Origin of the sequence: Shewanella jiangmenensis (assembly GCF_018596335.1) — a bacterium.
Lineage (GTDB): Bacteria > Pseudomonadota > Gammaproteobacteria > Enterobacterales > Shewanellaceae > Shewanella > Shewanella jiangmenensis.
On sequence record NZ_JAHEPS010000006.1, the window covers coordinates 1 to 57,671 of the forward strand.

At 55.6% G+C, this 57,671-nt stretch carries 37 protein-coding genes and 1 pseudogene (1 of these 38 running past the window's edge); 15 read left to right on the top strand and 23 right to left on the bottom strand.

Annotated elements, in window-relative coordinates; all coding sequences use genetic code 11:
* Nucleotides 1-504 precede the first annotated feature (504 nt).
* From KJI95_RS14520 to KJI95_RS14550, 7 genes are all read right to left on the bottom strand, one after another.
* Nucleotides 505-822 carry a YdbL family probable chaperone protein gene (locus KJI95_RS14520; protein WP_214507929.1) on the bottom strand — a complete coding sequence of 106 codons (318 nt, stop codon included), beginning with the start codon at nt 820-822 and terminating at the stop codon, nt 505-507.
* Nucleotides 823-834: 12 nt separating this feature from the next.
* Nucleotides 835-990 (bottom strand): YnbE family lipoprotein, encoded by a 156-nt coding sequence (locus KJI95_RS14525; protein ID WP_214508089.1) that lies wholly within the window; start codon nt 988-990, stop codon nt 835-837.
* Between the two features lie 43 nt (nt 991-1,033).
* Nucleotides 1,034-4,276 carry an intermembrane phospholipid transport YdbH family protein gene (locus tag KJI95_RS14530; protein WP_214507930.1) on the bottom strand — a complete coding sequence of 1,081 codons (3,243 nt, stop codon included), beginning with the start codon at nt 4,274-4,276 and terminating at the stop codon, nt 1,034-1,036.
* A 189-nt stretch (nt 4,277-4,465) separates the two neighbouring features.
* Nucleotides 4,466-5,878, bottom strand: a complete 1,413-nt coding sequence (locus KJI95_RS14535) for an aspartate aminotransferase family protein (protein WP_214507931.1) — start codon at nt 5,876-5,878, stop codon at nt 4,466-4,468.
* A gap of 159 nt (nt 5,879-6,037) precedes the next feature.
* A complete protein-coding gene (locus tag KJI95_RS14540) occupies nt 6,038-7,102 on the bottom strand; it encodes a DUF3083 family protein (protein WP_214507932.1) in 1,065 nt (354 codons plus the stop codon).
* Nucleotides 7,103-7,300: 198 nt separating this feature from the next.
* Complete coding sequence (locus KJI95_RS14545) at nt 7,301-8,416, bottom strand: DUF481 domain-containing protein (protein WP_250885859.1); 1,116 nt, start codon at nt 8,414-8,416, stop codon at nt 7,301-7,303.
* Between the two features lie 191 nt (nt 8,417-8,607).
* Nucleotides 8,608-9,177: an arylesterase gene (locus KJI95_RS14550; protein WP_214508091.1), complete on the bottom strand. Its 570-nt coding sequence runs from the start codon at nt 9,175-9,177 to the stop codon at nt 8,608-8,610.
* A 64-nt stretch (nt 9,178-9,241) separates the two neighbouring features.
* Here KJI95_RS14550 and KJI95_RS14555 point away from each other — a divergent pair, with 64 nt between their 5' ends.
* A complete protein-coding gene (locus KJI95_RS14555; RefSeq protein WP_214507933.1) occupies nt 9,242-10,003 on the top strand; it encodes an ABC transporter ATP-binding protein in 762 nt (253 codons plus the stop codon).
* On the top strand, nt 9,997-12,453 hold the full coding sequence (locus tag KJI95_RS14560) for an ABC transporter permease (protein ID WP_214507934.1): 2,457 nt from the start codon (nt 9,997-9,999) through the stop codon (nt 12,451-12,453). The genes KJI95_RS14555 and KJI95_RS14560 overlap by 7 nt, the downstream gene beginning before the upstream one ends.
* Nucleotides 12,454-12,503: 50 nt before the next feature.
* Here the strand turns inward: KJI95_RS14560 and KJI95_RS14565 are convergent, their stop codons facing one another.
* Together KJI95_RS14565 and folX are read right to left on the bottom strand one after the other, a co-directional pair.
* On the bottom strand, nt 12,504-13,403 hold the full coding sequence (locus KJI95_RS14565; RefSeq protein WP_214507935.1) for a TIGR01777 family oxidoreductase: 900 nt from the start codon (nt 13,401-13,403) through the stop codon (nt 12,504-12,506).
* 58 nt (nt 13,404-13,461) lie between these two features.
* Nucleotides 13,462-13,830 (bottom strand): dihydroneopterin triphosphate 2'-epimerase, encoded by a 369-nt coding sequence (gene folX / locus KJI95_RS14570; RefSeq protein WP_214507936.1) that lies wholly within the window; start codon nt 13,828-13,830, stop codon nt 13,462-13,464.
* A gap of 123 nt (nt 13,831-13,953) precedes the next feature.
* Between folX and KJI95_RS14575 the strand changes: the two genes are divergently transcribed.
* Together KJI95_RS14575 and KJI95_RS14580 are read left to right on the top strand one after the other, a co-directional pair.
* Nucleotides 13,954-14,976 carry an AI-2E family transporter gene (locus tag KJI95_RS14575; RefSeq protein ID WP_214508092.1) on the top strand — a complete coding sequence of 341 codons (1,023 nt, stop codon included), beginning with the start codon at nt 13,954-13,956 and terminating at the stop codon, nt 14,974-14,976.
* Nucleotides 14,977-15,031: 55 nt separating this feature from the next.
* Entirely contained in the window at nt 15,032-15,976 is a 945-nt protein-coding gene (locus KJI95_RS14580) for a class I SAM-dependent methyltransferase (protein ID WP_214507937.1), read from the top strand.
* A 154-nt stretch (nt 15,977-16,130) separates the two neighbouring features.
* Here the strand turns inward: KJI95_RS14580 and KJI95_RS14585 are convergent, their stop codons facing one another.
* The 4 genes from KJI95_RS14585 to ackA all read right to left on the bottom strand — a co-directional run bounded on the left by KJI95_RS14585 (nt 16,131) and on the right by ackA (nt 21,594).
* Nucleotides 16,131-16,352, bottom strand: a complete 222-nt coding sequence (locus KJI95_RS14585) for a hypothetical protein (RefSeq protein WP_214507938.1) — start codon at nt 16,350-16,352, stop codon at nt 16,131-16,133.
* 598 nt (nt 16,353-16,950) lie between these two features.
* On the bottom strand, nt 16,951-17,385 hold the full coding sequence (locus KJI95_RS14590; RefSeq protein WP_214507939.1) for a hypothetical protein: 435 nt from the start codon (nt 17,383-17,385) through the stop codon (nt 16,951-16,953).
* A gap of 769 nt (nt 17,386-18,154) precedes the next feature.
* Nucleotides 18,155-20,293: a phosphate acetyltransferase gene (gene pta, locus KJI95_RS14595; protein ID WP_214507940.1), complete on the bottom strand. Its 2,139-nt coding sequence runs from the start codon at nt 20,291-20,293 to the stop codon at nt 18,155-18,157.
* A 101-nt stretch (nt 20,294-20,394) separates the two neighbouring features.
* A complete protein-coding gene (gene ackA, locus KJI95_RS14600) occupies nt 20,395-21,594 on the bottom strand; it encodes an acetate kinase (protein ID WP_214507941.1) in 1,200 nt (399 codons plus the stop codon).
* Between the two features lie 171 nt (nt 21,595-21,765).
* Here ackA and yfbV point away from each other — a divergent pair, with 171 nt between their 5' ends.
* The gene (yfbV, locus tag KJI95_RS14605) at nt 21,766-22,209 is read left to right on the top strand and encodes a terminus macrodomain insulation protein YfbV (RefSeq protein ID WP_214507942.1); all 444 of its coding nucleotides are present in this window, start codon (nt 21,766-21,768) and stop codon (nt 22,207-22,209) included.
* Between the two features lie 68 nt (nt 22,210-22,277).
* Here yfbV and pflA read toward each other — a convergent pair whose 3' ends face one another.
* The 3 genes from pflA to KJI95_RS14620 all read right to left on the bottom strand — a co-directional run bounded on the left by pflA (nt 22,278) and on the right by KJI95_RS14620 (nt 27,511).
* Nucleotides 22,278-23,018, bottom strand: coding sequence for a pyruvate formate lyase 1-activating protein (pflA, locus tag KJI95_RS14610; RefSeq protein ID WP_214507943.1), 741 nt, complete (start codon nt 23,016-23,018; stop codon nt 22,278-22,280).
* Nucleotides 23,019-23,105: 87 nt separating this feature from the next.
* Nucleotides 23,106-25,388, bottom strand: coding sequence for a formate C-acetyltransferase (gene pflB, locus KJI95_RS14615; RefSeq protein ID WP_214507944.1), 2,283 nt, complete (start codon nt 25,386-25,388; stop codon nt 23,106-23,108).
* Nucleotides 25,389-25,945: 557 nt separating this feature from the next.
* Nucleotides 25,946-27,511: a DUF3360 family protein gene (locus tag KJI95_RS14620; RefSeq protein WP_214507945.1), complete on the bottom strand. Its 1,566-nt coding sequence runs from the start codon at nt 27,509-27,511 to the stop codon at nt 25,946-25,948.
* Nucleotides 27,512-28,318: 807 nt separating this feature from the next.
* Here KJI95_RS14620 and focA point away from each other — a divergent pair.
* Nucleotides 28,319-30,007: a formate transporter FocA gene (gene focA, locus KJI95_RS14625; protein ID WP_214507946.1), complete on the top strand. Its 1,689-nt coding sequence runs from the start codon at nt 28,319-28,321 to the stop codon at nt 30,005-30,007.
* A gap of 49 nt (nt 30,008-30,056) precedes the next feature.
* Here focA and KJI95_RS14630 read toward each other — a convergent pair whose 3' ends face one another.
* The gene (locus KJI95_RS14630) at nt 30,057-30,977 is read right to left on the bottom strand and encodes a LysR substrate-binding domain-containing protein (protein ID WP_214507947.1); all 921 of its coding nucleotides are present in this window, start codon (nt 30,975-30,977) and stop codon (nt 30,057-30,059) included.
* Nucleotides 30,978-31,315: 338 nt separating this feature from the next.
* On the opposite strand from KJI95_RS14630, the gene yfcC reads away from it, so the two are divergent.
* Nucleotides 31,316-32,860 carry a putative basic amino acid antiporter YfcC gene (gene yfcC, locus KJI95_RS14635; RefSeq protein ID WP_250885860.1) on the top strand — a complete coding sequence of 515 codons (1,545 nt, stop codon included), beginning with the start codon at nt 31,316-31,318 and terminating at the stop codon, nt 32,858-32,860.
* 432 nt (nt 32,861-33,292) lie between these two features.
* On the opposite strand, the gene KJI95_RS14640 is transcribed toward yfcC, so the two are convergent.
* The 3 genes from KJI95_RS14640 to KJI95_RS14650 form a co-directional block, all read right to left on the bottom strand.
* Complete coding sequence (locus KJI95_RS14640) at nt 33,293-36,088, bottom strand: TonB-dependent receptor domain-containing protein (protein WP_214507948.1); 2,796 nt, start codon at nt 36,086-36,088, stop codon at nt 33,293-33,295.
* 559 nt (nt 36,089-36,647) lie between these two features.
* Nucleotides 36,648-37,643 (bottom strand): TDT family transporter, encoded by a 996-nt coding sequence (locus KJI95_RS14645; RefSeq protein ID WP_214507949.1) that lies wholly within the window; start codon nt 37,641-37,643, stop codon nt 36,648-36,650.
* A gap of 422 nt (nt 37,644-38,065) precedes the next feature.
* Nucleotides 38,066-40,360: an aminotransferase class V-fold PLP-dependent enzyme gene (locus KJI95_RS14650; protein ID WP_214507950.1), complete on the bottom strand. Its 2,295-nt coding sequence runs from the start codon at nt 40,358-40,360 to the stop codon at nt 38,066-38,068.
* Nucleotides 40,361-40,808: 448 nt separating this feature from the next.
* Here KJI95_RS14650 and KJI95_RS14655 point away from each other — a divergent pair, with 448 nt between their 5' ends.
* A complete protein-coding gene (locus KJI95_RS14655; RefSeq protein WP_214507951.1) occupies nt 40,809-41,486 on the top strand; it encodes a TetR/AcrR family transcriptional regulator in 678 nt (225 codons plus the stop codon).
* A 275-nt stretch (nt 41,487-41,761) separates the two neighbouring features.
* Here the strand turns inward: KJI95_RS14655 and cysK are convergent, their stop codons facing one another.
* A complete protein-coding gene (gene cysK, locus KJI95_RS14660) occupies nt 41,762-42,730 on the bottom strand; it encodes a cysteine synthase A (protein ID WP_214507952.1) in 969 nt (322 codons plus the stop codon).
* A 208-nt stretch (nt 42,731-42,938) separates the two neighbouring features.
* On the opposite strand from cysK, the gene KJI95_RS14665 reads away from it, so the two are divergent.
* Genes KJI95_RS14665 through KJI95_RS14675 form a run of 3 tightly spaced genes read left to right on the top strand, consistent with a single transcriptional unit; the run spans nt 42,939 to nt 46,440 of the window.
* Nucleotides 42,939-44,069 (top strand): RDD family protein, encoded by a 1,131-nt coding sequence (locus tag KJI95_RS14665; protein ID WP_214507953.1) that lies wholly within the window; start codon nt 42,939-42,941, stop codon nt 44,067-44,069.
* On the top strand, nt 44,024-45,190 hold the full coding sequence (locus KJI95_RS14670; protein ID WP_214507954.1) for a beta-ketoacyl-ACP synthase III: 1,167 nt from the start codon (nt 44,024-44,026) through the stop codon (nt 45,188-45,190). Before KJI95_RS14665 ends, KJI95_RS14670 begins: the two co-directional genes overlap by 46 nt.
* A gap of 11 nt (nt 45,191-45,201) precedes the next feature.
* Nucleotides 45,202-46,440 carry a response regulator gene (locus tag KJI95_RS14675; RefSeq protein WP_214507955.1) on the top strand — a complete coding sequence of 413 codons (1,239 nt, stop codon included), beginning with the start codon at nt 45,202-45,204 and terminating at the stop codon, nt 46,438-46,440.
* Between the two features lie 128 nt (nt 46,441-46,568).
* Here the strand turns inward: KJI95_RS14675 and KJI95_RS14680 are convergent, their stop codons facing one another.
* Together KJI95_RS14680 and cysZ are read right to left on the bottom strand one after the other, a co-directional pair.
* Entirely contained in the window at nt 46,569-48,911 is a 2,343-nt protein-coding gene (locus KJI95_RS14680) for a carbohydrate binding family 9 domain-containing protein (RefSeq protein WP_250885861.1), read from the bottom strand.
* A gap of 176 nt (nt 48,912-49,087) precedes the next feature.
* Entirely contained in the window at nt 49,088-49,882 is a 795-nt protein-coding gene (gene cysZ / locus KJI95_RS14685; protein ID WP_214507956.1) for a sulfate transporter CysZ, read from the bottom strand.
* A 303-nt stretch (nt 49,883-50,185) separates the two neighbouring features.
* Between cysZ and smc the strand changes: the two genes are divergently transcribed.
* The 4 genes and pseudogenes from smc to KJI95_RS14705 all read left to right on the top strand — a co-directional run.
* Complete coding sequence (gene smc / locus KJI95_RS14690) at nt 50,186-53,803, top strand: chromosome segregation protein SMC (protein WP_214507957.1); 3,618 nt, start codon at nt 50,186-50,188, stop codon at nt 53,801-53,803.
* A 680-nt stretch (nt 53,804-54,483) separates the two neighbouring features.
* A pseudogene (gene zipA, locus KJI95_RS19700) lies at nt 54,484-55,077 on the top strand (cell division protein ZipA); the annotation flags it as partial.
* A gap of 73 nt (nt 55,078-55,150) precedes the next feature.
* Nucleotides 55,151-57,163: an NAD-dependent DNA ligase LigA gene (gene ligA, locus KJI95_RS14700; RefSeq protein WP_214507959.1), complete on the top strand. Its 2,013-nt coding sequence runs from the start codon at nt 55,151-55,153 to the stop codon at nt 57,161-57,163.
* A gap of 320 nt (nt 57,164-57,483) precedes the next feature.
* Nucleotides 57,484-57,671, top strand: the beginning of a protein-coding gene (locus KJI95_RS14705; RefSeq protein WP_214507960.1) for a collagenase. Its footprint extends 766 nt past the window's final position; 188 of the gene's 954 nt are visible here — the first part of the coding sequence; it begins with the start codon at nt 57,484-57,486; the stop codon falls past the right edge of the window.

The following is a 57,671-nucleotide window of genomic DNA, read 5'->3' on the forward strand; positions in this document are numbered from 1 at the left end:
TGCCAGCTCATTTATCTCCGCGTGGCAGGCCGGAGGCCTTTCGGCTTCAACTAACGGAATGAAGCAGTTCATTCCGTTACCTTACAGGTGCGTTTTCGCCCTCAGACCAATGAAAATCGTGCCGAACATTTTCCAGATTATTCCTTGGCTTAGCCGATTTTGTCCATATCAATCTACAAACAAAACGTGATAGAAAAGTATCTGATTAACTTCGCTCAGCTTTTGGCAAACCGCGCCAAATCAGGCGGCAAAGTGTGCCTGCCACTGACTTTCTGCCATTTATTTACGGCAAAGGCATAGCTACCGCAGGGGCGAGGATGCATCACCTCGTCCTAAGATCTTGACTTCAACTTGATTGCTGCATCTTGTCAGCAATGTGATGTGTTTGGCAAGTAGTTGTATTTGCTTGGGAAGGTTAAGTGAATGTGCAGTCCCCCCGTGAGGCTAAGCCGTGCTCACGAGGGGACAGGGGAGTCGCGTTAGCGGCTAAACGCCAAATAAAGGCTACTTTTTAACCCACTTACCGGAAGGGTCCTGCACAAAGTGGCCTTTGTCGGCGGCCTTGATGGCCTTTTCGGCGGCAAGTTTGGCTACATCCGAGGTGGCGATTTTGTTTTTGGCGGCAATTTTTTCGTATTGGGCGCGGCGCTTGGCGTTGATGTCGTCAACCAGTGCGCGGGCTTCAGCTGAGCCCTGTACCAGCCCCAGATAGCCGTTTTGCTGCTCGCCGACCAGGCCCTGAGCCTTGGCTTGCTGCAGATCCATGGCAAACAGATTGAATGACAGCAGTGCTGACGCGATAAACAGCAGAGTTCTTTTCATGGCATTGTCCTGTCAGAAAAGCTGCTCGTCGGAGAGCAGGGCGTCGAGTTCTTTGTCGACCTTGATGCGGATTTCGTGTTCGATTTTAACATTGAGATTGATAACAATCGGCTTGTCCGGTGGCTCGATTTTGACCGTTGGCGCGCAGGCTGTGGTCAGCAGCGCCATCGAGGCCAGCAGGCCAGATGTGACTAATTTCACTGGGTAATCCTCAGTTTATGTTTTGCTCAATCTGATTTTGCAGCTTATCGGCAACAGTGAGGCTGCGAATAAGTTGCCACAGGTTCTCTTGGTGAGAGTAATTCAAGTGGATGGGGCGTTCAATGCCTTCGCTCTTGCCTTTCACTTCTATATCCACCGTGGCATCGCCGGTTTCCAACATATTGAAGTCGCCGGCAAGGCTTGAATATTCAAGGTGTTTAAGTGCATCAAACACCAGCGCCAGGTGGGGCTGGGATGACACCAGCTCGTCGATGGCCGGATTATTGGCAACCTGAATTAATCCCCCCGGGGCGCGGGCCGCAAGGCGTCCGCCGCTGACGCTGACTTTGCGCTGCTTTACATCCACCGGCAGCACCCCATCGAATATGCCGCTGGCCTGAATGCCTTCAACCGGTTGCAGCTCCAGCAGTTCTTCGAGGCTTAAACCGGTCAACACCAGATAGGCATGGGACGGCTGATTTTGGTTCAGCTTAAAATAGGGCAGGAAAAACTTGCCCTTGAGCAGCTCGCCCTGACTGGTGAGCGAAATATCAAACTCCGACAGGGTGCCGTCGTCCGCGCTTTCAAGCTCAAGGCTGCCCTGGCCCTGAATATGCTCAAGCACTATGCCGGGGGCGAAGCGGTCAAGCTTCCAGTTAACATCCTTACAGCCAAGGAAAAAGTTGACGCTCTGGCGTTTATCCTGATGCAGGCTGCAGCTGGCATTCAGCCCGGCGCCGTTAAATGGATAATCGCCAAGGGTGCCTGACAGCTCCTCGAATCTGGCATTTACGCCGATATCCGTGGTGCTGGCGGGGAAGTTAAGGCTGATGTTGGCGCTTAAGTGGGTGTCGCCCGCAAGGCGCACATCCGGCGCGTAACCGGCTATGTTGGCGACCGCTTCTCGCCAGTCACCCAGGCTGTTATCGCCTTGCCAGCTTGCTGTTAAGGAGAGCGGCGCGCCCCGTTCATTCAAGCTGAGCTTATGCTGGCTGGTAAGGATGAGCGGCTGATAGCGGCCGATGCGCCACTGTTCACTACTGTTAACTGTGTCATTGCTGCTAAGTGCCCCATTGCTGTTAAGCGTGCCCGGTGTAAGGCTCAGGATATGGTTAAGCACCAGGCTGTCGAGCTGAAGGGTGGTGGTTTTACGCCGCTTATTGGTATCGCTTCTTGGCGCCTGCATGCTCGCCTTAACCCGTTCAATCTCAAGCGTTGCGCTCAGTGCCGGGTGCTGATGCATCAGCTTGGCAATCAGCGATTGCGCCGAGGGGTTGGCTTCTGCTGCTGTGTCAGGAAAGGACAGAATTAGCGGCGTTTGGTGTTGAGGTGCCGTTTGGCGAAGCTGCCAGTTTGCGCTGCCAAGCTCGAGATTAAGCTGTCGCTCGGGCGAGGAAGACTTGTGGCTTAGGCGGATATCCTTGATGTTGATACCAAGCTTAAGATCGGCGAGCGCAAGCTCGGTCAACGCCTTTTTGGCAACAGACTCAACAGCAAGAGACTCGGCCTTAAGAGATTCCGCTGGAGTAGCCTCAGCGGCTTCAGACTGCTCGCTGGTGCTTTTGGTGATGCTGTTGGTGGCGCTGCTCTTGTTGGCGTCGGTGCGGTTAAGGCTTAACGCGCCACCGAGCTTAAGCTCAGTTTGGCCAAGCTGCAGCTGCTGTAATGAGGCCGCGCTTGCGGACGCCGAGGCAAAGCGCAGCCACGCCTCAGTGCCTTCCACAGTCAGCCGAGTCTCAGCATCGTCTTTATGGAGCGAAAATTTGCCATCAAGGCTTAGCTCAGGCTTTGCGAGTGTGATGGCTGTGCTGCCTGCATTTTTACCAAGCAGCGCCGCAGCTGGCACCGGCAGGCTTGCGACAAGATGATTAAGGTCAAGCTCGCCGAGGTGGCGAAGGCTCATTTTTACCGGGCTTTGCCATTCAAGGCCAGCCAGTTCTGAGCCGTGCAATCCTGAGCCAGGGCTTTCGCCTTGCAAGAGCTTGCCTGTGCCCGCCACCTGCCACTGCCAGTCGCCAAGGGCGGCATTCATAACAACCGCATCGGCATCGAGCGTGAAGCCTTGGTTGCTGTCGCGGCTAAACTTAGCCCCTTGGGGCAGGGCAAACTCAAGGCTTAAGGGGGTATCGGCAGGCTTGTTTTTGCTAAGGTTTGCACCAAGCAGGGCATTTTCCAGTGATTCGAGCCAGAGCATAACATCGTTTGTGGCCGCTGCGGCGCCCTCTGGCACGTATGCTGAGGATGCCAGGGATGCCAGCGCGCGGCGCTCGGCGCCATCAAGACGGGTGCTTAAGGTTAAACTGCCTAGGTTTAGCGTGGTTACGCCATCCACCACATGGGCATTCAGGCGGGTATCGGCCACATCGAGCTTAAGCGCTTTGCTGAGTTTAAGAGGCTCGAGGGCAGTGAGCGAAAGGCTCAGGCCGTGGGATGAAAAGTTTGCATCAAATGCGCCGGTTGTGAGCTCAAGACTGCTTTGCACCCGGATGTCGCCGTCAGGCACGGGGGCAAGCCAGCTATCAAGCTCCCGCTGGGTTTTAAGAAACAGCGCCAGCGGGTTGGCATCATCAATGGGCAGTTTGGAATTGGCCAGGTGCTGCAGCAGTTTGTGGGCGCCCGGCAGCGACAACTCAAGGCTGCTTTGCCAGCGGCTTTTGCCAAGCGTTGCATCAAGCTCCAGCACTTTATCATCGCTTGGGGTGGCGATGCGGCCATGAAGCTCCCGCGCCGAGGTCAGTGACAGATAATCGAGTTTCAGCAGTTTGCCGGCGGCGGTGTCTATCATCACCGGGCCAAGGGCAATCAGCGGCAGCTTGTCCATGTTAAGTGCCAGCGCCGCGCGATCGCTCGCCTGCTGGCTGCTGGCGGCCTGCAGTGAGCGGCTGCCAAGAAACACATAGCTTTGGTCAAGGGCGATGGACTGCGGCATGGGCACACTTAACTCGCCAGAGAAATAGCCTTTGGCGGCGTCGAGGGCAAGGGTGCTCAGTCGCTGGTCGAAGGTGACTCGCAGGCCTTGAAGCTGCAACCGGCTGTCTTCGATATCGAGATTCAGGTTTTCTAAGGTGATGCCCTGGGGCTCAAGTTTCCAGGCGAGGCTATTAAGGGTGACGCCGGATTTGGCAAGCTCGGTGCGGGCGAGGGACAACACATAGTCTTTACCCTGAAACCACAAAAACGCCGCGCCCGAGGCGATAACAAGCAGCAGGATGCAGGTGACTATCCCGAAAAGACGCAGCGCGCGTTTCGCCAAGGTCCGTGCCAAACTCGGTTATCCAAAATTCGATGAATGGCGCGATCTTACCACGTTGCCACCGCTTATCGCACCCATAGGCCCAAGACCAAAGCGGGGTACTGCGTATACTGCATGGAATAAAATAAAGCGAAGGGCGGTGGCAGGCCCGGTTGGGAGTGGGCCCACCACCTTTTTACGGATGTTGCTTCAGCTACGCGCGCCCGGGATGGCCAGCAGCGCCGTGAGCGCCTCATCGAGGGTTTGGATGAGCCTGTCTACGTCGGCTGGCGTGGTGGCCGGGCAGCACAGGGTCATGTTGTGAAACGGGGTGATAAGAATGCCGCGGTTAATCAGATACAGGTGCAGCGCCATTTGCAGCTCATCGTGAAACGCCGCTTCGGCCTCGGCGCCGGTGCGGGGCGGTTTGGCGCAGAACTGAAACTCGCAGCGGGCACCGAGCTCCGTTACCGACCAGGGCAGGTCGTGTTTGGCGATAACCTGCCTGAATCCTGCCGCCAGCTGTTTGGCCAGCGGCAACATGTGTTCGTAGGCGGCGTCGGTCATCACTTCTTCGAGGTTGGCACGCATGCAGTGCATGGCGAGCGCGTTGGCCGACAGCGTGGTGCCCATGCCGCTGTGACCGTGGGCGTGGCTGTCACCCTCCGGCGACTGAGCGGCCTGATTGATACGCGCCTTGGCTGCCTGCATCGCCTGACTCATTTCCTCACTGCAGCCAAATACGCCGCAGGGCACGCCGCCCGCCACCGGTTTGCCCATCACAAAAAAGTCGGGCTGCAGGCTCCACAGGCGGGTGCAGCCGCCGATGTCGGTGGAGATAGTGTGGGTTTCATCAACAATAAATAAGGCGCCATATTGACGGGTGAGCTCACGGCAGCGCTGCATAAAGCCGTCATCTGGCAGCACCATGCCGATATTGGTCATGGCGGGCTCGCACAAGAGCGCGCACACATCCCCCTGTTTAAGCGCCTGCTCCAGCGCCTCTTCATCATTAAAAGGGATGGCGCGGCTGTACTGACTTAAATCATACACCTGGCCGACAAGCCCCGGGCGGTGCACCGTCTCGCCACCGTGGTCGCGTACCATCACATCGTCCACTGTGCCGTGGTAGCAGCCATCAAACACCAGTAGCACCGGCTTTTGGGTGATGGCGCGGGCCCAGCGCAGCACATAACGGTTGGCGTCGGTGGCGGTGGCGGTAACCTGCCAGTAAGGCAGACCAAAGCGCTTACTTAAGATTTCGCCGCACACTATGGCATCTTCCCCCGGCAGCATGGTGGTGAGCCCCCGGGTGGACTGGCGGGCGAGCGCCGAGGCCACAGGCGCAGGCGAGTGGCCAAACATGCTGCCAGTATCGCCAAGGCAGAAATCCACATATTCATGGCTGTCGACATCGGTAAAGCGGGCACCGCTGGCGCTTTGCACAAAAAGCGGATACGGGGTCGACCAATCGGCCATCCAGTGCATGGGTACGCCGCCATAGAGGGATTGCCGAGCTCTCTCTGCAAGCTCACGTGACTTGGGGTTGCGCTCGATAAAATAGCTTCGCTCGACGCTCATAAAGGTTTCTACTGCATCTGAGCTAATCCCACTGGCGGTCATTTGTGTGCTTCCTGTTTTAATTATTGAACGACGTGCTCATTATTATCATCGCAATATGGGCTTGGCAAGGGGCAAGATTTGGCCTTTTTGATGGCAATAAAAAAGGAGCCCGAGGGCTCCTTTTCCGCTAAGTGTTTAACGCTCAGCGATAAGTGCGTATTAGCGTTTGTAGCTGATGTGCTGATGGAAGCGCACCACCAGATCCTGGCGCTCACCATCGAGGTCGATGTCGGTGGCAAACTGGCGCAGCGCATCTTCGACTTCGTTGAGGAAGCGGCCGAAACCGGCGTCGGTGTGATCTTCTTTACCGGCGGCAATCACAAAGTAGGCGGTTTCCACCAGATTGGTGCCGCTCCAGTGTGACAAAAACTGCGGCTCGGCGGCGCTTGGGTCAAAGCCCAGCATCTGCACGCCTTTGTCGGTGCTTAAACGGTCAAACTTAGAGTTGCGAACCAGCGGCAGCAGGCCGTTGGCGACCATGGCAGCGCGTTTAAAGTTATGATCGAGCACGGCTTTTTTAAAGCTGTCCTGCAGGCGGGTGTACACCTTGGTGTAATCGCCAAGGCTCTCGTTGCCAAGGCGCTGCTTGAGGCGACGGCCAAGTGGCAGGGTGACAGTGACATAACTCAGGGCGCTGACATCGTCCGGCAGGGCGCAGCCACGGGCCTTGTAGCGCTGTGGAATACCGCGCAGTTTAAAGCCGTAGGTCTTTTTGTTGCCCTTGGCGCGGGCAAACAGATCGTAGGTCAGGTGCTGGTGGTCACGCACCTTGATGGGCTGCTCCAGTGCCAGTTTCGGGGCGAACTCGGCCAGCAGGCCCTGCACCTGGGTGTGGAAAGAGGCGGAGTTGGCGCGCAGCTCGTCACCCACTGCAAGGAACAAAAAGCGGATTTTGCGGGTACGGTAGTCGGCGCGGGCAAACAGGTTTTGCGCCTCGTGGTAGCGCGGGTTGTAGAAGAAAATGACCTGCTGCTCAGTCTCCAGGCAGTAGGCTTCGGTGTGGAAGCGCACCACGGGGAGTTTATCGTTGGCGATGACATGCACGTTACGCAGGTTATGGCGATCGGCCAGTTCAAAAAACTGTCTTGCCAGCGCCTGATAACAGCTCAGGTAATCGGGATATTGGCTCAGCAGGGCGTCCGTGAGTTTGATCTCTGCCGTAATGTACTGATTGGTACGGGCGTCCGTTGGCAGGTAGACCTTTTGCTGATGGTTGAAAGACATAATCACTCCTTGGGTACATGAACCAGATTCTGGTTGCGTTGCAGCGATCCTAACGGGGAAATGCTGCAGAAATGTTGTTCTTAAGCAGGTTTTTGTTCACTTTATTCCCTGTGTATGAGTTTTTGCTTAAAAACCCGAGCGTGGGGAGCGTCAGGGCAACAAAAAAGGGAGCAATTTGCTCCCTTTGTGATTCAGGCCTCAAATATCGACGCCAAACCCGATAATCAGCTGATAGTCATCGCTTTTGGGGACTGTGCCATCGGCGTTTTCCCGAGGGTTGTTGGTTCTGTCCCATACCAGCGACACGTCCAAATCAAAGATGTCAGTGAGGTCGATGGAAATGCCGGTGAGGGCATGGTGGGAGTAACCACCGGCTTCTTCGCTGCCGTAGAGCATCTGATAACGGGCGTTAAGGTCGATATCGTCGGTCAGCTCATGTTCAAAGCGGGTGTCTACCACAAAGGCGGCTGTGCCTTCGGTGTCGGATTCGCCGGCCTTAACCTCACTGAAGCGGGTATAGGTGTAACCCGGGCCGCCACCTATGGTCCATTCGGTGCGGGAGTTATCTATGATGTCGTAACCCAGACCCGCGCCGAGGGTCAGCTTGGTGTCAATGTTGAGGAATGGGTCTTTGTAGTATTCCAAAAACACCGGCCGCAAATAAAACTGGCGGCTGATAAACCAGTCAAAACTGCTGGTAATACGGTGGTTATTGGCGGTGTTTTCACCGTCGTTTTTGGCGTACTTTCCAAGGTAATCGGCATTGAAACGCGACTCAGTGGTGCGCCGTCTGGCGTTGGCACTGGCGGTGTAGTCGATTTGATCTGTGTTACCTGAGCGCAGGTTGGCGCCGAGGCTGGCCTTGGCCGACCAGTAATTGGCTTCGCGCTGGGTGCCGGGAATAATAGTCAGAATTTGGCTGCGCTCGAACGGCATGCCATCGAGGTAGGCTTTGCCGTCAACAATTTCAAGCTTGCCGGTTTTGGTGCTCAAATCCACAAATCCCACCGACACCTTGCCAGCGCTTCTGAGCGCTTTTACGTCTTCCCAGTCAAAATACTGGGTGTCGAGGTTGTCGCTTTCAAACTCGAGTTTGTCGTCGTACAGGTTTTTGATTTCGCCTTTGAGCAATTCGTTTGAGGTCAGCAGCAGCCAGTCGAATTGGTCATCCACAGTGACATTGAATGGGTTTGGCATCGGCGGCGAGGTCGCCAGCGCCTGCGGGCTTATCACTCCGGCAAGACCTGTCAGCAGCGCTGTGGTCAACAACCGGTTACGGCCAGAAAAAAGTGGGTTCCGAAACGGGGTTTTCAATCTGATGCTCCTTGCAATCTGTCGGCCAATCGCCTGAATTTTAAGGGTAAGGCGATTGGGCCAGCAACAAATTAAACACCTTTGTAATAAGGATAATACTTAAGTTTACCTTAAGAGCGTGCGAACTCTGCCTTGCATCTATCCGCTGTAAACTCACGCAGAGCAAGCACGGGACTTATTCGCACCTTCCCTTAAGCTTTGGGGCGATTTTCCAGCACAGAAACAAACCAGGGCTGCATAAAATCAGCGATTTTGGGCTGCGCCGCCTCATTGGGGTGGATGCCGTCACGCTGCATCAGCTGAGGGTCGGTAATGATGCCGGTCATAAAAAACGGCATCAGAGTGACGCCTGGCAGGGCACCAAGCTCGGCATAAACTTCGGCAAAGGCTTTGGCGTAGCGCGGGCCGTAGTTGGTCGGCACCATCACTTCACTGAGCAGCACCCGCGCCCCGGACGCCTGACTCAGGTCGATGATTTTTGTAAGATTCTTTTTCAGCTCTGCCGGTGAAAAACCGCGCAGGCCATCGTTGCCCCCCAGCATGACCAGCACGGCGTCAGGCTTGGCAGACTCAAGCAGGGCGGGCAATCGGCGCAGGCCGCCGGCACTGGTTTCGCCGCTCACGGCGCCGCTAACCAAGGTGTGTCCCTCAAGTCTTGGGCGCAGTAAATTGATCCAGCCGTCTTTTTCCTCCATACCGTAACTTGCACTCAGGCTGTCGCCGAGGATTAATATAGTCTCGGCTTTCAGGGGGAATGCCATTACGCTCAATGCCAGCAGCGCGGCCAAGAGGCCTTTGCCAATTACGTTACGGAAACAGGAAATCATGTCCAAGCACCACGCCATTAAAGTCGTCCAGTTAACAAAGCAGGTTCAAACCCAGGAAGGAGAGCTCACTATCCTGAAAGGGGTGGATATGGAAGTCAAGCCGGGGCAGTCGGTGGCCATCATTGGGCCTTCAGGCTCAGGCAAGTCGACCCTGCTTGGGCTGCTTGCGGCGCTCGATACCCCCTCATCCGGTGAAATTTGGCTCGATGGCAGCCCCTTGTCGGGTTTGGATGAAGAAGCCAAGGCGGCGCTGCGTAAAAAGAAAGTCAGCTTTGTATTTCAATCTTTTATGTTGGTCGACACCCTGACTGCGCTGGAAAACGTGATGCTGCCGGCCGAGCTTGCCGGCATCAAAGACGCCAAGGCGCGGGCTTTGAATATGCTGGAGCGGGTGGGGCTGTCGCACCGTTTGCATCATCTGCCCAAGCAGCTTTCCGGCGGCGAGCAGCAGCGGGTCGCCATTGCCCGTGCCTTTATCTGCGAACCGAGCGTGCTCTTTGCCGATGAGCCCACCGGCAACCTTGATGGCGGCAACGCCCACCGGGTGGCCGACATGCTGTTTGCGCTCAATAAGGAACTTGGCACCACGCTGGTGCTGGTGACCCACGATAATCAGCTGGCGCTGCGCTGCGAGCGGCAATTTACCATGACTGAGGGTGAGCTCAGTGAAACCACATCCTCAGCTGCTGCAAAAGATGCAGTAGTCGAAGCGGCCGCGGATGAGAGAGAAGTTCAGGCTCTGCAGGAGGCGGCATGCTGAATTCCCTCGCGCTGCGGCTTTTTTACCGCGAGCTTAAGCAGGGGCAGCTGCTCCTGATTGTGTTTGCCATTGCGCTGGCAGTGCTTGCCGTGACCGGCCTTGCACGGGTGAGCGAGCGGCTGCAGGTGGCGATTAACGGCGAAGCGGCCAAGTTCAGCGCCGCCGATCGCATTATCGATTCGCCAGCCCCCCTTGCCCCTGAACTGCTTGCCAAAACCGACAGCCTTGGCCTTAAGCGTACCGACAGCCTGGTGTTTAACTCCATGGCCTGGTCGAACGAGGCGTTTCAGCTGGTTACGGTGCGCGCCGTGGGTGACGGCTATCCGCTCAAGGGCGAAATTGAGCTTGCCGATGGCCCGACCAAGGCCTTGCCGGCACAGGGCACTGTGTGGTTTGAAGGGCGGCTGACGGCGCTCCTTGGCAGCAGCAATGAGATTGAAATCGGCGAGGCTAAGTTTGCGCTTGCAAAGGAAATCCGCCGTCTGCCCGATGGTGGTTTCAATCCCTTTGCCTCGTCGCCTGTGGTGCTGATGAACATGGCTGATGTTGCCGCCACCAAGGTGGTGGGGCCGGGCAGCCGAGTGACGTATCTGTACCAGTTTGCCGGCAGCCGAGAGGCGCTCAAAGCCCTCGATACGCTGATGAAAGCCGAGCTTACCAGCTCTCAGCGCCTGCGCGATGTGAAAAGCGGCGACTCGCCGATTGCCGGTGCGGTGGAGCGGGCCGAACGCTTTTTGCTGCTTTCAAGCCTGCTTGGAATTGCACTTGCCTGCGCCGCCATCGGCATTGCGGCGCAGCGTTACTGCCAGCGCCATTACGATGTGGTCGCCATGTTCAAAACCTTCGGCGCGTCGGCGTCGGAGATCCGCCGTATTTTTGCCCTGCATCTGTCGCTGGTCACCGCGGTTGGTGTGGTGCTGGGGCTCGCAGGTGGCCTTATGCTGGATGCGGTGATTGCCACCTTTTTACCGCAAGAGCTTGCCAGTTACGGCGCGCCGCTGCTGCGCCCTGTGCTGCTTGGGGTGCTGACCGGCAGCGTGAGTGCCTTGATGTTTTCGGCCTATCCGCTGCTGCGTCTTTTGGCGATTCCGCCGCTTAGGGTGCTGCAGCGTGAGCTGACCGGCAGCGGCGTTGGCGTGTGGCTGCATGCACTGCTCAGCCTTACTGCGATGGCGCTGCTCGGTTTTGCCTACTCACGCTCACTGGCGCTTACCGCTACTGTGGTGCTCGGCGCCTTGCTGCTTGGGCTTATTCTGTTTGCCCTTGGTTTTGTGATGATCCGCTTAGGCCACGGCGCCGGGCTTAAAACCACCAATCCGCTGCAGCTTGCGCTGGCGGGGCTTAGGCGCCGCGCCGCGCAAAATGCGCTGCAGCTGGTGGGTTTTGCCACCGCCATGGTGCTGCTTCTGACCATCTTTGCCCTGAGGCAGGATTTGCTGGAAGACTGGCAGCGTCAGCTGCCTGAAGGCGCGCCCAATTACTTTTTGGTGAATATCGCCCCCGAAGACGAGGCGCCGCTTACGCAGTTTCTGGCAGACAATCAAATACAAAGCACTGACATTTATCCGGTGATCCGCGGCCGGTTATCGGCCATCAACGGCGAAGCGCTTATCACCAATCGTCAGGCAGAAGAGGGCGCACAGGGCCGTGTCGGTATTGGCCGTGAGCTGAATATGACCTGGCGAGACAGTCTGCCGGCCAATAATCAGCTGCTCGCCGGTGAATTTGACGGCGCCGTGGATGGCGTGTCGGTAGAGGCCGAGGTGGCCGAGCGTCTGGGGCTCAAGCTTGGCGATAAGCTTACCTTTGTGATTGATAATCTAAGTCTTGATGTGCGGGTAACCAGCCTCAGGGAAGTGCGCTGGGAAACCTTGCAGCCCAATTTCTTTATGATTTTCTCCAAAGAAGCGCTGTCGCCCTTTGCTTATACCTCGATGCTGAGTTTTCATCTGGCCGATGAGCGCCGCCAGCAGGTGGTTGAGCTTATCAAACGCTTCCCGACCGTCTCGGTGTTGGATGTGGGCGCCATGGTGTCGCAGCTTCGCAATATTGTCGCTCAGGTGTCGCTTGCCCTTGGGGTGGTGCTGGCACTGGTGATGGTGGCAAGTGCACTGGTGCTGTGGGCGCAAACCGAGGCGGGTATGTCGGTACGTCAACGAGAGCTTGCGGTGCTTCGCACCTTTGGCGCCGGCGGGCGGCTGCTCAGGCTTGCCACCACGCTGGAATTTGCCGTGCTTGGTGCGGTAGCGGGGCTGGTTGCTGCCGTGGTGACCGAGGCAATTTTGTTTATGCTCAAAACCTGGGTGTTTGAGCTTAACGTGAACTGGCATCCGCACTGGTGGTTTTTAGCGCCTGTGCTTGGCGCCGTGCTGGTGGCCTTACTCGGTTACTGGCGCTGCCGCGAGCTTTTATCGCGAAGCTGCCTGTCGCTGTTAAGGGCACAGGAATAAGACAAAAAAGGCGCCGCGAGGCGCCTTTTTACTGTGCAGGAAAGCGGCGGTTAAAGCAGGTTTTCCAGCGCCTGACGCAGATTGGGGAAGCGAAAACCAAAGCCCATGCGCACGGCATGGTCGGGAAGCACAAACTGGCCGTCAAGCAGCAGGGTTGAGGCTTCACCCAGCATAAGTTTCATGGCAAAGGCGGGGGCGGGCAATACGGCCGGGCGATGCAGCACTTCACCGAGGGAATGGGCAAAAACCGCGCTGCTGACCGGATTGGGGGCGACGGCGTTAAATACACCGCGGCAGTCATGATTGCCAAGCAAAAAGCGGATAAGGCCGACCATGTCGTCCATGTGTATCCAGCTCATGCCCTGATGACCGGAGCCGATGGGGCCGCCAAGGCCGAGTTTGAATGGCGGCAGCATTTTGGCAAGCGCGCCGCCCTGTTTGCCAAGTACTATGCCGGTGCGAAGCACGCACACCCGGGTTTGGTCGCTGCCGGCATCGAGCGCAAGTTGCTCCCACTTGGCGCACAGCTTATGGGTAAATTCCGAGCGCTGGGCAGCGCTCAGCGTGGCATCTTCCGTCAAACGGTCACTGCCCTGGGCGCCATAGAAGCCGACCGCCGAGCCGCTGATAAACACCGCCGGTGGGTTGTCGCTTTGCTGGATAAGGGCGCTTAGCAGGGACGTGATGTCCCAGCGGCTGTGACAGAGGATTTTTTTTTGCTCATCGCTCCAGCGCTTACCGACTATGGGCTCGCCGGCCAGGTTAATGACCGCATCGAAGCCATTGAGGTTATCAAGCTTATCCAGACTTTTAAGATAGCTGTGCTCATCGCCAAGTAGCTCAGCCGCCGCGCCGCAATCGCGACTGATGATGGTCAGCTGTTGGCCGCCAAGCGAGGCCACCAGTTGGCGGCCGATAAAGCCGGTAGCGCCGGTCAACAGGATTTTCATATTTGGCTCCCGAATAGTCCCTTACTACAAGCATATACCGCAGAATGGGCTTGCGGGATCAGTGCTGACGTTTGAAGCGAAGTTCCATTGACACCGAATCGGCAAATCGCAGCGCGTGGGGCTTGTCCACTTCGGCGCTGGCTTCTTCGACGCTGGGGTGTTCACTGGCGATTTCAAGCACCCGGGCCGTGAGGTGCTCAAGCAGCGAGAAGCGGTTGTCCTCTACCAGGGCGATGATGCGTTTGGTGATGGTGCGGTAATTGAGCGCATCGTCCATATTGTCGCTCTGCTGCGCCTTGAGCGCGTGGTATGCTATGACGACATTGATGATAACGTCTTGTTTATTCTGGATCTCATCTTCTTTGATGCCGATGTGGGTACGAAGACGCAGATTTTTGATGCGAATGGTGGCGATCTCTGATTTCATAGCCGTGTCAACTTGCTCATTTGGGATGTTGGGAAGGGTAACAAGTTTCGCTTGAAATAGAAGGATTTTATTTTGGTTAATCCCCTCGAAAAGACCTCGGTTGCCTTCCGTGGTTTTGCGATTATGGCCTTTGTGGTGGTGATCCTGGCTGGTATCAAAGCGGCAAGCCCTATCGTGGTGCCTTTTGTGCTGTCGGCCTTTATTGCCGTGATTTGTAATCCGGTGATAAGCGGCATGATGCGCTTTAAGGTGCCCAAGTGGCTTGCAGTGCTGCTGCTGATGGTGTTTATCGTGATGGTTGGCCTGTGGCTTGCGACTTTGGTGGGCAGCTCCGTCAATGAGTTTTCCAAGCAGCTCCCCCAATACCGCGACCAGCTAATTGCCCAGTTTGGCTGGGTGCTTGAAAAACTGCATACTTTCAATATCAAAATCTCAAAAGAGCAGGTGCTGGCCTATTTTGACCCGGGCATGGCGCTGTCGATGACCACCAATATGCTCTCCGGTGTCGGCAACGTGATGGCGAACCTGTTCCTTATCATTCTCACCATCGTGTTTATGCTGTTTGAGGCCCAGTCGCTGCCGAAAAAATTGCACCTGGCGCTGGATGACCCGGATATGCGGCTGCAGCAAATTGATAAGTTTCTGCAGTCGGTTAACCAGTACATGGTGATTAAAACCCTGGTGAGCGTTGCGACCGGCGCCATTGTCGGTATTGGCCTTGGCTTTATCGGGGTGGATTATGCGCTCCTTTGGGCCGTGATTGCCTTCCTCTTTAACTACATTCCCAATATCGGCTCGATTATCGCCGCCATTCCCGCTATCCTGCTGGCCTTTATTCAGCTTGGCCCCGCCGCAGCCGGTGGTACGGCGCTCCTTTACCTTGGAACCAACATGGTGATGGGGAACGTGATTGAGCCCAAATTCATGGGCCGTGGCCTTGGGTTATCGACTCTGGTGGTGTTCCTCAGTTTGATTTTCTGGGGGTGGCTGCTTGGATCAGTTGGCATGTTGCTGTCGGTGCCGCTGACCATGATTGTCAAAATTGCCCTTGAGAGCAGCGACAGCGGCCGCTGGCTTGCGATTATGCTGGCGGACGATGTGGACGGTGAGCTTAAAGCCAGTACGTCAGACAAAGAGCAGGCGTAAGCTACAGATTTTGATGCGGGCGGCCTTGCCGCCCGTTGTTTTTTAAGAGGTGCCCATGCAGGGGTTTATTGATTTTTTAGCGACCGCGAGCCTGACTGAAGACTGTCAGCGGCTGTTCCATGGCCGCGGCGGCCGCGTTGCCGGCGCTGAGCATTTGTGTCTCGATTGGTTTGAGCCGGCGCTGCTGCTCACATCCTTTAAAGAGCTCGATGAGGCGTCGGTTGCCGCGCTTCGCGATGCCATCACAGCATTCTGGCATCGCTGTCAGCGTGAGCAAAATACGCCGGATGCGCCGCTGAACCTTGTGTATCAGTACCGCAGCGGCGCCGGAACCCGCACCGAGCTTTTGTGCGGCGCCTTGCCTGAAACCCATATCATCAGCGAAATGGGGCTTAAGTTTCAGGTGCATCTGCTTCGCGGCCAAAACCACGGGCTGTTTCTGGATATGCGCGAGGGCAGGCGTTTTGTGCGCGAGCAGGCGAGTGGTAAAAAGGTGCTCAATCTTTTCAGCTATACCTGCGGCTTTTCGGTGGCGGCGCTGGCAGGCGGCGCGGCGTCGGTGGTGAATATCGATATGGCCAAGGGGGCGCTTGCTATTGGACGGCAAAATCATCACTTAAATGCTGTTGCCTCGGGGGCACAGTTTCTTGGCCACGATATTTTCAATTCCTGGGGCAAACTGTCGCGCATGGGGCCCTATGAGCTGGTGATTGCCGATCCGCCAAGTAACCAAAAGGGCAGCTTTATTGCGACCAAGGATTATGTGCGTTTGCTGCGCCGCTTGCCTGAGTTGGTGGCACCGGGCGGCGATGTGTTGCTGTGCCTGAACGCACCAGAGCTTGGCAGCGAGTTTTTGCTGTCGCAGGTGGCAGAAACGGCGCCGACCCTTGAGTTTATTGGCCGCGTTGCCAATCCGCCTGTGTATGCCGACATAGATGAAGAAAAATCGTTGAAAGTACTGCATTTCAGAAAAACTGAGACAGCTCAGGAGCGCAACTGACTTAACGGGTCATCATGGCGCTGCGCGTAACGTAACGCTGACGGCCCATGCTTGGCAGTAAAAAGCCGTGCAGGATGCACGGCCTGTGTTCGCCGCTTGGCGGTGTTGTTTGTTGCACTCATTGGGCTTGGCGTGCTGGTGTTAAGAGCGCTCGTCAGTACGCCAGCCGCTCAGGGATCGCCGATTGGCCATGATCTTCAAGCCAGGAGGCTATCCTGGTTCTATCACTACTTAAACTATTCATTTCATTACAAAGCCTGTCCTGTACATCCAGCGGCATTTGCATGTGTTCCATAAACATCCGTATCCCCAGTACATCTCCACGTCCTATGAGAGCAGCCAGCCGTTCAGCTTCAAAGTCGATAAGCGCATTCATATGACAGTCTCCTGCTGTTGACTTTTAACTAATAGCACCGCGATTTGCCGAGTGCCTAGACCGATTGGTTGCTAAAAGCCAGCGCTAAGAGAAATGCCATATAAGCGGGGTTAAACATGAAAGACTTTCAGGAAAATATTCAGATTGCGCGTTTATTGAGCGAAAAAGCGGCCTTTTGTCGCAAATTGAAGCAACAAAAGTGAAAGAAAATTGTAATTCCTCGCTGGGTGTTGGTATACTTCGCGCCGTGGACAGCTGGAAGAACTCGCAGGGCAGAAGACGCCTTAGCTTGAAGGACTCTACAGCGACATTGACCTCAAATGTGTGCCACCCGGGTTCATGTCTGCAAAGAATAGACAGAACCTCAGTACCCGACCCCAATCAAAGCCGGAGCCCGTTATGGAAATTCATGAGTATGAAAACGCGTATTACCAGGTGCAGGACGATGTGATTGAATCCCTGCCGCTGGAAAAGGACGAAGAAGCGTTTCTGGATTGAGTTACTCCGTGTCCTTTGACATGCAGACCTAAAAATAATAATCAGCAAAAAGGCCACCCTCCGGGGTGGCCTTTTTAATGGGTGCTGCTTTGGCTGTGGATCAGCCGTTGGTGGCCTGTTTCTCGTTGAGAATGCCGACGATTATCCACTGGGTGCCGCGTTTGTGGAGTCTGACCGTGCGGTCATCTATCCAGGGTTTACCGGCCCGCTTGCCCTTGAGTTTGATTTTCACTGTCACGTCATCGGTGAATTTGCGAAAGAAGTCGATGTCGATTTCTTCGACCTCCATTTCAACCTCGGTCATCGATAAGTTGAGCATATGACGCTGCACCTGACTGGCGAGGTGATAGTGGTCCAGGACCTTTTGCATCGGTGCATCGACAAATTTTTTGGCCATATCGACGTCCCGCTCAACATAAATGGCGGAAAAAAAGCCAAGGCTGATTTGCTCAGGGGTGAGTGGACTTGCGGTCTGCTGGACCGACTCGTTACAGCCACTTAAAAAAACCATTAAAAACAATAATAAAGCTCGCATGTGCTTCTCAGGCGCTTTCCATTTCTTCTGGCAGTATCCGTAATTTGTGCTGTGAGCACAAGATCTTAGGGAAGGTGCGAACAAGTCATCGCACAGCTCTGGCTTTGATAGCAACGACAGTTCAAGGCATTCAACTGAGGGCATGCCGAGGCCTGCTAAAGTTGAATAACGCCGAAATGGTGTTGCTATCAAAGCCCCGTAGGGCGTGGCTTACAGCGGTATCTGCTGCGTTACAGCTCTTGCGAAGGACTAGGGCCATTCGCTGCGAACTGTGCCTTGCATCTATCCACTGTAAGCACACGCAGAGCAAGCACGGGACTTATTCGCACCTCCCTTAGCTTTGGATTGCGATCTGAGTGCTTTCGCCGTTCGATCCGGTGCTGCAACAGCAAGGTTATCCACAGAATCTGTGGAAAACTGTGTTGAAGAGTCAGGATATTTTTCTTAAGTGATTGGTGGTGTTTGCTTTTGGTCGCTGGTCAAAAAACTGTCGCCGTTTTGTGCAGCGATTTTGACCGTAGGTTCGGGCTCAGGTCTGGCTGAAATTTGATCGCATTTGGGATCAGAATCCAGCGGCGGATCGCACATAAAAGTGCGCCGTAAAGCGCTTGGCAAAAGGCGTAAGGCGCTCTGTAATGGGCAACGTGGAGGAGAGCAAGCAGCAATGCCCGATGGGAACGTAGGCAAAACAGCGCTTAAAAGCGGGCATAAAAAACGCCGTCAGGTGACGGCGTTTTTACGGATGAGCGGCTTATCGTTCGTAAGCGTATTACTGCTGGGTCGCCTGAATGGCTGTCAGTGCGATGGTGTAAACGATATCGTCGACCAGCGCGCCGCGGGACAGGTCGTTCACCGGCTTACGCATGCCCTGCAGCATAGGGCCGATACTGATAAGCTCAGCGCTGCGCTGCACCGCCTTGTAGGTGGTGTTACCTGTATTGAGATCAGGGAACACAAACACAGTCGCCTTACCGGCAACCGGGCTGTCCGGAGCCTTGGAGCGGGCCACGTTTGGCATCACGGCGGCATCGTACTGCAGCGGGCCGTCGATGATAAGGTCAGGGCGTTTCTCTTTGGCGATACGGGTGGCTTCACGCACCTTGTCCACGTCTGAGCCCGTGCCTGAGTTACCGGTGGAGTAGCTTATCATTGCGACTCTTGGCTCAATGCCGAAGGCCTTGGCCGATTCGGCCGACTGAATGGCGATATCTGCCAGCTGCTCGGCATTCGGGTCCGGGTTGATGGCGCAGTCGCCATACACCAGCACCTGATCCGGCATCAGCATAAAGAAGATAGACGACACCAGGCTTGAGCCCGGCGCGGTTTTGATAAGCTGCAGCGGCGGGCGAATGGTGTTGGCGGTGGTGTTAACCGCGCCGGACACAATACCGTCCACTTCATCTTCGGCCAGCATCATGGTGGCCAGCACCATGTTGTCTTCCAGCTGCTCGCGGGCAACCACTTCGGTCAGGCCCTTGTGGCGGCGCAGGTTCAGCATAGGCTCGACATAACGCTCGCGGATTTCTTCGGGGTCGAGAATTTCCACGCCATCGCCCAGCACAACATCCTGAGTGGCGGCGATGCGCAGAATGTCATCTTTCTTACCCAAAAGCACACAGCGGGCAATGCCACGCTCGGCGCAGATACTGGCGGCCTTGATGGTGCGCGGCTCTTCGCCTTCGGGCAGCACGATAGTCTTTTTGGCGGCGCGGGCAAGCTCGGTAAGCTTGTAACGGAACGCCGGTGGTGACAGACGATGCTCGCGGGGCGAGTTTTCGGTCACGCTCTCAATCCAGCTCTGGTCGATGTGGCTCGCCACATATTCCTGCACCAGTTCGATACGCACCGCATCGTCCACCGGCACTTCGTGGTTGAAGCGCTGAATATTCAGTGAGGTTTGCCAGGTGTTGGTGTCGACCATAAATACCGGCAGACCGGTTTCAAAGGCCTGATCGCACAGTTTAAGCACTTCAGGCTCAGGCTCGTAGGAGCCGGTGAGCAGCAACGCGCCGATTTTCACGCCATTCATGGCGGCAAGACAGGCGGCCACAATCACGTCGGAGCGGTCGCCCGAGGTCACCAGCAGCGAGTCGGTACGGAAGTGGGTCAGCATGTTCGGGATGGAGCGGGCACAGAAGGTCACCTTGCGCAGGCGGCGGGTGTTCATCTCGCCGGCATTGAGAATGCGCGCGTGCAGGTGCTTGGCCAAATCCGAGGCGCGTGGCGACACCAGATCCAGGTTGTAAGGCACGCTGCCGAGAATGCGCAGCTTGCTCTTGCCTGGCAGCTGGAACATGGCGGTGGCATCGCCTTTCTGTATGTCCTGGTGATCGAACACTTCCGACAAATCCGGACGGGTGCGGCCTTCGTCGTCCACCGGTGCCCCGATTTTGTTGATCACAGCGCCAATAAGACGCTTGTTTTTGGCGCCGCCCCAGCTGTTATAGGCGATTTCCAGACGGTTCATCAGTGCATTGGGGGTATCGTTGCCCGGGGTCGCGATAAAAATCACGTCGGCATCCAGCGCCTTGGCGATGGCGTAGTTAACGTCATCGGAGAAAGAGTGGCTGCGGGTCGGCACCAGGCCCTCGATGATAAGGGTCTCGGTATTGGGCGCGATTTCGGCGGCGCGGGCAATAATTTGCTCCATCAGCACATCGGTCTGATCGGTACGGATCAGTGACTCGGCGTGCTGCATCTCAAATGGCTCAAGCGGATTGACCGTCGGCGACTTGGACAAAATGGTGGTTGAGCGCTCCGGACCCGGATCGGTCGGGCGCTGCTGGCTGATGGGTTTGAAAAACTGCACCTTGACGCCGTGACGTTCAAGGGCGCGCACCATGCCAAGGCTGAGCGACGTAAGACCGACCCCTGTGCCTATGGGAACCAACATGATGTTGCGGGACATAATGTACCTCTTGTGGTGTTGCTGTGACGGCTGTGGCCGTCGTTATGCTTGCAAGGTCTGAAAACACATACGCCGCCCGGTAAAGGGCGGCGTTGAAACGCTTACTTGCTGACCAGACGCAGTGAGTCTTCGGCGATGACCCACTCTTCGTTGGTGGGGATAACCATGGCAATCGGGCTGCCATCTTTGGTGATCACCCCTTGCTTACCAAAGCGGGCGGCCTGGTTGCGTGTGCTGTCGACGTCAAAGTTAAAGATTTCGAGCAGCTTCAGTACTTTTTCGCGGATAAGGTCGGAGTTTTCACCGATGCCGCCGGTAAACACCACCGCATCCAGACGGCCAAGTGGCACAGTGTAGGAGGCGATGTATTTGGCGAGGCGGTAGCAGAAGATGTCCAGCGCCAGGGTCGCGCCCTTGTGGCCTTCGCTGTAGCCTTCTTCGATGCCGCGGCAATCGTTGGTGAGCTCAGAAATACCCAAAAGCCCGCTTTGCTTGTTCAGCAGATTGTTGACTTCATCCAGGGTGTAACCAAGCTGCTGCACCAGATGGAAGATGATGGAAGGGTCGAGATCGCCTGAGCGGGTGCCCATCACCAGACCTTCCAGCGGGGTTAGACCCATGGAGGTATCTACGCTCTTACCGCCTTTAACGGCGGTCACAGAGGCGCCGTTGCCCAGATGCGCGCAAATCACGTTGGTGTCGGCCAAATCTTTACCCAGCGCCTTGGCCGCTTCGCGGCTCACAAACAGGTGGCTGGTGCCGTGCATGCCGTAGCGGCGAATGCCGTGCTCGCGATAAAGCTTGTAGGGCAGGGCGTAGATAAAGGCTTTTTCTGGCATGGTTTGATGAAATGCGGTGTCAAACACGGCCACCTGTGGCAGCGCCGGGAACGAGGCTTTGGCGGCGCGAATGCCAATCAGGTGCGCCGGGTTATGCAGCGGCGCCAGTGAGGCGCAGTCTTCGATGCCTTTCAGTACAGCATCGTCGATGATCATCGAGTGGGTGAACTTTTCGCCGCCGTGCACAATACGGTGACCAATGGCAACCAGCTGGGCTTTGAGCTCTGGCTGGCTTGCGAGGATTTTGTGCACGATAAACTCTACCGCTTCACGGTGGGCGCTGAAGACACCGAGGCTGGCGTCGTGTTTTTCGCCATTGAGTTTCCACTTGATGCGGGCGTTTTCCAGACCAAAGCATTCGGCCAGGCCGGAAATCTTTTCATCGCCGTTTTTGGCGTCAAGAATGGCAAACTTCAGTGACGAGCTGCCGCAGTTAAGGACCAAAACCAGAGTATTAGACATGATAAAACCTTCTTGCGTCATGAATTGGCTGACCGGGCAAACCCCGGCATGGTTGGCACCAAGAAGTGCCGACAATCTTTGTCACATTCTCCCGCGGCTATGCTGCTTGGGGAGGCGACTGGCTTTGTGCTAAGGTAAAGACAGTCTGTGCTGGTATTAAGGTGGCATTGGTTGAAGCTTCAACTCTTCACCACCCTGGGCGATGGCCGCCGTTATATGAAGGCCTGGCCCATGGTGAAATCTCTGGGGTTTTTCTTCCCCGAATATCGTGTCGTTAAGGCCACGAATTTGGCTATTCGCGTGATGCCGGCGCTGGCTGTGCTCTCGGCGGCAGGTCCGCTGTACCTTAATGGCTGGGCGTCTTTGCCCCAAGCCATTGCCATGGGTTTGTTTTTCTTAAGCTTGCCGCTGCAGGGGCTGATTTGGCTTGGCCATCGTGCCCGCCATCCTTTGCCGCTGTCGCTGCTCAGCTTTGGTAACCAATTGCAGGAACGTTTGGCGGCCATGGGGGTTGATTATGTGCCCCTCGGTGCCAAGGCCTGCTACCTCGATATGGCCAACCTTCTGAAGATAGCCTTCGAGCGTCTCGATGCAAGTTACTGGGATGAGCTTTAACGGCTGATACGGCCTGTGTGCGTCATTCCCACTGCACCCTTTTTATCTGCTTTTTAAGGTAAATGCCGTCAGTAGGTCGCGTTTATCCCGCGGGCCCTGAACACCGCCTGGATGGCATCCAGGGTGTCTTTGGCGGGGGGATGGACATGCTTGAGCGGATAATCTTCGCCCATGGCTTCCCACTTGTGTTTGCCAAGCTCGTGGTAGGGCAGCAGCTCTACCTTTTCCACGTTGCCCATGGGAGCAATAAAGTCGGCAAGTTTTTCAGCGCTTTGAATATCTTCGGTAAAACCGGCGACCACCACATAACGGATCCAGGTTTTTTGGCCGCGTTTGGCAAGATACTCGGCAAACTGCAGGGTGCGCTGGTTGCTGACCTTGGTTAAGTCCTGATGCCTGTCATCATTTATGTGTTTGATGTCCAGCAGCACCAGATCGGTGTTGTCGAGCAGCTCATCAATGGCCGGCGTGTATTTGCGCACAAAACCATTGGTATCAAGGCAGGTATGAATGCCTTCTTTATGGCAGGCCTTAAACAGCTCGGCCACAAACTCGGCCTGTAAAATAGCTTCGCCGCCACTGGCGGTAACGCCACCACCGCTGGCATCCAGAAACGGCCGATAGCTGATGATTTGGCTCATCAGCTCATCGACCTGCATCTCTTTGCCGCCATCCAAATCCCAGGTGTCGCGGTTATGGCAGTATTGGCAGCGCATCAAACAGCCCTGCATAAAGGTGATAAACCTGATGCCGGGACCGTCTACTGTGCCGAAGGATTCCACCGAATGAACCCTGCCTGTAACTGTCATTGAAACTCCTGCGCGGGTGGGAAAACGGGGACAACTGCGGCAAGCCGCAATTGTCCTTTAGCGGGTAGTGAATTACCAGCGCCTTAATTACAAACCTTGTGTAAAGGTGCGGGTGATCACATCCTGCTGCTGCTCTGTGGTCAGCGAGTTAAAGCGCACCGCATAACCAGATACCCGGATGGTGAGCTGCGGATACTTGTCTGGATGGGCAATCGCATCCTCAAGCATTTCGCGGTTCATCACGTTTACGTTCAGGTGCTGACCGCCTTCGCGGATTTCGCTGTGGCGGAAGTAACCGTCCATCAGCGCTGCCAGGTTACGTTCGCGCGCCTTCTCATCTTTGCCGAGTGCATTGGGCACGATGGAGAAGGTGTACGAAATACCGTCCTGTGCGTGGGCAAAAGGCAGTTTGGCCACCGAGGTGAGCGAGGCGATGGCGCCTTTCTCATCACGGCCGTGCATTGGGTTGGCTCCCGGGGCAAAAGGCGCACCGGCGCGGCGACCATCCGGGGTGTTACCTGTCTTCTTGCCGTACACCACGTTGGAGGTGATGGTCAGGATAGACTGGGTCGGAATGGCGTTGCGGTACATCTTCTTGTCGCGGATTTTGGCCATAAAGCTTTCAACCAGCATACAGGCGATGTCATCAACACGGGCATCGTTGTTACCGAACTTGGGATAATCACCTTCGATTTCAAAATCAACGGCAATGCCTTGCTCGTCACGTACCGGCTTGACCTTGGCGTACTTGATGGCAGACAGGGAGTCGGCAGCAATCGACAGACCGGCGATACCACAGGCCATGGTGCGGCGCACGTCGCGGTCATGCAGCGCCATCAGCGCGGCTTCGTACGAATACTTGTCGTGCATAAAGTGAATGGCGTTAAGCGCGGTGACATACTGGGTTGCCAGCCATTCCATCAGGTCATCCAGACGCGACATCACATCGTCATAGTCCAGGTATTCGCTGGTGATAGCCTCAGATTTAGGACCAATCTGCACTTTCAGCTTTTCGTCCACGCCGCCGTTGATGGCATAGAGCATGGTCTTGGCGAGGTTAGCGCGGGCACCGAAGAACTGCATGTGCTTGCCAACCACCATGGGGCTTACACAGCAGGCGATGGCGTAATCGTCAGACTCAAAGTCAGGGCGCATCAGGTCATCGTTTTCGTATTGGATGGAGCTTGTATCAATCGACACCTTGGCACAGAAGTTTTTGAAGTTCTGTGGCAGCTTTTCAGACCAGAGCACAGTGATGTTTGGCTCAGGGCTTGGGCCCATGTTGTACAGGGTGTGCAGGAAGCGGAAGCTGGACTTGGTCACCAGAGTACGGCCATCAAGGCCCATGCCGCCGATAGATTCGGTGGCCCAGATTGGGTCGCCGGAGAACAGCTCATCGTACTCAGGGGTACGCAGGAAGCGCACCATGCGCAGCTTCATCACGAAGTGGTCAATCATTTCCTGCGCCTGCTGTTCGGTCAGGGTGCCGTTTTTCAGATCGCGCTCAATGTAGATATCGATAAAGCTTGAGGTACGGCCAAGTGACATGGCGGCGCCGTTCTGGCTCTTCACTGCGGCGAGGTAGCCAAAGTAGGTCCACTGAATGGCTTCCTGGGCGTTTTTGGCCGGGCCTGAGATGTCGTAGCCGTATTTGGCGGCCATTTTCTTCATCTGGGCCAGGGCGCGATGCTGCTCGGCAATTTCTTCACGCAGCTGCATGGTGGCCTGCAGATCTTCACCGGCTTCAAAACGTGCTTGCAGAGAAGTGAACTGCCTGAATTTGTCGGCCATCAGGTAATCGATACCGTACAGGGCCACGCGGCGATAGTCACCAATGATACGGCCACGGCCGTAGGCATCAGGCAAGCCGGTCAGCACACCGGATTTACGGCAAGCGAGGATTTCCGGGGTGTAGATGTCGAACACGCCCTGGTTGTGGGTTTTGCGCAGCTCAGAGTAAACATACTTGATGTCGGCATCGAGCTCGCGGTCGTAGGCGGCACAGGAGCTTTCCACCATACGAATACCGCCGTTTGGCAGCATGGCGCGCTTGAGCGGCGCATCGGTCTGCAGACCAACGATGGTTTCGAGTTCTTTTTCGATATAGCCGGCATCGTGGGAGGTGATGGTGGATACCTTGTCGGTATCAAAGTCCAGCGGCGCGTGGGTGCGGTTTTCTTCCTTGATGCCTTCCATCACCTTGGCCCACAGGGCGTTGGTGGCTTCGGTTGGGCCAGCGAGGAAGCTGTCGTCACCTTCATACGGGGTGTAGTTGGCTTGAATAAAGTCACGTACATTGACATCGGACTTCCAATCACCGGGAACGAATCCTTCCCACGCGGTTTGGAACAGCTCAGTTTTATCGGTCATCGTACTTCACCTTCTATTAGAGAAAAGGGTCGGGGACTTGCCCCTCATCGAGTCTTTTTCCATCCCGGCTGTGCATCCCCCGATGAGGCCAGGACCCCGGAAGACCTTCCGGCGTATTGGGTGGACCTAACTTAAATCGGCGACATCGGCTGAGATAAGAGAAGGATGTGCCTTAAAGTTAAATTGGTAAGACCAATTGCCCAAAAGAATATTAACACAAGCCTGTTAACGTCGCATCCAAAAGCGTTCGCTATCTGAGCGCTTAATGCAAATTTTGCTATCGACTTAGCAGTTTTTAAGCTGTTTTTGCAAGTTGGCATAAGACAACGCTGATTTTCAATCAATCGAATAGAGTAATTCACGCCAGGGCGGTAGATGCACAGTGAGAAGCGCCGTGCTGACTAGCGCGGCTTGAGTGGTGAATACACTTCATTGCCAACAAGAACTGCCTGCTACAGATGGATACAGCAGATACTCCCCGAAAAAGAAAAGGGGCCATAAGGCCCCTTGGAATTTATTGAACGCACTGAAAAACACAGTCACCAAATCAGTAAGCGTTACAGCAGCGCCGGAATACCTTCAATCATGCCCACCGCCAGCATGGCCGCAAGACAGATGGCAAAGGCAAGGCCCGGAATAACCACACGGTCAACAAACGACAGGCTGGCGGCGCGCTCTTTGTCACCAATCAGACCGTTGTTGTCGAGCAGCATGGTCAGCGCCCAGGCAAGCACAGGGTTGGCCACGAAAGAGCCGAAGATACAGATCCCGGCGGCCTGGCTGCTCTGGTTGTCTTTCACCATCTGCAGACCGGCTTCCAGCAGCGGCAGGAATACGCCAACCAGCAGCGCAATCGACATCACAGGGCGCCAGGTGGTGAGATCCATCGGATAGCCAACAATCGCCACGATAATACACAGGGCGCCGAGCAGAATACCGCCGGCAGGAATGGGGCGTTTGGCGATGGCGGCCGGGATCATATAAGTGCCCCAGCTTGAGGTGATGTTACCGCCACCAAAGGCTGTTCCGACCATTTGGCGCAGCGAGCAGGTGGTCATGGTGTCATCCACGTCCATCAGCACTTTTTCGGCGCCTTTGGGGTAGTTGAGCTCCTGGAAAATACGGTGACCGAGGAAGTCAGGCGACCACATGGCAACCGCCAAAATTGCAAACGGCAGAGACGCAATAAAGTGCTGCATGGTGGGCAGGCCAAGCTGCCAGCCGGTTTCGGTTGAGCCCCACCAGTACACTGGGCTTAAGTTAGGCAGACCGGGGGCTGTAGTGAACTTAAGGTCAAGCCCGGCGCCGAGCAAAAAGGCCATTACAATCGCGGCGATAGAGCACAGCGGAATGGCGAGCCAGCGTTTGCCAAGCTTGGCCAGCAGCGCGTAAATCACCACGTTGGCAAGCAGAATAAAGAAGGCCACATGGCTTAGGGAGTAATCCAGCGCATGTTTGGCTTCAAGGCCGCCCGCCCAGCTGAACAAGGACTCAATCTGACTCTTGGCCCCCATAAAGCCAAGGAACACCAAAAGGCCGCCGGCCACGCCGCTGCTGGTGAGGTTCACCAGCCGCGATCCCCCCTTAAAGAAGGACAGGAGTAAACCGAACACGCCTATCAGAATCGCCAGTGCCAGCGGGTGGGCGCCTGCCAGTGCAATGGCGCCAATCAGCGGGATCATCGGGCCGTGGTTGCCGCCAAGGTTGGCGCGGGGGTTTAAAAAGCCGGAGCTTAAAATACAAAACAGCAGGGCGGGAATGAGCATCTCAACCCGGATAACCGAGATGATAAAGTCGGCGCCAAGGTTGATATGATCCCAGCGCTCGGTAAGCCCGGCGGCCCACGCGGCCATCACCGCCGAGTACATCACGGTAATGCCGATGGTGCCTGCGATGGCGGGAACCAAATCTTCCCATTCAAAATTGAAGTCGCGACCGGGCAGGTTAAGGCCCCAGCGTCTGGGCTTCATGATTTTAAGTTCATGATCCAGATAGGCTTCTCGGGTTGGAAATTCGGATGCGGGACGGTGCAGCTCGCGATAGCTCTTGCTGTCGATATCGCGCTCTGCGCTGACGGACTCGTTGAGGCCGGCAGCCTCGGTGGGTTTTGCTGCTTCTGACATGATTGATCCCCAAAAAAACAGCGGGTTTGTGCCTTTGTGACCAGCTTTGAGGTCGTCCTTGCCAAGGCTGAGCTTCATTGGATGAAGCGTCCTTCAGGGGTTATCCAGTGGCTGCTGCGGGGGCCTGCAACCAAGGGGATCCGGGTTCCGATAATCTGCTCAAATTGGTCATACCAATTTACCTGTTAAAAATGTTACCACAGCGGTAACGACCTCTCATTAACTATCAATCTTTCTGAAGCTGGCGTATCAGGATTTGCGATGCGGATAACATTCCGCTGTTTTTGTGCACCTAAAGTGGCCGCAGCGCCGCAATTTATTGCGCTGGCGCAAGGCGCAGCGCTTTTTTTAATGCATCTGGAGCACATTCCCGCCCGTTTGGGCGCATTTTTGACCTCATTCGTCCGCTTACTTCTGCTGCTCTGCCTGTTTTGGCGCTGTGGTTTGTCTGTCTAGGCGTTGCGCTTTGCTGATTTCAGTGCCGATGCTGCCGCCTTGGCGTGGTTTGATACCGAGCATGACGCAGTTTCGCCTAAGCGCTGGCGCCTCATTAACCACTGCCGCCGTCAGTATCAATTTGGCTGATGATGCTCATCAAAAGTCCTCGATATTTTCAATACTGTCATGCTGTTACAGTCAAATTATCCATCCGGAAACCCACAGGATATCTATGCAATGCCAATACAATCTCAATCCGGCCCGCATTCTCAAACAGCCCTAAGCGCTCTGGCGGGCAGACGTTCTGCAGCCAAGGATAATCCTCGGCAACAGGTCCCCCAGCCTTACACAGCGCAGCAGACGGCCAATATGAACAGGGCTACTGGAGGCCATGCCTGTGGCGCAAGTGGTGGTGCGGGCCGCGCCGGTGTATGCCGCGTTTGTGGCGAAAGTATTGGTGCCGAAAGCGCTGGTGTATGCCGCGTTGGAGTAGGCAGTGCTTTGGATGGCGCCAATCCGCAAAGCCTAAGTGCGCTTGTCGACGCCGTGTGCGCATCGGGGGCCAAAAAGCTTACTAAACCCACAGGGCAGCGCGTAGCCGAGGCTTGCTACGCCGGGATGTTTATTGCGCTCGCCTTCGTGTTTTACCTCACCGTCACCACGGGGGCCGGCGATGCCCCCTGGGGACTGGTTCGCCTCGTTGGAGCGCTTGCCTTCAGTGTCGGGCTGATGTTGGTGGTGCTGCTGCAGGTGGAGCTTTTTACCGGCACTGTGCTTACCGCCATGCCTTATGTGCGAGATGTGCGCGGCAAAGCCGGGTTTCGTCAGCTTTTGTCTGTGTGGGCACAGGTGTTTGTGGGTAACGCCGTGGGTGCACTTTTTATGGCGCTGCTGATTGTGCTTGGCGGGGTGTGGCAGCTTGATGGTGGCCTGTGGGGGATACAGGTTATGAGCACGGCAACGCATAAGCTGCATCACAGCGCCAGTGAGGCCTTTTTCCTTGGTGTGCTCTGTAACTTTTTGGTTTGTCTTGGGATTTGGCTAACGCATTTGAGTCGCTCCGTGCTCACCAAGGCGGCGCTGTTAATGTTGCCGGTGGCGCTTTTTGTCAGCAGCGGCTTTGAGCACAGCATTGCAAATCTCTTTTTGCTGCCGCTGGCGTGGCTGCTCCAAAGCCTGATGCCGACTTCGCTGCTTTTAAGTCACGGGCTTGATGTGGCTGCGCTCAGTGCGCTCACGCCGGCAAACATTCTGTTTGCCAATCTGCTGCCGGTCACCCTCGGCAATATCGTTGGCGGCGCACTGTTAACCGGGGTTGGCTTTCTCGCGGTGGCGCGCCTTTCAAAGACTTCGCCGCCCACTACACATTATCCATACCCGGCAAATGCCGCTTTAAGTGCTTCAAAAGAGCAGCCCGAAGCGCAGGCAGAAGAGGCAGCCTTGTCTCGCACCGCCTTATCACGCACAGCCTTATCTCTCAAAGCCAAGTGTTACCAATCAGCAGTCACTGAGGAGTCCCAAACCATGAACAGCTATTTAAGTACCTTAAACGTAAGCAGCCTTGCTGAACCCATTGTGTGTATCGATCGCGGCGTCAGCCTGTGGCAGGCGCTGAAGCAGATGAATGACGCCGGCAGCACTTGCCTTGCGGTTGTCGCAGGTGGTGGCCGGCTGGTGGGCATGCTGACACTGCAGGATGTGCTGAGAGGCCTGTGGGCGGAAGAATTCAGTCTCGATGGTGCCTATGTGGCGGGGGATTTGATGAGTCAGACCTTAAGCACTGTGGCGCCGGATGACAGCCTGCTGCCGCTAATTGAGTTCTGGGCGGTGGACCGCAGTAGTCTCTTTCCGGTCAGCACCGAGGGGCATTGGATTGGTGGCCACTATCAGGCCTATGAAGAGCGCCTGCGCCAGGCGAGCGCAAGTACGCCCTCTGTGCTGCCGGTGGTGCAGGCGGGTGTGGTTGAGGGCATGGTGCGCCGCGAGCGCTTGCTTGAGCTGATGACATCGGCCTTTTGCGAGCGCTCCGCCTCGGGTGTTGCTGCGCCCGCCAACTGAGCGCTTTGCTGAGTATGTCTTCCGAGCCCTTCTGCAGAGCCCCTCAGGTTTACAGTGGCTCGGCTTTTTCCTTCGTCTGGCGGTGGCGTGCAAGACGGCGCGCCTCGGCAATCACGCAGTCCCTGAGCGGATTGTCGGCGGCATCAAGACGCCAGACAAAGGACAGCTGGCGTTTCATATTCAGTTTCGGGGTTGGCAAAATAATGAGCTGACCCGCCTGAACCTCTTTTTCCACATCCAGATAGGGCAGGGCCGACAAATAAGGTCCATTGCGGACCAACGCTTTTAACACCGATACCTGCTCGTACTCGCGCCACACGTTGAGCCGGTCAAGGTTACCGTGGATGGCGGCATCAAAAATCCGTCTGGTGCCAGCACCTTGTTCCCGCAGCACCCACTTGGCGAACTCCAGCTGCGACAGGCTGATGTTGCCGTATTTGCCATAGGGATGGTGGGGCGCGGCGATAACCACCAGATGATCTTCAAGCCAGGGCTCGAGGCACAGGCGCGCATCATCGCTGCGCCCTTCGATAATGCCAAGGTCAACCTCGTACTCCAGCACTGCCTGCACCACGTTTTCGGTGTTTTCCACCATCAGCTCAATATGAATTTGCGGGAAATCGCCATCAATGCGGCTGATGAGATCCCCAAGCAGATGTTCAGCCGCGGTTTGGCTGGCACAGAGCGCGAGATTGCCCGACAGCAGGTGCTGATCGTGCAGCCCCATGGCGATTTGGGTGGCATCTGCGAGCAGCTTGCGGGCACGGGGCCTAAGCCAGGTGCCCCAGTGGCTCAGAATAAGCCGGTTACCCTGACGGATAAACAGCGGCCTTCCGAGCAGATTTTCGAGCTGCTGCACCGACATACTCACCGCCGATTGGGTCATCGACAGTTTGCGCGCCGCGCCGGAGACGCTCTCAAGGCTTGCCACCGCATCGAATACGGCCATTTGTTTGAGGGTATATTTCATCTTGCTTAAATAGGGCTCGTGAATATAAAACTGCTTGATACTTCTGCCAATTTTATAAAGTGAGTCGCCATTTGGCAGCGGCTTTGACAGAAGAAGTTGTAAAGCGTTAACAGGGGCACGTTTTGGCCAAAAGCGGGAGCGCGCAGGCAGGCGGCGATGTGGCGGTTAAGGACAGGATCAGGCAGTTAAGGTATAGTGCACGGCTTTGGAAGGTGCGACGGACTAGTGCCATTCGCTGCGAACTCTGCCTTGCATCTATCCGCTGTAAGCTCTCGCAGAGCAAGCACGGGACTTATTCGTATCTTCCCTCGCTTCGGCCTTTGGATAAACACAATAAAATGACAGCCAATACCCGCGCTCCTGAAACGGGGAGCAAAACCTCGTTCACCATGCCAGATACCCTGGTGCTGATTTTCTTTGTGGCGCTGTTTGCTGCGCTGCTGACCTATCTGGTGCCTGTGGGCTCCTTTGATACCCAAACCGTGACCTTTATGCAGGATGGGGTGGAAAAGAGCCGCGAGGTGGTTAATCCCGACTCGTTCCGCTATGCCCTCGATGACGAAGGTGAGCCAAGGCTTGCACCGGTCGAGCCCTTCGATGCCTCCGGCAAGGGCTTTTTCAATTACATGTTTGAAGGGCTGGTGTCCGGCGATAAATGGGGCAGCGCCATCGGCGTTATCATGTTTATGCTGGTGATTGGCGGCTCCTTTGGCATAGTCATGGCCACTGGCACCATAGATAACGGCATCCTTCGGCTTATTCATCACACCCAGGGGCGGGAGTTTCTGTTTATCCCCGTGCTGTTTGCGCTGTTCTCTTTGGGCGGCGCCGTGTTTGGTATGGGCGAGGAAGCCATTGCCTTTGCCATCATCATTTATCCCTTGATGCTGCGCCTTGGTTACGATGGCATCACCACTGTGATGGTGACCTATGTCGCGACCCAGGTGGGCTTTGGCGCCAGCTGGATGAATCCTTTCAGCGTGGCGATTGCCCAGGGCATCGCCGGCATTCCGGTGATGTCGGGCGCGGCGGTTCGCATTCCCATGTGGGTTGGTTTTACCCTGCTTGGCATCGCCTTTACGTTGCATTACGCCCGCAAGGTAAAAAGAAGCCCTGAGCTTTCTTACAGCTTTGCCACCGATGCACAGCTTAAACATGCCGCTGACAAGGCAGATGAGAGCAGTACTTCGCCCGGCGCCAGCCGCTTTAACCTTGGCGATATGCTGGTGCTTGCTGCCATTACCGCCACCATGGGGTGGGTGATTTGGGGCGTGGTGGTTAAACACTGGTTTATTCCCGAAATCGCCAGTCAGTTTTTTACCATGGGGTTAGTGGTTGGGGTGATTGGGGTTGTGTTTAAGCTCAATGGCCTGACAGCTAACGGCATGGCCAAGGCTTTTAAAGACGGCGCGGCGACCATGCTGGAGCCGTGCCTGCTGGTGGGCAGCGCGGCGGGGATTTTGATTTTACTTGGCAAGGGCGGCCCGACCGAGCCTTCGGTGCTTAACAGCATTTTGTCGGCGGCGGGCGGTTTTATCGGCGGCTTACCGGATGCGCTGTCGGCCTGGTTTATGCTGCTGTTTCAGTCGGTATTTAACTTCTTTGTGACCTCAGGCTCAGGCCAGGCCGCGCTTACCATGCCCTTGATGGCACCCCTTGCCGATATCGTTGGCGTAAGCCGTCAGGTAGCCGTGCTGGCGTTTCAACTGGGGGATGGTTTTACCAACGTGCTGGTGCCAACCTCGGCGTCTTTGATGGCGACCCTCGGCGTGTGCCGGGTGGAATTCAGCGCCTGGCTTAAGTTTATCTGGCGCTTTATGCTGCTGATTATGGCGGCGGCGAGCGTGATGGTCATCGGCGCGCATTACTTGGGGTTTAGCTGATATTGCCAGCCTGATTTATTAGCAACCTGATTAAAGCAGCCTGATTAATCAGCTGTCCCATTGGGCTGCCTGGTCGATACAAGCCTGCAAACAAGCGTCGGTTAATCACCGGCGCTTTTTTATGGGTCCACTGCGTTGACATTAAGTGCTTTTAAATTAGGCACTTTGAAGTTAAGTGCGCTGGCTATGTACTAAGAGGCTGGGAGCTGCGGCGCTGTGCGCTAACGGGTTATGTTCCCTGTCCCAGCTGGCTCACCTGTGGGTTATTGCCTAATCAGAACAGTTACTTCCCCTTGCGTAGAGATTGCTTGGTCCTTCTTGGTCTGCACCGCGAAACGTCTACGTTAACCGCTGCGCGGCCTTCATGATAGCCAGAGAGACATAAAAAAACGGCACCCGAGGGCGCCGTTTTTACTGGTTCAATCAGTCCGATTAGAACTTCAGGTCATACTGAGCGTAGAAGAAACGACCTACGTTGCTGTATACGCCCTGGTTGTAGAATGGCCAGTCGAATGGGGTGCTGAAAGATGGGTCGCGATCCAGCAGGTTACGGATACCCACGCTCACACGGCTTGCATCATTCAGGTGGTAACCGGCGCTCCAGTCGAGCTGGAAGTAGCTGGCTACGTGCTGTGAACGACCTGCGTCAATCACATTGCCTTGTTTGTCAACCTTGGCACCGTAGTGACCAATCAGCTCACAGGTTTTGCCAACGGTGTTGCGCTTGTCGTAATCCTCGTAACCTGGCAGGAAGCGCATGTTCAGTGCGGTGTCGAAATCATCCTTGGCATAACCTACACTGCCGTTGAGGGTGAATTTCTGCATCGCATCGTCAGCAACTGAGTCACACAGAGGCTGAGTGGCAGAGTTCTGAGTCTCATAGCTAAGGAACTGCTCGGCCTTCAGCTTGGCGCTGATGTCACCGAACGAGAACTCGCTGTTGTACTGTACGTTGTAGATAAGACCGGTCGCGCTGCGCTCAGTCAGGTTCTGCAGGTTTGAACGAACATAACCTTCACGGTTGGTGTCAGTCAGTTTACCTTCAGAGTTACGAACTACCAGGTGAGTCAGACGGCCAGCGGCTTCTTCGTCCAGGATTTCCTGGGTAGACAGAGAACCTACTACGTCTTCGATTGACAGTGACCAGTAGTCGATAGAGGCAGAGATTTCTTCAGTGATCTGGTACACAGCGCCGATGTTGTAAGACACAGAAGTCTCAGGCTTCAGCTCTGGGTTACCACCGCTCTTGGAGTTGATTTCAGTCTTATCACAATCGCTGCCACCAAACTCGTTACAACGTCTGGTATCAACGATACCGTTGTTCACACCGGCAGATTCGGCAGTGAACAGGTCATCCAGGTTAGGCGCCTTGAAGCCGGTGCCGTAAGAGGCGCGCAGCAGCAGGTCGTCGATTGGACGGTAAGAGATCTTGGCAGAGTAAGTGGTCTGAGAAGCATCACCGATGTCCCAGTCAGCGGCGTCGTTACGCACGGCCAGATTCACTTCCATATCTTCGATGATTGGCAGAGAGAACTCGGCAAATGCAGCGGCGTTATTGAAAGTACCGCCACCGTTTGAACCTGCACCACCGATCACCAGACCAGCTACAGTGGCTGGATCTGAACGGTCCTGATACTTCTCGGTACGGAAGTCAACACCGGCGGCTACGCCGATTTCACCACCAGGCAGTTCCCATGGGGTCACGCCAGAAGCAACCAGAGAAGAGAAGCTCACTTCGTACTCACCGGTACGGTGAATGGCAACCTGCAGCGCATCACAGGTTGGCTTCAGTGCAGCAGAGCCACAGTCGTTCAGAACGAATGGGTTCAGCACAGAAGTGGGGCTGTTGAACGCGTCAGACACTTCTTTAGACAGCAACTGACCGCCGGCACCGATCTGACGGTTGGTCAGCTTGGAGTGACCAATGTCAAAGTCCAGTGACCAGCTGTCGTTGATGTGGTACATGAAACCACCGACGGCCTCGAAGGTCTCGTTGGTGTTGTCTTTCATGCGGTTACCGAAGTCCAGGTAACGACGACCTACGGCAACTGAGGCTTCGCCGGCTTCAACCAGCTTGATGATTTCTTCAGCCTTGGCCTGGTCATCCTTGTAACGGTCGTTACGCAGGAAGTCAGCCAGGAATGGGCTGTTGGATACGTCTACCTGACCTGGAGCCGGAGCGTTTGAGGTCAGAGTGTAAGCGCGGGTGTAACGGAACTGTGCGTCGAAAGACAGGTCATCGGTCTGCTCATGGTTGATGGCAGTGAAGATGGACTGACGGTCAGACTCAGGCTGCAGCTGATACAGTGGAGCGAAGTCATAGCGGCAACGGCCACTGCTGGTTACCTGATCGGCTGGACAGGTAGACCAGGCAGCTGAGCCCTGGCCGGCCGCGCCGTTTACATAAGGCTTGCCAGTCGTTGGGTCGATTGTCGGGCTAACAACGGTGTAACCCGGGATACCCAGGGTAGAGCGACCTTCACCGCCTTCATGGCCTTCGATAAAGGCAGTACGGCCGAATTCACGGTCGATAGCTTCGATTGGGGCGCGGCCCAGGTGCTCAGCAGAGAACAGGATGTTGGTTTTCTCGTTGCTGGCACCGGCTACGATAGACACGTTGGTCTCGTTGCCATCGATGTTTTCGGTCTTCAGACCGCTGCTTTGAACGGCTGCACCGTACTTGGCGCTAACATGAACGCCTTCAAAGTCTTTCTTGGTGATGATGTTGATTACACCGGCCACAGCGTCAGAGCCGTAAATGGCAGATGCGCCGTCAGGCAGAATGTCGATGCGCTCAACCGCGGCCATTGGCACCTGGTTGATGTCGGTGAAGATACCGCCGGCAGAGTTCTTTGGCAGACGACGACCGTTCAGCAGGATCAGGGTGTATTCAGAGCTGAAGCCCTTCAGACCTACAGAAGAAGCACCAGCGGCCTGGCTCAGGGTTGAAGACTCGTTGAAACCACCGGAAGCCGCGTTTTCACGCAGGAATTCAGCAACAGAAGACACGCCGGTTTTTTGGATGTCTTTGGCATCAAAAGCGATAACTGGGTTAGCGGTTTCCATGTCGGTACGCTGGATACGTGAACCGGTTACGGCAATACGCTCAACCTTGGCACCGTCAGCCGCTTCTTCAGCGAATGCCGGTACAGTCGAAATAGCGGCGGTAGCAGCACCACCGATCAGCGCAAAGCGAATGGCTTTGGCCAATGAGTTATTAACGAGCATGGTTTTCTCCCTGACACTTACTATGTGTTTTGGTTTTTATATTGGACGATATGCGGATACAAATTAATAAATAAGCTATCCAAAAGTTCGTCTGGCCGGAGATATAACCACACGGAATTTACATGTGCAACACGGTGGCGGTGGCGTTGGTAAGGCGCTTGGATTTACTTAAATAGCCATTAAAAAACACAAAAACGCAACATCTGCATCGTTATTTTGGGCGATTTTGCTGTTAATGGGGTAATGCGTTGTGATGATGTTAATTGAGTGTTTAATCCAACTCGAATTTTAGATTAATGACGGCGATCAGATAGAGGGTAATGTTTAATAAAACGCTATTTAAATAACAAAGTTAAAACATTAATTTTTTGCATATGACATAAATAACGCGGGTTTTGCTTTAATTTTGTCCGTTTTATGCCGGGTTGATTAGATTGTTTTGTGAGCCATATTCAGGAAATTTTCATATAGCCGCTATTTATTAACAAATTCAGCCGCCCTAATTGTTAATAAATGCCATTGCAGAGCGCGAAAATTAACGGCGGCTATTCTGATTAATTTAGCTATGGCTGAATATTCTGTGGTGCAACTGGTAGTGTTTAAGGTATTTGAAGGCAACAAAGCCCACCACGGCGGCCGCAACCAAGAGTTCGATGAGTGCAAGTTGATGAATGAACTGGGTTAACCACAGAGGTGCGCTGAGGCTTATCAGCCAGCTGCCGGTTTTAAAAAGCGCGGTGGCGCCAATCACCATGGGAAAAGTAAAGGCGGCAAACCCGGGGCTGAAGGGCAGGCGTAGCAGCTTGAAAAAGGCGAGGTAAATCAGGCTCGTCATCAGCAGCGCGATGGATAACAGCAGCGCCACTATCACAGCTGAGGGTTCGCGGATGAGGGTGAGGTAACCTGCGAGTGCAAGGCTTGCCGGCGCTGCCAGAATGGCCAGCGTGGGCTTGGCTGCGTCCGGCACCTCAGCACCAAAGATAAGCCGGTAGAGCATCACCGGCAGCATCAACAGATACGCCAGCATACCAAACCACAGCAGTGCTTCGGCAAGCAGCCTTGGGCCGTCAGCGGGAAAGGCGACCGCTGCCACAATAATGCCAATCGGCGGCACAAACCAGCTTGGCACCATATGATCCAGTGAAAACCCACGATAACGGTGGAACAAAAACGAGCCCAGGAACCCCAGATGAATCGCAACGGCAAGCAGCCACAAAAGCTTTCCGGCCATCGGCGCGTATTGACCGAGGCAACTTGATACCACCATCAGGCCCATTGCAAAGGTTGGCAGTACGCTGCCAAGCACTGGGTGAGACAACTCCTGCCACAGCACCTTGGGATGGAGCAAAAACTTACTTGCAAGTGGCAACAGCAGCGCCGCGGCGATAAGGGCGCCGATAAGCTGCGCCATGCCATGGGCCTGGGGCAACACGTTTTCCAGCGTCCAGCCGAGGCTCGCGATGGCAAGTGCGAGGCCGCCCATCGGGCTTGGCAATACCGCGAGGCGCTTGGTGAGGGGAAGCGATGATGTGGATGCTAACTGGGCTTGGGTCATGGGCACGTCTCCTGCCAATATCGTGGGGCTATTGTAGGATCTGGCTGATAATAAGAATATTTGAATTAGTTTAATCGCAAGATAAGTAGCACTTACCTTTTGTGGCTGGTCAAACGGAGACAGCGGCGGTGGGGGAAATGCGCCGGTTAAAGAAGGCGCTCAGAGCAGCCAAACACATTCAAGCAAGGCACTCTTTCGCCAAACGCACCCAATCCACCCACGCTAAGCGTAAAAACTAAGCGGAAAAACAGAGCTGAAAAAGAATGCGAAAAAACTAAGCGGAAAAAGAATGGCGAAAAAATAAAGCGCCCGCAGGCGCTTTGTGTCTTGTTAAACGAGATGATGCCACGACCGGCCTTGGCTGTTATCGGTCTGGGATGCACGGCCGGAGATGTTACCGCTCGGAATATCGCGGCTTGCTGTCAGGCGGCATTTCGGGTTCGATTGCCAAGCAGCGCATAGCCTCCGGCAACATGGGCGATGGCACTGAATCCAAACCGCTCCAACGCCCTTGCAGCCACCAGTGACCGGCTGCCGCTGCGACAGATTAGCACCAGGGGTTTGCTTCTCGCCTGCGGCTCGCTTGCGACAAACCCTGCGAGCCTCGTCAGCGGCACGTTGATGCAGCGGCTTTCGCGGTGCGACAGCTCGTACTCATGGGGCTCGCGGATATCGAGCACCAGTGCGTCGCTGTTATCGCGAAGGAGCTGCTCGAGGCTGTCGGTGCTGTACTCCTTCACCCCTTTGGTACTGCCACACTGACTGTAAGCGCCGCACATGATGGTTTCACCGGCTTTATCGTTAAGAGTGGCATCCATGGCCGCTTTTTCACTGACAAACTGCGCTTGGTCCATGGCGCCGCCAAGCACCGCCGCGAGCAGCGGATTTTGTGCGGCTTCCACGGCAAAATTAGTGAAAAAGTCGTTGTGATAGTCGTGGGATGACAGCAGCAGGGTGTCGTTGCCAAGGAGCTTATGCATTATCTTAAGGCTTTGATAAAGCGCGCCTGTGGAGGATTGCGGGAAGTTGCTGCGGCCAATGCTGCCCGGCAGCACAGTGTCGCCAACAAAGGCAAACAGCACCTTACCGGCGCTGTCGAGCATCGCAAGCGTTATGCTGTCGTCGGTATGGCCAGGGCTTTCGATGCGAACAAGTTGCTGATTGCCAAGGCTTAACGCCTCAACATGGCAGCCCTGCAATTCGATAGTTTCGCAATCAGCCGGCCAGCCGAGATGGTCGGTTTCGCCGTTAAGGCCAAGCTTGGCCACCAGACCTTCACGGTTGCTGCTATGGTCGCCATGGCCATGGGTATCTACCACAGCGCGAAGCGTAAGCTCCTGACAGCGGATAATGCCAAGGAGGCGCTGCTCCAGCGCCGGCAGCGGGTCGATAATCACGGCGCTGCGGCTTTGCGGCTCCACATACAGCCAGCAGCAAGCGCCATCGTCTTTAAATTGCAAGAGGCCCGACAGCGGCGTGCGGCTGCCATCGTCAAGCTTTGAATCGCGGGCCAGCAGACAGGAGTGACGCAGTGAGCCTGCTGCGCGAATGATGCGCTCGCAGGCGGCATCAATTTCGCTGTCGCAAATGGCCGGGCCAAAAGAGAGGCGGATTGCCGACTCACTTTGCCAGCGTGGCAGACCCATGGCATCGAGCACAAAACTGCCGGTGACTTTAGAGCTGCAGGCCGAGCCTGAGCTGACGCGAATGTCGGCCGCATCAAACAAGTCCATGATTTCTTTACTGCTAAAGCCGGGCACAGCGAAGTTAAGCGTGGTAGGCACGCTGTTGTTCAGACTGTGATTAAGCACTATCTCGCCAAAGGCGGATTGAAGGGCTGCGATAAGCTTAAGCCGGTAGTTAATGAGGGTCGCGTGATCGGCAAAGCGGTCATTGGCATCGCCATTGAGCATATCCAGCACCACTTTCAGCGCCGCCATGGCGGGCAGGTTTTCAGTGCCTGAGCGCAGGCCGCCTTCCTGACCTCCGCCGGCAATAAAAGGGGTGAAGGGCGCGCCATCACGGATATAAAGCATGCCTATGCCCTTGGGCGCATAAAGCTTGTGACCACTGAAGGGCGCGTAATCTATGCTGGTTGCTGCAAGCTCAAGCGGTAACTTTCCAAGGGCCTGCACGCAGTCCACCATCCAGAATGCCTGCGGATTGGCGCTTCTGATGGCACGCTCAAGCGCCGGCAGATCCTGATAGACGCCGGTTTCGTTATTTACCGCCATGGTGCAGATAAGGAGTGCATAGGCGCCGTGGGCGGCAATAAAGTCCAAATCGAGCCGTCCTTCCCGGTCAACCGGAATAGCCAGGACCCTGGCATTGATGCCAAGCACCTTGTTCCAGTGACGTAATGACTCAGGCACCGCCTTGTGCTCCGTGGCGCCGTAAAGCAGGCAGGCGCGTTCGTCGGCGGTTTTGTTTGCAGAGGAATTGTCCCGCGCAGCAATCAGCGCCGACAGAATGGCGGTTTGAATGCCTTCGGTGGCACCGCTGGTGAACACCAGTTTGCCGGCGCCGCTGCCAAGGTGTTTACGGGCGGCCTGACGGGTTTGCTCCATCAGCGCCTTGGCTTGCAAGCCGGTGATATGACTGCTCGACGGGTTACCGTAGAGGTGCTCCATGGCATCCATGGCCGCTTTGGCGGCGGCAGGGAGCACAGGGGTGGTGGCGTTGGCGTCCAGATAGATGAGCGACTGTGACTGTTTCATGCTGTTTTCAATGCTCGTGCTGAATTGATATTATTTTTGGTTATAAGTAATTCTACTGAATTATATTAGCAGGTTTAAAACTCCCGACAAGGGCAATTCTTGGCGTGATAAGCGGCGAGTCTGAAACGGAACATAGCGGTGTTCATATTGGTTAAATGCAGTTCGTTCGGCTGCGCATTCACTTGGTCGCAGGTTTTTTTGGTGTCGAGCGGTAAAGGCGTGGGATAAGAGGGCGGGTAAAAATGAACTGAGAGGCGCCACCATCGGGCAGCATTTGAGTACGAAAGTATCGGGTGCAGATATTTGTGCTGTTTTATTGGCCAAACAGTGAGTTAGCGATAGAATTTTGGGTAGTACCCTTGCAAGCCGCTGGCGTACTATCCCCTTAAGTTAGCCATTTAAGCTCAGCATTTACGCTCTGCATTTAAGTTCAGCAAGGAATCGCGACATGTTACAGCCATTAACCTACATTGGTCGTCAGGCCAGCCGCAGCGACGGACAGGCACGCCGAAAGGCCATTTTGGAGGCCACGCTGAAGGTGATAGTGGCAGAGGGGATCCGCGGTGTCCGTCACCGCGCAGTGGCGACCATGGCGGGCGTGCCTCTGGCATCAACCACCTATTACTTCGCCGATATCAAAGAACTTATCCATGATGCGCTCACCTATTATGCGGAAAAAGCCATGGCCGCCAATCTGGCCCTCGAGCAGCAAAGTTTTGCGGCGCTTGGTGGTTTTGATGCGACGAGCCTAAGGGAGCCAGCTGTTCGCAGGCAGCTGTGTGATGTGCTTACCGGCTTTATCTGTGGCCATATCAAAGGGCAGGTAGCTGACAGGGATGAGCGAATTCTTGAGCTTGCGTTTAACGAAGAGGCACTTCGAAACCCAGCGCTGGCCGATGCCATCGTACGGTTGGATGATGCCATTTTATCGCCGGTCAGCGGCTTTTTTTGCCAGCTTGGCGCGACTGAATCCCAGGCGCAGGCCTTTGCCCTTGAGGTGATTGCCCTTATCCGCTTTCTTGAGTTTCGAAACTCAGTACGAAGCTGGATGAATGAGCCTGAGTGTGAGGCGGCGGTGAGATCTCAGCTAACCCGTATGCTGGCACAAGTCGCTGCCATGGCCTGATCATATCGCGAGCCAGTACGTTTGCCTTATCAGCAAGTTCGCTGGTAGCGGAGCCCTTGGCATCAATAGTGCGATGCGCCTGTGGATTAAAAGGCGAGCCTTGAAAGGAATACCAGCCCCGCCTTCAAAAGCGCTGCTCTGAAAACGTAGCTCTGAAAACAATGCTCTGAAAACAATGCTCTGATAACACGGCTCTGAAAGCTCAGTGGCAATGCAGAGCGCCAGTAACAAAAAAGCCCAGCATTGCTGGGCTTAATGTTTTCAGGAAGGTGCGATTATTGCACGTTTTCCTGATCGCTGAACTGGCCCTGGAACAGCACAGAAGACAGGTAGCGCTCAGCTGCCGATGGCAGGATAACCACGATGTTCTTGCCTTCAAACTCAGGCAGAGCAGCGATACGGTTGGCAGCAACGACAGCTGCACCGGAAGAAATACCCACCAGGATACCTTCTTCTTTCATCAGGCGATGGGCCATTTCGATGGCTTCATCGTTTGACACGGTTTCAACGCGATCAACCAGCTCCAGATCCAGGTTGCCCGGGATAAAACCGGCGCCGATGCCCTGAATTTTGTGTGGGCCTGGCTGTACCGGCTGGCCGGCCAGTGTTTGGCTGATCACCGGAGAATCGGCTGGCTCAACCGCCACAGACGTGATGGCTTTGCCCTGGGTTTTCTTGATGTAACGGCTGGTACCTGTGATGGTACCGCCGGTGCCGACGCCGGCAACCAGTACATCTACCTGACCATCGGTGTCATTCCAAATTTCAGGACCAGTGGTCTTTTCGTGGATTTCCGGGTTGGCAGGGTTATCAAACTGCTGCAGCAGCACGTATTTTTCAGGGGCTGACTGGCGAATTTCTTCAGCCTTCTCGATTGCACCTTTCATGCCTTTGGCGCCTTCAGTCAGCACCAGATTGGCACCGAGGGCCTTGAGCAGCTTGCGACGCTCCAGACTCATGGTGTTAGGCATGGTCAGGGTCAGCTTGTAGCCACGGGCGGCAGCGACGTAGGCCAGTGCAATACCAGTGTTACCTGAGGTTGGCTCAATCAGCTCTTTGTCCTTGGTGAGGATCCCGCGCTTTTCCGCATCCCAGATCATGTTCGCACCAATACGGCACTTCACCGAGAAACTTGGGTTACGGGCTTCAACCTTGGCCAGAACTTTGCCGTTGCTGACGCGGTTCAGGCGAACCAGAGGGGTGTTACCGATAGTGTACGAATTGTCTTCAAAGATTTTGCTCATGGAATGCAGCTCCTGTGACTTTATCGCATTAAAGCATAATCGCTTGTACGCGCTTGAGAAGTGATTCTTTGTTCTTCTTTATTCCATTTGGATATTAAACGAGTTGCTGTTATTCATATTGTCCGATCCTTAGACAAAATGATTGTGTTAATCTCGACCACAGAATAAAAACAGCCGTATCAGAGCCATAAGGCCAACGGACACAAGCATGGACAAGCCAGACGCCCAGACCGCTGAGATGGCGGTCAACACCCGGGATCCCCGTACCATCATTACGCCCCATGCGTTCAGCGTGGCGCGTGAGCTGCTCTATACGCCGCTGGCAACGCCCTGGAAGCGGGCGCTGGCGATGCTGATTGACGCAACCTTAATTGCCGTGCTTACCGAAGAGGCCGGTGTAGTGTTTGTGGCGCTGGTACTTTTGACATCCTACCTTGGCAAGCGCACCGGCGGCCTTGGCCGGTTTGCCAAATACGGCATGTATCTTCTGATGTCGTTGGTGCTGCTTTACGCCATTGCCGAACATTTCCGCCCGCAGCCTGAGTCTGATGCGGCCAAAATTACCGACGCGGTGAAGTTTGTGCCGCAAACCGTGAGCCTGTCGCTGTGCGACGATGCCGCCTGCGCCAAAACTCAGGCGCTGGGGCTTGCCAATACCCTTGCCCAGTCAAATCTTAGCCGTGAAGAAGCGGAGCTGTTACTGTTTGAACCCTTGGAGGCGCTGGCTATCACGGATGCTGAAAGGCAGGCGATAGACATTGAGGCCCGCGCCATTATCCAGCACTTGCCGTTAAAGAAAGCCGCAGAAGCGCCAGAGCCAGAGTCTCTGCCAGCGTCTGAGCCAGTATCTCTGCCAGCGCCTGAAAAAGCACCTGAGCTTAGTGCTAAAACCGATGCCGCACATACCAGCCCCTCGGTGATTGGCGCAGATTTAACCGCGGGCGATGAGGTGGCAGACAGCGTCAGTCCGCTTGCCTGGATTAAAGGGCTTTTGAACGACCTTGGGCTTGGTTTTGGCTGGGCAGCCTTTTATTTCACCGTTTTTACCGCCTGGTTTGATGGCCAGACCCTCGGCAAGAAGCTGCTCGGGATCCGGGTCATCTGCCTCGATGGCTCCAAGCTTAAGTTATGGGGCGCGTTTGGCCGCTACGGTGGCTACGGCGCCGGATTTGCCACCGGCCTGTTAGGCTTTTTACAGATTTTTTGGGACGCCAATCGGCAGGCCATTCAGGACAAGATTTCATCCACCGTGGTGATTGACCTGCATAAGCCCAAAGCCGTGCCTGAAAGTGTATGTTCAGGCTCCACAGCGCCCGCACGGGAGGAAACCAAACAGTGACTCAATCCATTGCCATTACCGGCACCGGCCTGTTTACGCCGGCGCAGGGAATTGAAAACGACGAGCTTGTCAAAAGCTTCAATACCTATGTTGATAACTACAACCGCAGCCATGAGGCAGCCATCGAGCGGGGTGAGCTTGAAGCGCTTGCCCATTCATCGGCGGAATTTATCGAAAAGGCCTCCGGCATCAAACATCGTTACGTGATGGTCAAAGAGGGCATTCTCGACCCTGAGGTGATGATGCCGCTTATTCCCGAGCGTCCGGCCGACAGCCTGTCGATGCAGGCCGAAATGGGGATTTTGGCGGCGAAAGAAGCGCTGTCAAACGCAGGGCTGACACCGGCTGACATCGATTTGGTGATAGTGGCCTGCGCCTACACCCAAAGGGCGTATCCTGCCATTGCCATTGAAATCCAGCAGCAACTGGGTACCCGCGGCTTTGCCTTTGATATGCAGGTGGCCTGCAGCTCGGCCACCTTTGGTTTATCGACCGCCCAGGGCCTTATCAGTCAGGGCAGCGCCCGGCGCGCGCTGGTGATTTGCCCCGAGATTTGCTCGGCGCAGGTAAACTATCGCGACCGCGACAGCCACTTTATTTTTGGTGACGTCGCCACCGCCATGGTGGTGGAGCCGCTCCTTGGCAGTAAAGGGCGCCAGAGCTTTGAAATTCTTGGCAGTAATCTTGTGACCGAGTTTTCCGGCAATATCCGCAGCAACTTTGGCTTTTTAAACCGCTGCGATCCGGCCAGCGCCAACGCCGCCGATAAGCTCTTTCACCAGCAGGGCCGCAAGGTCTTTAAAGAGCTGCTGCCGATGATTTACAGCCACCTCGACACCCAATTTGCCAGCGCTGGCATTGACCCCACGGCGCTGTCGCGGCTGTGGCTGCATCAGGCCAACATCAACATGAATCAGTTTGTGGTGAAAAAGCTCCTTGGCGATGGCGTCAGCGCCGAGACCGCGCCAATCGTGCTTGACCGCTATGCCAATACGGCATCGGCGGGTTCAGTGATCGCGCTGCATCTGCATCAGCAGGGGCTTAGCAGCGGCGATTTGGGTCTGCTTTGCTCCTTTGGCGCCGGTTACTCCATCGGCAGCTTTATTCTCAAAACCCGATAGGAGTCCAGCCGTTGCGGATTTTGGTGGTAGAAGACAGCAGTGTCGTTGCCCGTGTGCTTAAGCACATGATAACGCTGCAAATAGGCTGTACTGTGGACGTGGCGGTGGATTTGGCATCGGCACGCGCTTTGCTGCGCGAGCATGAGTATTTTGTTGCCGTGACCGATTTGAACCTGCCGGATGCGCCAAACGGCGAGAGTGTCGAGCTGGTGCTTGGCAGCCACACGCCGTGCATTGTGCTCACCGGCAGTCTGGATCCCGCCCAGCGCCGGCGCCTGTTGCAGATGGGGATAGTGGATTATGTGTTCAAGGAAAACCGCTTCAGCTACGAGTACGTGGTCAAGCTGATAGCAACCCTTGCCCGCAACCGTGCCACCAAGGTATTGGTGGCTGACGATTCGGCCCTTAGCCGCAAATTTGTGCGCAATTTGCTGGAGCTGCATTTGTTTCAGGTGCTCGAAGCCGAAGACGGCGCACGGGCGCTCGAGGTGCTTGGCCGCGAGAGCGGGATCCGTTTGCTTATCACCGACTACAACATGCCCGGCATCGACGGCTTTGAGCTGATTTTGCGGGTGCGGGAAAAATTCAGCCGCGAAGAAATGGCCATTATTGGCCTGTCAAACGACACGGACGAAACCCTGACCGCTCGCTTTATCAAAAACGGCGCCAACGACTTTTTGCAAAAACCCTTTGTCCATGAAGAGTTTCATTGCCGGGTGAGCAACACCCTTGAGTCGCTGGAGATGGTGCGTAAGCTGTGGGAGCAGGCGAATCTGGATTATCTGACCGGGGTGTATAACCGGCGGTTTTTCTTCGACAAATTTGCTCCGCAGCTGCCAACTCTGAAAGAGCAGGGCGCCAGTTTCTCGGTGGCGCTGATGGACGTGGACTTTTTCAAGCGGGTCAACGACACCCACGGCCACGATGTGGGTGATGCGGTGCTGAAAGAGTTTGCCAAACGCCTTACTGAGTCACTCGGGCAGCATTTCACCCTGGCGCGGGTCGGTGGAGAAGAGTTTGCGGTGGCGATGAAGGGGCTCGATAAGGGCCGGGCGCTCAGTTTGATGGAAGGCTTTCGGCGCCGGATTGAAGAAACGCCCTTTGCGGTGGCCACAGTGGATTTGGCGCTTACTGTCAGTATCGGGGTGGCGGAGCTTGGCGATGAGTCGCTGGACGGACTCATGAAACGGGCGGATCTGGCGCTTTATCAGGCCAAAGGCTCTGGGCGAAACCGGGTGATTGCATCCTGATGTTGGCAGTGAAAGTCACTCTTTAAAAAAGTCACTGTGTACCTACAAAAGCGGCGCCCTACATTAAGGCGCCGCTTTTTTTTTGCTTATTAACAGCATTTTCTTAGCACTTATTTTAAAAATTTAATTTATAAAATAAAGGCATAGCTCATTTTCATAAACAAGGTTTGCTCGGTGCGTGTGAGGCCGGGGTAGGTGTCATCCGAGACCATGTTGTCGCCGTAACCGAGGTAAAACACGCTGAGCGGATTGAGTTTGTAGCCGTATAAAAGCTCGGTGCCCAAATCTTCGCTGAGGCGGTCTGGTGTTTGATACAGATACAGCGACGGATCGCGCTCAATATGGGTGTAGATACTCGACAGGCGAATAAAACTCTCGACGCTGAGCTGCCAGTTAAGGCGCACATCGGTGAGATTGGCGGTCAGCAGGCGGCCATCGTCCACATCAAGCGCATAGTAGTTGTGATTAAGCTCAAGCGCGAGACTGTCGGTCAGCTTAAGCTCAAGCTCAGTTTCAACATCGAGACTGTCGCCCAGGCGATTGTTGGCAATATCGATTTCATCGCCAAAGCCAATTTCAACGCCGGCCGACAGCCAGGTCACAGGTGCAACGCTGCTCTCAAGCCAGACGCGGGTTTCAGTAAACTCGGTGGTGTTGCCTTCTATCGCAAGCGAGCTGCCATCGAGGCGCTTGCCCACGCGGTCACGGGTTACCCAGCCTGTGCCCCAAAAGCTTTGCCAGCCGCCTTCAGCCACCAAAAAGCCTTCCCATTCCTGCTCAATCTGCTCGCCATTCTGGTTTTGGGTGACGTCCCAGTCGCCGCCAAGTTCCACCTCGTTAAACCAGCTTTGCTCCGGATACCAGACATAGCCGCCGCCAGCCACGGCGCGGCGCTGGTCAACCTTTTCGATAAAGCCAAGATCGGCACGAAAATCTTCGCCGATAGACTCGTAATCGGCGCGCAGGTAGTAATTGCGGGTCGCGTGTTTATAGCCAAGCTTGTACATCTCGCCGCCAAAGGCGCCGTCTTTGTGGGTACGCAGTACCCGTTCATTCACGCCGCAATCGCCGCTGTTACAGGGCACCTGCTGCAGGCAGTCGCCATCGACGCGGCAAAAGTCGCGGTACAGCTCATCGGGGTATTGGGTATCTGAGGTGGCCAGCTGGGCAATCAGGGTGTCCTGCGCGGTGGGCTGATATTTAACATCGGCCGACACCACCATATTGTGGTAGTTGTCGCTCTTTTTACCTGTGACCACTGCACCTATGGCTAAGGCTTCGCTGCTGGTGTAAAGATAGCGAGCCGCGAGGTTGTGGCTTTCTTCATCCAGGCTTGCCACGGTGGAGCTTAAGTTGCCCGGTACCAGAAAATGGCTGCCGTTGTCGTTAGTGCCCAAAAATGCCAGGGTATGGTTTTCCGATTTCTGGGTAAACTTCACCCCGTAATCCGGATCGGCAATATTGCGGGTGTGCAGCAGCGCCACCTGGCTGTCGAAGTAGTCTTTGTTATCGAGGAAAAACGCGCGTTTTTCTTCAAAAAACAGGGTGAAGTTGGAGTTGACGTTGAGCTGGCCGGCGTCGGCTTCGACCTGGGAGAAATCCGGATTGATGGTGGCATTGACCAGCGCCGATGGGTTGATGGCCCAGCGTAAATCCAATCCGGCATCGACATTGTTGTCATCCTGCCATTCGCTGTCCGGCGCCTGCTCACGCTCACGGCTGCCTTTGGCAACCAATGATGGCGTAAGCTGCAGCCCCTTGCCCAAATCCACCGCTTCAAAGCCGCTCACGACTCCAAGCTGACACAGCTGACAGCTGTTTGAGCGGGAGATCTTATGGCTTGAAAGCCGATGCTCGGTATTGCGCGGATAAAAGCGGATGAGCTCAAAGCCCCATTGCTTGCTGCCGGGCTTGTCTTCAAAACTGAGCTGCGACAGCGGAATGGCGATTTCGACCTCATAACCTTCATCGGTAATGCGCCCGGCGCTGTCCCAAATGCCGTCCCAGGCCTTGCTCTCCTCTTTGGTGAGCTCATTCTCAATCGAATCCAACTGCACCCCGAGCGGATTGACGAAAAAGTTGTAGGCAAGGCGGGCGTTGTTGAAGGTATCGAGCTTAAGCCCGACCAGATCTTCCCCCCAAATATCATCCCTTGGCCGCAAATGGGCACGGATGGCGTTGGGATTGGGGTCCTTGGCGCTGAAGGCCACATACAGCGTGGTTTCAGAGGCGTAGACTCTGGCTTCGGTGACCACAGGCGCAGGGGCGTTTTCGGCCGGACGGGTTTCGTAATTGAGTGTGGCGACGGCGGCATGTTGCCACACTGGATCTGACAGATCGCCATCAATGCTGGCCGCATCGGCGTGATAGGGGACTTGCAGCGAAAATTGCCCGGCGCTGCCTGCGTGGCTCATCAGCGGCGCAAAGGACAGGGCGAGCAGGGCGCTGACGGCAGATATCCTTGATTTCAATGTGGTTTATCTCGTTGTTATCGCAAAGCTTATCGATTTTTTATTAGTGCCTCAGTGTACTTGAGCCAAGCTGTAAACTCTGGGCTGATTTGTTACAAATTATAAGTGAGTGTGCGGTTTGGCTAAAAACAGCAACGCCCGCAGTGCGGGCGTTGGCAGATAAATGCAAGCGAAGCTTAATCCGGCGCTATCGTTGGGTGGCGGTAGGCTTCGCGGTAGCGTTCAACCCACATGGCGGTGGCGCCGCAAATGGCCACCGGCATCACGATAAAGTTCACGATAGGGATCATCGAAAACAGGGTAACCGCCGCGCCAAAGCTCATGCTGGTGCCCTTGGTCTGGCGCAGGGCAAAGCGCATATCATCGAAAGGAACCTTGTGGTTATCAAAGGGATAATCGCAGTATTGAATCGCCATCATCCAGCTGCTGAACAAAAACCACAGCACAGGGGCGGCAGTCTGGCCGACGAGGGGCACCAAAAATAGCGCGAGGCACAGCAGCGCCCGTGGCAGATAGTATTTCAGTTTCAGCCATTCACGGCCGAGGATCCGCGGCAGATCTTTAAGTAAATCCGTGGTGTTGCCGGTATAAAGCGGCTTGCCGGTGAGAAGCTGCTCGACTTTTTCGGCCAGCAAGCCGTTAAAGGGCGCGGCGAGCCAGTTCATTACCGAGCTGAACACAAAGGCCATCACCACCAACATGGCAACCACCGCCAGCGGCCACAGCAGGAAATTAAGCCACGACAGATACTCAGGCAACATGCCGCTGACCCAGGCAAACAGGGTCTCGAGCTGACCAAGGGCGACATAAAAAGCGGCCGAAAACAGGGTGAGGTTAATCATCAGCGGAATAAACACAAAGGTTCTTAGGCCTGGGCGGCGGATGAGGTTAAACCCTTCCATAAAGTAGTTGAAACCGCTTTTGGCAGCGGTGGCGGTGGCCCGGGACGAAGAAAGCGAAGGATGAGGCATGGTCACGTTGGCTCCAAATTACTCTGTTTGGCGCATTGTCATCGACAGACAAGGACAAGCGCAAGGGCGAAATTGTGGCGAATTACGTCAAACAGCCGCTGACAGCCTATCGGCGGCACATAAGTTTGCCAACCGGCCGTTGGCAGCACAGAAAATCGTTACAAATTGCGGATTGCTTTGGTAAAGTTAGCTGCAAAATAACAGCAGTGATGGGACAGCCGCCGCCCGCTCCACATTCACTTTCTGACCCCTTAATTGGTTTTCGCACCGACCTTGGTGCTTTCGGGACGACTTGACTGGCATATGAGACTGAAACAAATAAAACTTGCTGGCTTCAAGTCCTTTGTCGACCCGACCAAAATCCCGTTTCCCAATCCCCTGACGGCCATTATCGGCCCCAACGGCTGTGGCAAGTCCAACGTGATTGACGCCGTGCGCTGGGTGCTCGGCGAAAGCTCTGCCAAGCACCTTCGCGGCGACTCCATGACCGACGTTATCTTTAATGGCTCAAGCGCCAGACGCCCGGTGTCGGTTGCGTCGGTGGAGCTGGTATTTGATAACCGCGAAGGGCGCCTTGGCGGCCAGTATGCAAGTTACGAAGAAATCGCCGTTAAGCGCCAGGTGAGCCGCGACGGCGAATCAAACTATTTTCTTAATGGCCAGAAGTGCCGGCGCAAGGACATTACCGATCTCTTTATGGGCACCGGCCTTGGCGCGCGCAGTTACGCCATTATCGAGCAGGGGATGATTTCGCGGCTGATTGAATCCAAGCCGCAGGAATTAAGAGTCTTTATCGAAGAGGCGGCGGGTATTTCCCGTTACAAAGAGCGCCGGCGTGATACCGAAAACCGCATCCGCCACACCCGCGAAAACCTGGAACGCCTTGGCGCCATCCGTCTGGAGCTTGGCAAGCAGCTTGAAAAACTAGCCATTCAGGCCGAAGCGGCCAAACGCTACCGCGAATACAAGCAGGCCGAGCGCAGCACCCACGCCGAACTTTTGGTGATGCGCTATCAGGATATCTGCGATGAAGCAGACAGCCTCACCAGCGAAGTCGAGCAGCAAACCTTTTTGTACGAGGGTGCCAAAGCGGCGCTAAGTACCATCGATGCCCGCCTGTCGGAGCAAAAGCTTGCCCTTGGGGCGCTGACCGACAGCGAGGGGGTGACACTTGAAAGCTATTATCAGGCCGGCACTGAGGTTGCGCGGCTTGAGCAGCAGCTCTCCCACCTTGAAGAGCACAACCGTGGTCTGAGCCTCAGGGTCGATGCCATAAAACTTGAGCTCTCGACCCTCGAGACCGAGCGTCTTGCGCTAAGCGAAGCCAAAGACGGGGCGACCGAGGCACTGGAAGAGGCAAACGAGGCCCTCCTTGCACTCGAAGAAACCCATGAAGCCTGGCAGCTTAGCGCCGAAGAGGCGAGCGATAACCTCGACAGTCTTCGCGCAGCACTTACACATGCCGAGCGCGCTAGCAGCGATGCCAAACGCGCAAAAGACATGGCCGCGCAGCAGCAGGAGCATCTTCGCCGGGCGCTTATCGAGCGAGAGCAAAGCCTTGACAGTTACCATCGTCAGTTAAGCGCGCTTCCCCAAGCCAATACCAATAACAGTGCAGAGTCCGGCGCAGCGTTTTCAAATGCGCAGCCTTCCTTTAATAGCGAAATTGATGCGCTGACAGATGCGCTCACTGCCGCTCGCACAAAGGAAACGCTGGCAAGGGAGCAGCGAAACGCGCTGTCGCAGCGGCTTGATTCTGACAAGCGGCGTGAGAGCGAGCTTAACGGCAGGCTCTCTGTGCTTGAGGGGCTGCTTTCACGCGCTGCGGCGCATTTTAGTGATAGTGACGGCGATGGCAATAGCGATGGCAATGGTGGTAGTCATGGCGTAGTGCCGCTGTGGCGCACCTTGAAAGTCGAAGCAGGCTTTGAAGCCGTGGTGTCGCAGTTTTTAGGTTCCCTGATGGAGCAGCCGGTGCTGGGCGGCGCTGACAGCAGTGTCTTTGCCAGCAGTGTCTTTGATAGCAGTGCCTTTGACAGCAATGTTATCGACAGCAATGCCACCGAGCAAAGTGATGCAATCCGCCCGGGTTTTGTGCGCATCGATGCAGCGCAAGCTGGCGCCAGTTTTCTAAGTGCCGCTCAGAACAATCCAAATCAGCACATTCCTCAAGGATTCAGTAAGGTCAGCGCGCCGGTTAACCTCTTGCCCTGGCTTGGGCGGGTGGAGTATGCAGATACCCTCGATGAAGCCAAAGCCAAGCTTGCCACACTTGCAGCCGACGGCATTATTCTGGTGCAAACCGGTCAGCTGCTCGGCCATGGCTTTATGCTTGAGCGGATAGACAACAGCCAGGATAAACTTGCCCAGCGCGCCGAGGCCGATGCGCTCAAAGACGAGCTGGCGGCACTGGTTGCTGCCATTTTGCAGCTTGAAGATGAGCTTAAACGCAGCTCACAAAGCCTTGATGATGCCAGCGCTGAGCGTCGCAGCGCCGAGGCCAAACTTGCCGATGCCAAACAGGAAGCGTCCCGCGCTCAGGCAAGGTGGGAAGCAGAGCAGGCAAGCCTTTTACAGCTTGCGCGCCAGCGGGAATTTATTGAAGCCGAAATTCAAAGGCTGGATGCGCAGCAGCAGGAAGCAAGGCTTAGCCTTGAAGCCGGTGACGAGGCGCTGTTTGTCCATGAAGACGCGGCCGAGCGCGCGCAGGCAGCGCTTGAACTTGCCCAAAGTAAACTGGCTGGCGCCAGCAGCCTTGCCCAGGAGCGGCGTGCATCCCTCAGTAACCTTGAAAAGTCGCTTGCAGCCAAACGGGCGCAGTGCCACGAGCTTGGCACCAAGCGGGCGCTGCTGTGTCAGCAACTTGACGCCGCCGACGCGGGGCTTGGGAAGTTACGCGCTCAGCAAACCCTGCTGAATGAAGAGCTTGCCAAGGCCTCCAAGCTTGGCGGCGAGGCCGACCGGGAGCAGCTTGCCGCCAAACTTCGCGAACAAGTGGCGCTGCAACAACAGCGGCAAACAGCGCTTGCTGAAAACCGCGCCGCTCAGGCGGAGGTTCAGTCGCAAATCGACGCTTTACTATTGAAGCAAAAACAAGAAGTTGGCAAGATAGAACACTTGACTCGTACCCTCGAATCGTTAAAGCTACGTCGGGAAGGGTTAAAAGGTCAGGCCGAGTCGCAGCTCTCGCTTTTAGCCGAGGCCGATATTCGCCTGAGCGACGTGGCGCCGACGCTGCCAGCCCACGCCAGCGTGGATGAATGGCAGGCAAAACTTGAGAAATTAAAGAGTAAAATCAGTCGTCTTGGCGCCATAAACTTGGCGGCGATCGAAGAGTACGACGAGGCCAAGTCCCGCAAAGATTACCTCGATGAGCAGGACAATGACCTCAATCAGGCGCTCGAAAGCCTTGAAGAGGCCATCCGGCGTATCGACCGGGAAACCCGCAGCCGCTTCAAAGCCACCTTTGAGCAGGTTAATGCGGATCTGGGGATGTTGTTCCCCAAAGTGTTCGGCGGCGGCAGCGCGTATCTTGCCCTCACCGACGATGATTTACTGGAGACCGGCGTGACCATCATGGCCCGGCCTCCCGGCAAAAAGAACTCCACAATCCACCTGCTGTCGGGTGGTGAAAAAGCACTGACCGCTTTATCATTGGTGTTCGCCATTTTCAGGCTCAATCCAGCGCCGTTTTGTATGCTCGACGAGGTCGATGCTCCGCTGGACGATGCCAACGTCGACAGGTTCTGCCGATTACTGCAGGAAATGTCGGCCAGCGTGCAGTTTATTTACATCAGCCACAATAAAATTACCATGGAGATGGCTGATCAGTTGGTCGGGGTTACCATGCATGAGCCGGGCGTCTCACGCATCGTAGCGGTCGATATCGAAGAGGCCGTGGCCATGGCACAGGCGGAATAAATTCAGGAAAGACAGGTTATCCAATGGAAGATTTGCGTTTGGTTATCTTTGTGCTCGGTACTGTGGGCATCTTGGCGGTTCTGGTGCATGGTTTTTTATCCATCAGGAAACAGCAGGGCAATACCATTCGGGCCAAACCGAGGACACCTTATAATTTAACGCCCGAGCGGCGTGACTCCGACGGCTTCGACGCCGACGGCATTGGCGAAGTGCGTGTTAAGCGCCGCTCTGAGCAAGACCCTATCGATGTGGCGACCCGTTCAGGTGCCAAGCAGGAGCCGGCCAAACAGGGTTTCGGCCATAAGCTGTTTGGTCAGAAAGACTCAGCCAAGGTCGCCCAGAGCAAAGGCCCCGGTACCCGCAGTCAACCTGAGCACAAAGAGCCTGTGATGGCGACCGCTGCCAGCAGCAATGCCAGCCGTGATCAGGGCCGTGATCCAGGTCGTGATGAGACTGATGCCTTTGAACTGGGCGACTATCAGGATCAGCAAGAGCACGCCGCCAAAGTCAAGCGTGTACGTCAGGAGCCAGTAGTCGGCCGCGCTCAGGGCGCTCCGAACCAGGTGCAACTTGGGCTGCTCGATGAACTGCCGGAAGATGCTGACTACGCCGATGGCTATGATGAAGCGGCTTATGATGCCGACCCTTATTATACCCAGCCGGCTCAGCCACAGGCCCAGCATGCTTATCAGGCTCAAGCTCAGGTCCAGACTCAGGTCCAGACTCAGACACAACAACCGCAGCCGCAACAGTATCAGCAGCCGCAACAGTATCAGCAGCAACAGCCTCAGTATCAGACGCAGCGTATGCCTGAGCCGCAACCGCGAGCTGTGGCGCAAGAAGTAAAAGAAGAGCCGCTGCCAGATCCGCGTGATGTGCTGGTGCTGCACGTGGTCGCCCGCGAAGGTCGGGTGCTGGCCGGTGCCGAGATGCTGCCGTGTTTGCTTGAGCTTAATTTCAAGTTTGGTGACATGGACATTTTCCACCGCCATGAAGATAACGCAGGTACAGGTAAGGTGCTGTTTTCCCTTGCCAACATGGTTAAGCCTGGGGTGTTTGACCCGGATGCCATGGAGCAGTTTAATACTCACGGCGTGGTGCTGTTTATGACCCTGCCATGCCACGGCGATGCCATGATGAACTTCTCAACCATGCTTAACAGTGCCTATCAGCTCGCGGACGATCTGAATGCACTGGTGCTCGATGGTCAGCGCCAGCTCTGGAGCGAGGCCACTCAGGCACAGTACCTGGCGCGAATTCGTCAAAACGCTTGATAAACCGATACATTTTACATTTTCTTTAGCATGGGGCCGCACTAGCGGCCCCGCGTGTTTCAAAGGTTTCACTATGCAGGTTCAGCAAGAAATTCAGGCGCTGGTCGCCGAAATCAACCGCCACAACATTGCCTATTATGTCGAGGATGCGCCGTCCGTACCGGATGCGGAGTACGACCGGCTGATGAATCGCCTCAAAGCGCTCGAGGCGGCGCACCCTGAGCTTGCCACCCCCGATTCGCCGACCCAGAGAGTTGGCGGCGCGCCGCTGGATAAATTCGAGCAGGTGACTCACTTAAAGCCGATGCTGAGTCTCGATAATGCCTTCAATGAAGAAGACTTTATCGCCTTTGACAAGCGTCTTGCCGACAAGGTGGGAGAGCAGGTTTACTGCGCCGAGCCCAAGCTTGATGGTTTGGCGGTAAGCCTTATTTACCGTAACGGCCTGCTTGAGCGCGCCGCGACCCGCGGCGATGGTGCCATAGGTGAAGACATCACAGTCAATGTGCGTACCATCAAGTCGGTGCCGCTTCGGCTTATCGGTGATGCCATTCCGGCGCTGGTCGAAGTGCGCGGTGAAGTCTTTATGCCCAAGGCGGCATTTGATGCGCTTAATGCGCGCGCCAGAGCGCGTGGCGAGAAGGAGTTCGTAAATCCGCGCAACGCTGCCGCTGGCAGTTTGCGTCAGCTCGACAGCCGCATTACCGCCGAGCGATCGCTTGCTTTTTACGCCTATGCCCTTGGTGTGGTGCAGGACGATGCAGGCGCGGATACGACACTTGCCGACAGCCACAAGGGGCAACTCGACAAGCTGGCGCAGTTTGGTCTGCCGGTGAGTAAAGAAGTTAAGCTTTGTCAGGGGCTTGATGAGGTCATGGCCTACTACCACGACATTCTGTCGCGCCGCGCAAGCCTCGCGTTTGAAATCGATGGCGTGGTTATCAAGGTCAATGACATAGGCGCCCAGCAGCAGCTTGGTTTTGTCGCCCGTGCGCCGCGCTGGGCGATTGCCTTTAAGTTTCCGGCGCAGGAAGAAATGACAGTGCTGGAAGAGGTTGATTTTCAGGTGGGCCGCACCGGCGCCGTGACCCCGGTTGCCCGCTTGAAACCTGTGTTTGTGGGCGGCGTGACTGTGTCGAACGCCACGCTGCACAATGGCGATGAAATTGCCCGTCTTGGGGTGAAGATTGGCGATACCGTGATTATTCGCCGCGCCGGTGACGTTATTCCGCAAATCGTGGCCGTGGTGCCTGAGCGGCGCCTCGATGATGCCCGCGACATTTGCTTTCCCGATAATTGCCCTGTGTGCGGCTCGCTGGTGGAGCGCATTGAAGGCGAGGCGGTGGCACGCTGCAGCGGCGGGCTTTTTTGTGAGGCCCAGCGCCGTGAAGCGATTAAGCACTTTGCCTCCCGCAAGGCCATGTATATCGATGGCATGGGCGATAAGGTGGTTGAGCAGCTTATCGACAAGGAGCTGGTGGAAAGCCCGGCCGATCTGTTTAAGCTCAACGTCTCCAAGCTGACTATGCTTGAGCGCATGGGCACCAAGTCCGCGGCCAATCTGATGACTGCTATCGAAGCGGCCAAGACCACGACTTTGCCCAAGTTCTTATATTCACTTGGGATCCGCGAAGTAGGTGAGGCGACAGCTGCAAACCTTGCCAAACATTTTCTGACGCTCGATGCCATCAAAGCGGCCGATGTGGACGCCCTGATGCAGGTTGAAGACGTGGGCACTGTGGTGGCGCAGCACGTAGCGCACTTTTTTGCCCAGCCCCACAATCTTGAGGTGATAGATGCGCTTATCGCCGCTGGGGTCAACTGGCCTGCCATCGAAAAGCCTTCGGCGGATGCACAGCCGCTGCTTGGGCAAACCTGGGTGCTGACCGGTACACTCACCACCCTTGGCCGCAACGATGCCAAAGCCAAACTTGAAGCCCTCGGCGCCAAGGTGGCGGGCAGCGTCTCTAAAAACACCGATTGCGTGGTGGCCGGCGAAGCGGCGGGCTCCAAACTTGCCAAGGCGCAGGAGCTGGGTATTCGGGTGATGGACGAAGCGGGGCTGGTGGCGCTGCTGGGCCTGTAACCTTTTGCGCCGGTTGTTTTGTGTCTGAGACTAGGCCGGTTGTGAGACTAGGCCTGTTGTGAGAGTAGGGCATTTGTGAAAGTAGGCCGTTTATGAAAGCACGGCGTTTGTGAAAGTAGCGCGGCTCGCGAGATGAGGTTGTTAAGCGGCTGGCCCGTTTCGTCCGCTGACCCATTTCGTTAACCTGTCTATTTCGTTAACTTGGCCGGTGTTATGAGGTGAAAAAACGTCAACTTGCGGTTGGCGTTTTTTGTTGCTGAAAATCATGAAATAAAATATACAATATAACACAACAAAAGCATAACAACCGGAGAGAACCCATGCACCCCCATTCATCCCGCCTGTCGGCAGCTTTGCTGCTTGCTTTACTGAGTTCACTGTCAATGGCCGCCGACGCGAAAGGCCGTCCGGGCACGGGCCCCACCGAGCCTGCCGATCCCGATGTGGTGTTGCCTGTGCGAGTGGCCTGCAGCGCAACCATTAATCTGTGGGCGCAGGACATGACCGA

Excerpts from the sequence above, each read along its gene's own strand:
- KJI95_RS14520 (WP_214507929.1), bottom strand. The coding sequence starts at position 822 with ATGAAAAGAACTCTGCTGTTTATCGCGTCAGCACTGCTGTCATTCAAT.
- KJI95_RS14525 (WP_214508089.1), bottom strand. The coding sequence starts at position 990 with ATGGCGCTGCTGACCACAGCCTGCGCGCCAACGGTCAAAATCGAGCCA.
- KJI95_RS14535 (WP_214507931.1), bottom strand. The coding sequence starts at position 5,878 with ATGACCGCCAGTGGGATTAGCTCAGATGCAGTAGAAACCTTTATGAGC.
- KJI95_RS14540 (WP_214507932.1), bottom strand. The coding sequence starts at position 7,102 with ATGTCTTTCAACCATCAGCAAAAGGTCTACCTGCCAACGGACGCCCGT.
- KJI95_RS14550 (WP_214508091.1), bottom strand. The coding sequence starts at position 9,177 with ATGGCATTCCCCCTGAAAGCCGAGACTATATTAATCCTCGGCGACAGC.
- KJI95_RS14555 (WP_214507933.1), top strand. The coding sequence starts at position 9,242 with ATGTCCAAGCACCACGCCATTAAAGTCGTCCAGTTAACAAAGCAGGTT.
- KJI95_RS14560 (WP_214507934.1), top strand. The coding sequence starts at position 9,997 with ATGCTGAATTCCCTCGCGCTGCGGCTTTTTTACCGCGAGCTTAAGCAG.
- KJI95_RS14565 (WP_214507935.1), bottom strand. The coding sequence starts at position 13,403 with ATGAAAATCCTGTTGACCGGCGCTACCGGCTTTATCGGCCGCCAACTG.
- folX (WP_214507936.1), bottom strand. The coding sequence starts at position 13,830 with ATGAAATCAGAGATCGCCACCATTCGCATCAAAAATCTGCGTCTTCGT.
- KJI95_RS14575 (WP_214508092.1), top strand. The coding sequence starts at position 13,954 with ATGGCCTTTGTGGTGGTGATCCTGGCTGGTATCAAAGCGGCAAGCCCT.
- KJI95_RS14580 (WP_214507937.1), top strand. The coding sequence starts at position 15,032 with ATGCAGGGGTTTATTGATTTTTTAGCGACCGCGAGCCTGACTGAAGAC.
- KJI95_RS14585 (WP_214507938.1), bottom strand. The coding sequence starts at position 16,352 with ATGAATGCGCTTATCGACTTTGAAGCTGAACGGCTGGCTGCTCTCATA.
- KJI95_RS14590 (WP_214507939.1), bottom strand. The coding sequence starts at position 17,385 with ATGCGAGCTTTATTATTGTTTTTAATGGTTTTTTTAAGTGGCTGTAAC.
- pta (WP_214507940.1), bottom strand. The coding sequence starts at position 20,293 with ATGTCCCGCAACATCATGTTGGTTCCCATAGGCACAGGGGTCGGTCTT.
- ackA (WP_214507941.1), bottom strand. The coding sequence starts at position 21,594 with ATGTCTAATACTCTGGTTTTGGTCCTTAACTGCGGCAGCTCGTCACTG.
- pflA (WP_214507943.1), bottom strand. The coding sequence starts at position 23,018 with ATGACAGTTACAGGCAGGGTTCATTCGGTGGAATCCTTCGGCACAGTA.
- pflB (WP_214507944.1), bottom strand. The coding sequence starts at position 25,388 with ATGACCGATAAAACTGAGCTGTTCCAAACCGCGTGGGAAGGATTCGTT.
- KJI95_RS14620 (WP_214507945.1), bottom strand. The coding sequence starts at position 27,511 with ATGTCAGAAGCAGCAAAACCCACCGAGGCTGCCGGCCTCAACGAGTCC.
- focA (WP_214507946.1), top strand. The coding sequence starts at position 28,319 with ATGAACAGGGCTACTGGAGGCCATGCCTGTGGCGCAAGTGGTGGTGCG.
- KJI95_RS14630 (WP_214507947.1), bottom strand. The coding sequence starts at position 30,977 with ATGAAATATACCCTCAAACAAATGGCCGTATTCGATGCGGTGGCAAGC.
- yfcC (WP_250885860.1), top strand. The coding sequence starts at position 31,316 with ATGACAGCCAATACCCGCGCTCCTGAAACGGGGAGCAAAACCTCGTTC.
- KJI95_RS14640 (WP_214507948.1), bottom strand. The coding sequence starts at position 36,088 with ATGCTCGTTAATAACTCATTGGCCAAAGCCATTCGCTTTGCGCTGATC.
- KJI95_RS14645 (WP_214507949.1), bottom strand. The coding sequence starts at position 37,643 with ATGACCCAAGCCCAGTTAGCATCCACATCATCGCTTCCCCTCACCAAG.
- KJI95_RS14650 (WP_214507950.1), bottom strand. The coding sequence starts at position 40,360 with ATGAAACAGTCACAGTCGCTCATCTATCTGGACGCCAACGCCACCACC.
- KJI95_RS14655 (WP_214507951.1), top strand. The coding sequence starts at position 40,809 with ATGTTACAGCCATTAACCTACATTGGTCGTCAGGCCAGCCGCAGCGAC.
- cysK (WP_214507952.1), bottom strand. The coding sequence starts at position 42,730 with ATGAGCAAAATCTTTGAAGACAATTCGTACACTATCGGTAACACCCCT.
- KJI95_RS14665 (WP_214507953.1), top strand. The coding sequence starts at position 42,939 with ATGGACAAGCCAGACGCCCAGACCGCTGAGATGGCGGTCAACACCCGG.
- KJI95_RS14670 (WP_214507954.1), top strand. The coding sequence starts at position 44,024 with ATGTTCAGGCTCCACAGCGCCCGCACGGGAGGAAACCAAACAGTGACT.
- cysZ (WP_214507956.1), bottom strand. The coding sequence starts at position 49,882 with ATGCCTCATCCTTCGCTTTCTTCGTCCCGGGCCACCGCCACCGCTGCC.
- smc (WP_214507957.1), top strand. The coding sequence starts at position 50,186 with ATGAGACTGAAACAAATAAAACTTGCTGGCTTCAAGTCCTTTGTCGAC.
- ligA (WP_214507959.1), top strand. The coding sequence starts at position 55,151 with ATGCAGGTTCAGCAAGAAATTCAGGCGCTGGTCGCCGAAATCAACCGC.